The organism is Enterococcus sp. DIV1298c, assembly GCF_017316315.1.
Classification (GTDB): Bacteria; Bacillota; Bacilli; order Lactobacillales; family Enterococcaceae; genus Enterococcus_B; species Enterococcus_B mangumiae.
The window spans coordinates 1-57671 of the sequence record NZ_JAFLWG010000035.1 but is presented as its reverse complement, the minus strand read 5'-3'; the positions used below and the strand labels follow the sequence as shown (position 1 = coordinate 57671).

The 57671-nt window shown below is 40.5% G+C and carries 47 protein-coding genes and 1 riboswitch (1 of these 48 running past the window's edge); of the genes, 44 read left to right on the top strand and 3 right to left on the bottom strand.

The features are described from left to right. The 4 genes from JZO83_RS08735 to JZO83_RS08720 all read left to right on the top strand — a co-directional run. Positions 1 to 277 carry the end of a phospho-sugar mutase gene (locus JZO83_RS08735; RefSeq protein WP_207115518.1) on the top strand. 1442 nt of this gene lie to the left of the window's left edge, so 277 of the gene's 1719 nt are visible here — the last part of the coding sequence; the start codon falls outside the window, past its left edge; its stop codon occupies positions 275 to 277. An 866-nt stretch (positions 278 to 1143) separates the two neighbouring features. Further along, positions 1144 to 8793 carry an isopeptide-forming domain-containing fimbrial protein gene (locus JZO83_RS08730; RefSeq protein ID WP_207115517.1) on the top strand — a complete coding sequence of 2550 codons (7650 nt, stop codon included), beginning with the start codon at positions 1144 to 1146 and terminating at the stop codon, positions 8791 to 8793. A gap of 475 nt (positions 8794 to 9268) precedes the next feature. Beyond that, positions 9269 to 10771 carry a glucosaminidase domain-containing protein gene (locus tag JZO83_RS08725; RefSeq protein WP_206855923.1) on the top strand — a complete coding sequence of 501 codons (1503 nt, stop codon included), beginning with the start codon at positions 9269 to 9271 and terminating at the stop codon, positions 10769 to 10771. Between the two features lie 268 nt (positions 10772 to 11039). Next, entirely contained in the window at positions 11040 to 14132 is a 3093-nt protein-coding gene (locus JZO83_RS08720) for a hypothetical protein (protein WP_207115516.1), read from the top strand. Between the two features lie 155 nt (positions 14133 to 14287). On the opposite strand, the gene JZO83_RS08715 is transcribed toward JZO83_RS08720, so the two are convergent. Then, on the bottom strand, positions 14288 to 15004 hold the full coding sequence (locus tag JZO83_RS08715; RefSeq protein ID WP_206855918.1) for a UTRA domain-containing protein: 717 nt from the start codon (positions 15002 to 15004) through the stop codon (positions 14288 to 14290). A gap of 288 nt (positions 15005 to 15292) precedes the next feature. Here JZO83_RS08715 and JZO83_RS08710 point away from each other — a divergent pair, with 288 nt between their 5' ends. Both JZO83_RS08710 and JZO83_RS08705 read left to right on the top strand, forming a co-directional pair. Continuing rightward, on the top strand, positions 15293 to 16576 hold the full coding sequence (locus JZO83_RS08710; RefSeq protein WP_207115515.1) for a PTS transporter subunit EIIC: 1284 nt from the start codon (positions 15293 to 15295) through the stop codon (positions 16574 to 16576). A gap of 12 nt (positions 16577 to 16588) precedes the next feature. Continuing rightward, complete coding sequence (locus tag JZO83_RS08705) at positions 16589 to 17491, top strand: haloacid dehalogenase-like hydrolase (protein WP_207115514.1); 903 nt, start codon at positions 16589 to 16591, stop codon at positions 17489 to 17491. Positions 17492 to 17612: 121 nt separating this feature from the next. Here the strand turns inward: JZO83_RS08705 and JZO83_RS08700 are convergent, their stop codons facing one another. Continuing rightward, positions 17613 to 18806 (bottom strand): ATP-binding protein, encoded by a 1194-nt coding sequence (locus JZO83_RS08700; RefSeq protein ID WP_207115513.1) that lies wholly within the window; start codon positions 18804 to 18806, stop codon positions 17613 to 17615. Between the two features lie 296 nt (positions 18807 to 19102). Here JZO83_RS08700 and JZO83_RS08695 point away from each other — a divergent pair, with 296 nt between their 5' ends. The 25 genes from JZO83_RS08695 (at position 19103) to JZO83_RS08575 (ending at position 40959) form a co-directional block, all read left to right on the top strand. Beyond that, on the top strand, positions 19103 to 19540 hold the full coding sequence (locus tag JZO83_RS08695; protein ID WP_207115512.1) for a EutP/PduV family microcompartment system protein: 438 nt from the start codon (positions 19103 to 19105) through the stop codon (positions 19538 to 19540). Beyond that, entirely contained in the window at positions 19537 to 20118 is a 582-nt protein-coding gene (locus tag JZO83_RS08690; protein WP_207115511.1) for a cob(I)yrinic acid a,c-diamide adenosyltransferase, read from the top strand. The genes JZO83_RS08695 and JZO83_RS08690 overlap by 4 nt, the downstream gene beginning before the upstream one ends. 49 nt (positions 20119 to 20167) lie before the next feature. Next, positions 20168 to 20317: riboswitch (adenosylcobalamin (AdoCbl) riboswitch) on the top strand. A 285-nt stretch (positions 20318 to 20602) separates the two neighbouring features. After that, entirely contained in the window at positions 20603 to 21727 is a 1125-nt protein-coding gene (locus tag JZO83_RS08685) for a 1-propanol dehydrogenase PduQ (RefSeq protein WP_207115510.1), read from the top strand. A gap of 159 nt (positions 21728 to 21886) precedes the next feature. Then, the gene (locus JZO83_RS08680) at positions 21887 to 22234 is read left to right on the top strand and encodes a BMC domain-containing protein (RefSeq protein ID WP_023520162.1); all 348 of its coding nucleotides are present in this window, start codon (positions 21887 to 21889) and stop codon (positions 22232 to 22234) included. A 26-nt stretch (positions 22235 to 22260) separates the two neighbouring features. Further along, positions 22261 to 22833, top strand: coding sequence for a response regulator (locus tag JZO83_RS08675; protein WP_206855903.1), 573 nt, complete (start codon positions 22261 to 22263; stop codon positions 22831 to 22833). Then, the gene (locus tag JZO83_RS08670) at positions 22833 to 24260 is read left to right on the top strand and encodes a sensor histidine kinase (protein ID WP_206855900.1); all 1428 of its coding nucleotides are present in this window, start codon (positions 22833 to 22835) and stop codon (positions 24258 to 24260) included. Before JZO83_RS08675 ends, JZO83_RS08670 begins: the two co-directional genes overlap by 1 nt. Positions 24261 to 24343: 83 nt before the next feature. Further along, entirely contained in the window at positions 24344 to 25768 is a 1425-nt protein-coding gene (gene eutA / locus JZO83_RS08665) for an ethanolamine ammonia-lyase reactivating factor EutA (RefSeq protein ID WP_207115509.1), read from the top strand. A 16-nt stretch (positions 25769 to 25784) separates the two neighbouring features. Next, positions 25785 to 27149 (top strand): ethanolamine ammonia-lyase subunit EutB, encoded by a 1365-nt coding sequence (locus tag JZO83_RS08660; RefSeq protein WP_206855894.1) that lies wholly within the window; start codon positions 25785 to 25787, stop codon positions 27147 to 27149. 17 nt (positions 27150 to 27166) lie between these two features. Continuing rightward, positions 27167 to 28072, top strand: coding sequence for an ethanolamine ammonia-lyase subunit EutC (gene eutC, locus JZO83_RS08655; RefSeq protein ID WP_207115508.1), 906 nt, complete (start codon positions 27167 to 27169; stop codon positions 28070 to 28072). 14 nt (positions 28073 to 28086) lie between these two features. After that, positions 28087 to 28740, top strand: coding sequence for an ethanolamine utilization microcompartment protein EutL (gene eutL / locus JZO83_RS08650; protein WP_010734672.1), 654 nt, complete (start codon positions 28087 to 28089; stop codon positions 28738 to 28740). 13 nt (positions 28741 to 28753) lie between these two features. Beyond that, a complete protein-coding gene (locus JZO83_RS08645) occupies positions 28754 to 29287 on the top strand; it encodes a BMC domain-containing protein (protein ID WP_207115507.1) in 534 nt (177 codons plus the stop codon). Next, complete coding sequence (locus JZO83_RS08640) at positions 29284 to 30759, top strand: acetaldehyde dehydrogenase (acetylating) (protein WP_206855952.1); 1476 nt, start codon at positions 29284 to 29286, stop codon at positions 30757 to 30759. The genes JZO83_RS08645 and JZO83_RS08640 overlap by 4 nt, the downstream gene beginning before the upstream one ends. Before the next feature lie 48 nt (positions 30760 to 30807). Next, entirely contained in the window at positions 30808 to 31092 is a 285-nt protein-coding gene (locus tag JZO83_RS08635) for a BMC domain-containing protein (RefSeq protein WP_010734677.1), read from the top strand. 136 nt (positions 31093 to 31228) lie between these two features. Beyond that, the gene (locus JZO83_RS08630) at positions 31229 to 31807 is read left to right on the top strand and encodes a hypothetical protein (protein WP_207115506.1); all 579 of its coding nucleotides are present in this window, start codon (positions 31229 to 31231) and stop codon (positions 31805 to 31807) included. A 3-nt stretch (positions 31808 to 31810) separates the two neighbouring features. After that, complete coding sequence (gene eutD / locus JZO83_RS08625) at positions 31811 to 32443, top strand: ethanolamine utilization phosphate acetyltransferase EutD (RefSeq protein WP_207115505.1); 633 nt, start codon at positions 31811 to 31813, stop codon at positions 32441 to 32443. Positions 32444 to 32455: 12 nt separating this feature from the next. Then, positions 32456 to 33064, top strand: a complete 609-nt coding sequence (locus JZO83_RS08620; protein WP_207115504.1) for a hypothetical protein — start codon at positions 32456 to 32458, stop codon at positions 33062 to 33064. A 13-nt stretch (positions 33065 to 33077) separates the two neighbouring features. Continuing rightward, positions 33078 to 33338 (top strand): EutN/CcmL family microcompartment protein, encoded by a 261-nt coding sequence (locus JZO83_RS08615; protein WP_071867208.1) that lies wholly within the window; start codon positions 33078 to 33080, stop codon positions 33336 to 33338. Between the two features lie 12 nt (positions 33339 to 33350). Further along, the gene (eutH, locus tag JZO83_RS08610; RefSeq protein WP_206855879.1) at positions 33351 to 34490 is read left to right on the top strand and encodes an ethanolamine utilization protein EutH; all 1140 of its coding nucleotides are present in this window, start codon (positions 33351 to 33353) and stop codon (positions 34488 to 34490) included. Between the two features lie 13 nt (positions 34491 to 34503). Beyond that, the gene (locus JZO83_RS08605; RefSeq protein ID WP_071867206.1) at positions 34504 to 34947 is read left to right on the top strand and encodes a cupin domain-containing protein; all 444 of its coding nucleotides are present in this window, start codon (positions 34504 to 34506) and stop codon (positions 34945 to 34947) included. Positions 34948 to 35335: 388 nt separating this feature from the next. Then, positions 35336 to 36220, top strand: coding sequence for a diacylglycerol kinase family protein (locus JZO83_RS08600; RefSeq protein WP_206855877.1), 885 nt, complete (start codon positions 35336 to 35338; stop codon positions 36218 to 36220). A gap of 362 nt (positions 36221 to 36582) precedes the next feature. After that, positions 36583 to 37605, top strand: coding sequence for a phosphate/phosphite/phosphonate ABC transporter substrate-binding protein (locus tag JZO83_RS08595; protein ID WP_206855875.1), 1023 nt, complete (start codon positions 36583 to 36585; stop codon positions 37603 to 37605). Positions 37606 to 37624: 19 nt separating this feature from the next. Further along, complete coding sequence (gene phnC, locus JZO83_RS08590; protein WP_206855871.1) at positions 37625 to 38377, top strand: phosphonate ABC transporter ATP-binding protein; 753 nt, start codon at positions 37625 to 37627, stop codon at positions 38375 to 38377. A gap of 11 nt (positions 38378 to 38388) precedes the next feature. Further along, complete coding sequence (locus JZO83_RS08585; RefSeq protein ID WP_206855868.1) at positions 38389 to 39186, top strand: ABC transporter permease subunit; 798 nt, start codon at positions 38389 to 38391, stop codon at positions 39184 to 39186. Between the two features lies 1 nt (position 39187). Beyond that, on the top strand, positions 39188 to 40078 hold the full coding sequence (locus JZO83_RS08580; RefSeq protein WP_207115503.1) for an ABC transporter permease subunit: 891 nt from the start codon (positions 39188 to 39190) through the stop codon (positions 40076 to 40078). A 44-nt stretch (positions 40079 to 40122) separates the two neighbouring features. After that, positions 40123 to 40959, top strand: a complete 837-nt coding sequence (locus JZO83_RS08575; RefSeq protein WP_206855866.1) for a PHP domain-containing protein — start codon at positions 40123 to 40125, stop codon at positions 40957 to 40959. A 235-nt stretch (positions 40960 to 41194) separates the two neighbouring features. Here the strand turns inward: JZO83_RS08575 and JZO83_RS08570 are convergent, their stop codons facing one another. After that, the gene (locus JZO83_RS08570) at positions 41195 to 41884 is read right to left on the bottom strand and encodes an N-acetylmannosamine-6-phosphate 2-epimerase (protein WP_206855865.1); all 690 of its coding nucleotides are present in this window, start codon (positions 41882 to 41884) and stop codon (positions 41195 to 41197) included. A gap of 240 nt (positions 41885 to 42124) precedes the next feature. On the opposite strand from JZO83_RS08570, the gene JZO83_RS08565 reads away from it, so the two are divergent. The 13 genes from JZO83_RS08565 (at position 42125) to JZO83_RS08505 (ending at position 56927) form a co-directional block, all read left to right on the top strand. Then, positions 42125 to 43318, top strand: a complete 1194-nt coding sequence (locus JZO83_RS08565) for an MFS transporter (protein ID WP_206855863.1) — start codon at positions 42125 to 42127, stop codon at positions 43316 to 43318. Positions 43319 to 43544: 226 nt separating this feature from the next. Next, positions 43545 to 43877 carry a nucleotide pyrophosphohydrolase gene (locus JZO83_RS08560; protein ID WP_206855861.1) on the top strand — a complete coding sequence of 111 codons (333 nt, stop codon included), beginning with the start codon at positions 43545 to 43547 and terminating at the stop codon, positions 43875 to 43877. 25 nt (positions 43878 to 43902) lie between these two features. Next, the gene (locus JZO83_RS08555; protein WP_206855859.1) at positions 43903 to 44616 is read left to right on the top strand and encodes a class A sortase; all 714 of its coding nucleotides are present in this window, start codon (positions 43903 to 43905) and stop codon (positions 44614 to 44616) included. Positions 44617 to 44927: 311 nt separating this feature from the next. Next, positions 44928 to 45776 (top strand): PRD domain-containing protein, encoded by an 849-nt coding sequence (locus JZO83_RS08550; protein ID WP_206855857.1) that lies wholly within the window; start codon positions 44928 to 44930, stop codon positions 45774 to 45776. 119 nt (positions 45777 to 45895) lie between these two features. After that, entirely contained in the window at positions 45896 to 47767 is a 1872-nt protein-coding gene (locus JZO83_RS08545; RefSeq protein ID WP_206859530.1) for a beta-glucoside-specific PTS transporter subunit IIABC, read from the top strand. 16 nt (positions 47768 to 47783) lie between these two features. Then, positions 47784 to 49226 (top strand): 6-phospho-beta-glucosidase, encoded by a 1443-nt coding sequence (locus tag JZO83_RS08540; protein ID WP_207115502.1) that lies wholly within the window; start codon positions 47784 to 47786, stop codon positions 49224 to 49226. A 292-nt stretch (positions 49227 to 49518) separates the two neighbouring features. Beyond that, entirely contained in the window at positions 49519 to 50220 is a 702-nt protein-coding gene (locus tag JZO83_RS08535; RefSeq protein ID WP_206859526.1) for a GntR family transcriptional regulator, read from the top strand. A gap of 288 nt (positions 50221 to 50508) precedes the next feature. After that, a complete protein-coding gene (locus JZO83_RS08530) occupies positions 50509 to 51843 on the top strand; it encodes a PTS sugar transporter subunit IIC (protein ID WP_206859525.1) in 1335 nt (444 codons plus the stop codon). Positions 51844 to 51867: 24 nt separating this feature from the next. After that, positions 51868 to 52956 (top strand): MupG family TIM beta-alpha barrel fold protein, encoded by a 1089-nt coding sequence (locus JZO83_RS08525; protein ID WP_206859524.1) that lies wholly within the window; start codon positions 51868 to 51870, stop codon positions 52954 to 52956. 9 nt (positions 52957 to 52965) lie between these two features. Continuing rightward, on the top strand, positions 52966 to 54078 hold the full coding sequence (locus tag JZO83_RS08520; RefSeq protein WP_206859523.1) for an amidohydrolase/deacetylase family metallohydrolase: 1113 nt from the start codon (positions 52966 to 52968) through the stop codon (positions 54076 to 54078). Then, complete coding sequence (locus tag JZO83_RS08515; protein WP_206859522.1) at positions 54062 to 55162, top strand: DgaE family pyridoxal phosphate-dependent ammonia lyase; 1101 nt, start codon at positions 54062 to 54064, stop codon at positions 55160 to 55162. The genes JZO83_RS08520 and JZO83_RS08515 overlap by 17 nt, the downstream gene beginning before the upstream one ends. Before the next feature lie 5 nt (positions 55163 to 55167). Further along, positions 55168 to 55917: a KDGP aldolase family protein gene (locus JZO83_RS08510; RefSeq protein WP_206859521.1), complete on the top strand. Its 750-nt coding sequence runs from the start codon at positions 55168 to 55170 to the stop codon at positions 55915 to 55917. Between the two features lie 2 nt (positions 55918 to 55919). Beyond that, positions 55920 to 56927 (top strand): sugar kinase, encoded by a 1008-nt coding sequence (locus JZO83_RS08505; protein WP_206859520.1) that lies wholly within the window; start codon positions 55920 to 55922, stop codon positions 56925 to 56927. Positions 56928 to 57671 lie beyond the last annotated feature (744 nt).

The following is a 57671-nucleotide window of genomic DNA, read 5'->3' as shown; positions in this document are numbered from 1 at the left end:
CTTCTCACATTTGGGGGAGTTTAAGCTAGCGTGTACAGAAGATTATGCACGTTCACTAAGAACCACGCCAGATCAACAATCGACCCTCATTGAGCTACCTACTTCTAACGTGTTGAAATATATATTTACCGATGGTTCATGGCTATGCCTACGACCATCAGGCACAGAACCGAAGTTTAAGATCTACTACTCAGTGAAAGATACAAACCAAGCTTCTGCACAAGCAAAATTGCTTCGATTACAGAAGGGATTTCAGCAACTAGTGGATATTTTATAAATAATACGAAAAGCCAGGTTACACTTCTGAACGGAAGAGTCGCTTGGTTTTTTTGTAGAAAGAATGAACATACTAAAACATAACGTTATCAGCATGGAAACCTTACGTTCATAAAATTAATGGACAATTAGAAAAGAGAGAGCTTTTCTAATTTATTATAAATTGTTATCTAATGACTAGGTATTTTAGTCCTGTTTATTTTTTATTTTGTTATTGTAAATCAGAATTAAATGTGTATATATTTGTTTTTTTATCTTTTATATCCAATAATATAATCCTTTTTTTGAATAGTAATACAAAATGGATTGATTGATGGAGAATAATACTATTAATAACTTATCTAATAATTTTAGCTAGACAGATGCTTCGGTTTGTCTAAAATCAAGACGAATCTAATTCTTTGTTTTGACTGACATAACAATCTATCGTTTTATTCATAACGTTATGAGGTGATAAAATTGGAGATTCGATTGATTAAATCGGAAAAATTACCATTTTTTCCTATAAAATAGGCGTTTTTGAACGTTTTATATTTAGAAATTTCTGACTTTTTTCTTTCTTCAAGCAAATGATTGCACTCTTTCTTTTACTAAAAAAAAGTGGTGTTAGCAAAAAGTCGTTCGCTTATTAGGCAGTTTGTACAGTAGCTTTTTTTACATATATATAGGAAGAAAGTTCTATTTTTAAAACATAAAATAGCATATTAGTTGTTAACTACTCTCTTTTTTTTACTAAATTATTTGTTTTATTGCCATATAAATAAGGTTCGTAATTTTATATATGAGAAAATACTCATCTTCCAAACCGTTTCTTTTGTGTTATTGAAACAACGATTATATAGTGGGTGGAAGGAGGTTATTTTAAAAATGAAAAAAGTGTATAGAGTTCCATTGAATTATTTAGCTGTTGTTATGTTGTTGGTAGCTAATCTGTTGCCTGTTACGAGTGTGTTTGCAGAAGGCGTAGCACCGCCTAAAGAAAATGTGTTTGACTCTGAAAGGCTTTATGTCAAAGCAGATACTGAAACAAATGCAGAAAATCAGCAATTAGTAGATGTTCATTATGAGGTGACGAACAAAAGTACGACACCCATCAACCAGTTGATCATTCATCAAAAAAATGAAAACGATACACCTGTTAAATTTGATGAGCAAACACTAAAAAATGAACAGAAGGTAGTTGAATCGACTGATCCAATCGTATCGTTTGAAAAGATGGAAAAAGAAAAGGGGACGCAATTACGAATTGCTACGCTTCAACCAAATGAAACAAGAAAACTTTCCATTACCGGGGAACAAACGAATCGATCTGAGACTCAACTATTGGTGGAAATCAAAGAAGCAGAAAACAAATTAGGTGAGGTCAAGCTCAACTTTCCCAGAAAAGAATTTGCCCCAACGAGTAGTACCTCAATACCCATACAAGAATCTACCGCACAATCAGAACCATCAGAATCATCAATATCCAATCAACCGATCCAAGAATCAACCAAAGAAACCACGTCAGAACCAGAATCGACTGTGCAAACAGAAGAAACAAAAACAGAAGAGTCACAGTCAACAAGTGAAGAAGCAGAGGACCCCGACCCTGGAGTACCTCAGGCAGCTATGCCTCAAGGCCCTCGACTTGCACCAACACCAGGACGAGGCTTTGATAAACCAATCTATAATAGTGTGCACAAAGGAGAACTTTTTTCTACAGGAAATACTAATTTAAAAATTCTCGATGAAAAAGAGTATCGAGCAAATATTTTTTTAAATACTAGAGCTGCTAGTAGCGTCTATGCAATCAATAACTTTATATTAGAATTTGCGGATGTGGATGGCGACCCGACAACTTATAATTCTAGTCGCGCATATATTGATCTAGATGGTGCGAAAGAGATTGCCTGGGCGGGATTGTTTTGGAGTTCTTCCCGTTATAAAGGCCCTGCTGGAGTAAACCTTACAGATGAAGAAATCAGCGCACCAGTCAAATTTACTACGCCAAATGGTACATCACAAAGAGTAGCACCACAAAGATATCATCGGATTGACCAAGATGCGACGAACCCAGGACAAGGTTTCGGCTATAACAATACAGGTTTTTCAAATTACGCGGATGTTACTTCGATCATTCAAGGAGATAAAAGCGCAACTGGTGGGTACACTTTAGCCGATATTCCGATGACTAATAGTTTAAATGGAAAATATCAATCTTATAATTTCAGTGGTTGGAGTTTATTCATTGTAACAAAAGATCAAGCAAAGCATTCTCGAGCATTTAATGTTTACTATGGTGCTAGAGGGAATAAAGCTGGAACTAATAATGAGTTTGTTATGAAAGATTTTGTTACAGCCAAACAAGGGAAACTAGAACCAATTGTCACTTGGTTTACTGTACAAGGGGATAAATATTTTACTGGTGATAATGCGCAAATCAAAAATAGTGCAGGGAATTTTGTTAATATCATCAATACGATCAATCCAGCTGGAAATGTCATGAACGCCACAGTTTCGGATAATGATCAGCATATGGTTGACAAGTATCCAGGCCAATTCAATCCAGGACATCCGAACTTTTTAGATATCGATATCGATCGTCTCTCGCTACCCGAAGGACTGATCCGAAATGGCCAAAATCAAATCAGTTTCCGAACTACTAGTACAGGAGATGACTATTCTACCAATGCGATTGGTTTCTCTGTCAATGCTGAAATTCCTGAGCTAGAAATCAAAAAAGAAATCATGAATCCTAAAGAGACCTACAAAATCGGCGATACAGTTACGTATCGTGTGCATGTGAAAAACACAAAGGAAAATTCAGAAGCTGTCAATACATTGTCTAAAGACGTGTTAGATAGCCGTTTGGATTATGTTCCTGGCTCTTTGTCAGTCGTTAGTGGGCCAAATGCTGGTAAAAAAACAGATGCCTCTGGCGATGATCAAGCGGAATATACGTCAGCTAACCGAACAATGACTGTTCGTGTTGGTGAAGGCGCTAATGCAACCAACGGCGGTAGCTACAAAGGAACGACTGCTGAAACAGTGTATGAATTCCAAGCGAAAATCAATAATACAGCCGTTGCCGAGCAATTGATCCCTAATCGCGCAACTGTGCAAGGAACAGATGCAGCAACGAATACAGCACTTGAGAATCAATCAAATGTTGTTGAAGTAAAAGTAGAAAAAGAAGAGTTGCCAGGAAAGCTTGAAAGTACAAAAACAGTCAATAATCAATCACCGAAAATTGGCGAAGAAATCGACTATACGATCAACTTTAAGAATACGGTAGAAAATGGTGCTCTAAATCAAGTCACGATCACGGATAGTTTACCTAAAGGCTTGACGTATGTGGAAAACAGCATCGCAAGTAGCGGCAATGAACCTAAACCAACGTCACTGACTGTTGAAAATGGAAAAATAACTGCTGTATATCCAAGAATCGCTGATACAGCTACACGATCCATTACGTTTAAAGTACGTGTAAATGAAGAAGCTGTTGCAGGACAAGCAATCATCAATAAAGCAATCGTTGACGATGGCGAAAATCCACCAATTGAACCAGAAGTTCCTGTCACACCTGTAGAAACACCAGGAGAATTAGAAAGTACGAAAATAGTGAATAACCAATCGCCAAAACTTGGCGAGGAAATCGAATACCGCATCACGTTCCGCAATAAAATAACTAACGGCGTTTTAAACAAAGTGACGGTAACGGATACTTTACCAAAAGGCTTGACGTATGTAGAAGGCAGCTTAACGAGTCAAGGGGACGATCCCCAGCCAACAAATCTAACTGCTAAAGACGGTACAATCACCGCTGAATATGGCAAGATCAGCGATATGAAAACCCGCACGATCATCTTTAGAGTAAAGGTCAATGAGCAAGCGAAAGTTGGCGAAACGATCGTCAATAAAGCGACGATCGATGATGGCACGAATCCGCCAGATGAACCAGAAACGCCGGTGACACCGGAAGAAACACCAGGTGTATTGGAAAGCAACAAGTCAGTGAATGATCAATCACCAAAACTAGGAGATGAGATCGAATATCGTATTACGTTCCGTAATAAAGTCACAAATGGTGTCTTGAAACAAGTCACGATCAAAGATACTTTACCAAAAGGTTTAACGTATATCGAAGGTAGTTTGACCAGTGAGGGCGATGATCCGAAACCGACAAATCTAAGTTATGAAGACGGTACGATCACTGCTGAATATGGCAAAATCAGTGATACGAAAACCCGTACGATCGTCTTTAGAGTAAAAGTCAATGAGCAAGCGAAGATTGGCGAAACGATCGTCAATAAAGCAACGATCGATGACGGTACGAATCCGCCAGATGAACCAGAAACGCCGGTGACACCGGAAGAAACACCAGGTGTATTGGAAAGCACGAAAATAGTGAATCATCAATCACCAAGAATCGGTGAGGAAATCGAATACCATATCACGTTCCGCAATAAAATCCAAAATGGCGTCTTGAAGCAAGTCACGGTAACCGATAACTTACCTAAAGGATTGACGTATGTCGAAGGTAGTTTGACCAGCGAAGGGGACGATCCGCAACCGACGAAGTTAGTGATGGAAAACGGAAAACTGATAGCAGAGTATGGCAAGATTTCTGATACGAAGTCTCGTACGATCATGTTTAGAGTAAAAGTAAACGAAGAAGCGAAGGTCGGTGAAACGATCGTCAATAAAGCAACGATCGATGATGGCACGAACCCACCGGATGAGCCGGAAATCCCTGTCACACCGGAAGAAACACCAGGAGAATTAGAAAGTACGAAAACAGTCAATAACCAATCGCCAAAAATCGGTGATGAAATCGAGTACCGTATCACCTTCCGTAATAAGATCCAAAATGGCGTCTTGAAGCAAGTCGCAGTGACAGATAACTTGCCTAAGGGATTGACGTATGTTGAAGGTAGCTTAAAAAATGAAGGCGACGATCCGCAACCGACGAGTCTAGAGTATAAAGACGGGACGATCACGGCAAAATATGGCAAGATCAGTGATACAAAAATCCGCACGATCATCTTTAGAGTGACAGTCAATGAGCAAGCAAAAGTTGGTGAAACAATCATCAATAAAGCAACACTCGATGATGGTACGAATCCGCCAGACGAACCAGAAACGCCAGTCACACCAGTAGTAACACCTGGACAATTAGAAGTAACGAAAACAGTCAATCATCAATCGCCAAAAATTGGTGACGAAATCGAATACCGTATCAGTTTCCGTAACAAAGTCACTAACGGAGTGATCGACCGAGTGACGATTACTGATACGTTGCCAAAAGGCTTGACGTATGTCGAAGGTAGTTTGACAAGTGAAGGTGCGGATCCGCAACCAACGAGTTTAGGTATAGAAAATGGAGTAATAACCGCGGAATATAGTAAGATCTCAGACACTACTGTGCGTTCGCTTGTCTTTAGAGTCAAAGTCAATGAAGAAGCGAAAGTTGGCGAGCCAATCGTCAATAAAGCAACAATCGATGATCATATCAATCCGCCAGACGAACCAGAAACACCAGTGACTCCAGTGGAAACGCCAGGTGAGTTAGAAAGTACGAAATCGGTCAATCACCAATCACCAAAAATCGGTGACGAAATCGAGTATCGGATCAACTTCCGTAATAAAGTAACGAACGGTGTGCTGAAACAAGTGACGGTAACGGATAACTTGCCGAAAGGGTTAACGTATGTCGAAGGTAGTTTGACTAGCGAAGGGGACGATCCACAACCGACAAATCTAAGTTACAAAGACGGTACGATCATCGCAGAATATGGCAAGATCAGTGATACAAAAATTCGTTCGATCGCCTTTCGAGTGACAGTCAATGAAGAAGCTAAAACAGGTGAAACGATTGTCAATAAAGCAACGCTCGATGATGGCACGAATCCGCCAGATGAACCAGAAACACCAGTGACCCCAGTGGAAACGCCAGGTGTCTTAGAAAGTACAAAAGTAGTGAATGACCAATCACCGAAGCTGGGGGATGAAATCGAATACCGTATCAGTTTCCGTAACAAAGTAACGAACGGTGTCCTAAAACAAGTGACGGTGACGGACGAATTGCCAAAAGGCTTGACCTATGTTGAAGGCAGTCTGAAAAGTGAAGGGGATGACCCACAACCAACAAGCTTATCTATGGAAAATGGCCAAATGGTTGCTGAATACAAAGGAATTACCGATACAAAAGTTCGCTCGATCGTCTTTCGAGTGAAAGTCAATGAAGAAGCAAAAGTCGGTGAAACAATCGTCAATAAAGCGAAAATCGACGATCATATCAATCCGCCCGACGAACCAGAGATTCCAGTGACCCCAGAAGAAACACCTGGAGAACTGGAAACAACCAAAATAGTGAATAACCAAGCACCAAAACTAGGTGAGGAAATCGAATACCGCATCACGTTCCGTAATAAAGTGACGAACGGTGTCTTGAATCAAGTAACGGTAACGGATAACTTGCCAAAAGGCTTGACGTATGTTGACGGTAGCCTGAAAAGCGAGGGAGACCAGCCGGAACCGACAAGTCTAACATACAAAGACGGTACGATCACTGCCGAATATGGCAAGATCAATGATACAAAAGTTCGCACAATCGTCTTTCGAGTAACAGTCAACGAAGAAGCTAAAATTGGTGAACCGATCATCAATAAAGCAAAAATCGATGACCATATCAATCCGCCAGATGAACCAGAAATCCCAGTGATCCCAGAAGAAACACCGGGGGAACTGGAAACAACGAAAATAGTGAATAACCAATCACCAAAACTTGGTGAGGAACTCGAATACCGTATCACGTTCCGTAATAAAGTGACGAACGGTGTCTTGAATCAAGTAACAGTAACCGATAACTTGCCAAAAGGCTTGACGTATGTCGAAGGTAGCTTGACGAGTGAAGGTGATGATCCAAAACCAACCAGTCTAGACTACAAAGACGGTACGATCACTGCCGAATACGGCAAGATCAATGATACAAAAGTTCGCACGATCGTCTTTCGAGTGAAAGTCAACGAAGAAGCGAAAGTTGGCGAAACAATCGTCAATAAAGCGAAAATCGATGACCATATCAATCCACCGGATGAACCAGAAATCCCAGTGATTCCAGAAGAAACACCGGGGGAACTGGAAACAACGAAAATAGTGAATAACCAAGCACCAAAAATTGGGGAGGAAATCGAATACCGTATCACGTTCCGTAATAAAGTGACGAACGGTGTCTTGAACCAAGTGACAGTAACCGATAAGTTGCCTAAAGGGTTAACCTATGTGGAAGGTAGCCTGAAAAGTGAGGGAGACCAGCCGGAACCGACAAGTCTAACTTACAAAGATGGCACGATCACCGCCGAGTATGGCAAGATCAACGACACAAAAGTTCGCACGATCATCTTTAAAGTCAAAGTGAATAACGAAGCTGTGTCAGGAAAAGAAATCTTGAATATTGCGACAGTCGATGATCATGTGACACCGCCAGATGAACCGGAAGTACCAGTTATTCCGGAAAGTCCAGAAGGAAAGTTGGCAAGTGAAAAAACAGTCAACAAGAAAACAGTCAAAATCGGTGAAGAGCTAGAATACCGCATCAGTTTCCACAACACGATAGAAAACGGCGTCTTGAACCGAGTGACAGTGACCGATAAGCTACCAAAAGGTTTGACGTATGTCGAAGGAAGTTTGACTAGCGAAGGGGACGATCCAAAACCAACAAGTTTAGACTACAAAGATGGCACGATCACCGCCGAATATGGCAAGATCAACGACACAAAAGTTCGCACGATCATCTTTAAAGTCAAAGTGAATAACGAAGCTGTATCAGGAAAAGAGATCTTGAACATCGCGACAGTGGATGATCATGTGACACCGCCAGATGAACCAGAAGTACCAGTCATTCCGGAAGATCCAGATAAACCACAAACTTTAGATGGTAAACTTGTAAGTGAAAAAACAGTCAACAAGAAAAGAGCCAAAATCGGTGAAGAGCTAGAATACCGCATCAGTTTCCACAACACGATAGAAAACGGCGTCTTGAACCGAGTGACAGTGACTGATAAGTTACCAAAAGGCTTGACGTATGTCGAAGGAAGTTTGACTAGCGAAGGGGACGATCCAAAACCAACAAGTTTGACTGCAAAAGACGGCACGATCACTGCCGAATATGGCAAGATCAACGACACAAAAGTTCGCACGATCGTCTTTAAAGTCAAAGTGAATAATGAAGCTGTGTCAGGAAAAGAAATCTTGAACATCGCGACAGTGGATGATCATGTGACACCGCCAGATGAACCAGAAGTACCAGTCATTCCGGAAGATCCAGATAAACCGAATAAGCCAGACGTGCCAGTTGTACCAGGAAAAGACGTGCCTGATCGACCAGAGCCGAGAAAACCTACTCCAAAGGAAAAGGAGACAAGAAAGTCATTCCTACCTAAAACGGGAGAAGTTGTTTCTTATACACTGATTGCTCTAGGGGGGATCTTGGTAGTAGTTGTACTGGTCATAGCAGTAAAGAAAAGAAAACAATAATATCGCTGAATGATAAAAACTGAATAACTAAACTGTATTTAATTTGTAGTAGACGAACTTAGATTATTTGTTTCACTATCTTTTATCGATCACAAATTTAGTAGAGATAGTCCTCCAAATCGTTGTAAAGCATTATTTGGAGGGCTATTTTTGCTAGATATCTCGAGGCTATCAGAGTTTAAAAGAAAGAAGGGGTAACGATGTCAAGTTCAAAAATTGCGCTAAATTATGAAAAAATATGGACTGCGTAATCCTTCTTATTCCTGCTAAAATGAACTATAATAAAGTTAATGTCTATTCGTATTATCTCAATGATTGATAAAATATTTTCACTTAACGCTAGTTATTAAAAGCTGTCAAATGTCAAATATGAGATAAATAATCGTTATTACTTTATAAAAATTATTATTTTTTTAACAAAAAATTCATAACTTCCATGTATCTTAAAACTAACTAAAGAAAAGGATGAAAAAAATTGAAAAAAAAGTCTACGTATAAGTTAGTTTCATTTGTATTTCTTTCACAAATGCTACTGACTACGCCTTTACAAGTATTAGCAGATGAACAAGTTTTCTCTGCAGAGCAACCAGCAACAACTGAAAACCATGAATCATTTACTTCAAATGATCAAACGGAAACAACAACTGACTCGTCTGACACGACAGGTGAAGATAACACAACAGATACAACAACGGATGGTTCAGAAGAAACAACTCCGCCATCTACTGGCGACTCTAGTGAACCAACAACACCTGATACTTCAGAACCGACTGAACCGAGTACGCCACCGGAAGAAACAAAACCAACGGAACCGACGAAGCCAACAGAACCAACGCAGCCGAGTCAACCGGAAAAACCAACAACACCACCAACTGGCGGCTCTACAGGTGAAACACAACCAACGCCACAACCAAGTCAGCCAACTCCACCAGTGACAGCTCCGGCTACACCTGTGGAAACAACGCCTGCTCCTGCGGCCCCGGTTGTTCAAGAGGTACGTCAACCTTCTGCAACAACACCGATCCAAGATCTTGTGCCATCAAGTCAAGAAACGGATGAAGGATCGATCCATTTTGAAAAAGATGAATCAGTTGAGAGCTTCATTCGCAAAATCGGTGAATCTTCTCGAGAAATCGGGCAAGAAAATGATTTGTACGCATCAGTGATGATCGCCCAAGCAATTTTAGAATCTGCTAGTGGTCAAAGCCAATTGGCACAATCACCGAACTACAATCTTTTTGGAATCAAAGGTACACATAATGGCAATGGTGTGACTTTTGCGACACAAGAAGATGCTGGGGATGGTACATTGTATACGATCCAAGCAACATTCAGAAGATACGAAAATTATGAGGAAAGCCTAGAAGATTACGCGAAATTAATGCGAGAAGGCTTGACTGGCGACAGCGAATTCTATTCTGGCGTTTGGAAATCTAATGCAGAAACTTACAAAGAAGCAACAGAATTCTTAACAGGTCGTTATGCGACAGATACAAGATATAACGAAAAACTAAATGGTTTGATTGAAACCTATGACTTAGAACAATATGACAAAGAAGTTGCTGGACCAGAGATCAATGAAGAAGGATATATCGTACCATTAAGAAACTTTACGATCTCTAGCCCATTCGGTCCTCGTGGCGGTGAATTCCACCGTGGGTTAGACTTTGCAGCACCTCAAGGGGAGCCGATCTATGCCAGCAAAGCGGGTACTGTCATCAGAGCAGAATTCCATCCTTCATGGGGGAACTATGTAGCGATCGAACATGAAGATGGCACGACTGCACTTTATGCGCACCAACAAGAATACATCGTGAAAGTTGGCGATGAGATCGAACAAGGACAAATCATTGGGTTTGTCGGTTCTACCGGAAACAGTACAGGTAGCCATCTGCACTTTGAGATCAGTCGTGACAACAGCTTAGCACAAGCGCAATTGATTGATCCTGCTCTAGTATTGTTCGGAAATAATAACTAAAGAAACAAGCGTTTTAGATTAAAATTTTACAAAGAAAAGATATTGATGGATTCAACAAGGTAAGTATTTGATTGTCTTACGTTGCTTGAGTTTTAGATATCTTTTCTTTTTTTTTATTGGTAAATCCATTTTAAAATCAATCTGGAAGAATCAAGATATTCTTTGAGTTCTAATTTTCAAACCTTTATACTTTAATTGAAAAGTAAAGGGGAGGAGGTTCAACTTCTGTTTGAATTGTATGCGTTTTCTTAGGGTGTGGGGATGTTGATTGAAGAATGTCTTTGTCGGTGTCTATTCGACTGTCAATTGCATGTTACTGTGGCGAATCAAAGAAATGGGGAAACGAATGTTAGAGCAGACTTTTTTAGTAAATAATCAAAAAACTAGCGTAACACAAGCACCAGGACCTAAAGAACCAGTAGATGAAATTGTTTTAGAGGATTTTACCCAAGATCGAGGGTGGGCGCTGACGAATGCAGAAATTGCGTACAGCTCTGTTGGGGCTAAAATCACATTAACTGATACAACTGCACGTTTAACGAAAGTGTTTACTTATTCTACTTGGCAATATTCTGACTTGATGGTTCAGATTCGTTCGGTGACGGAAGGATTGACGTGGGCATTATCTGTTCAAGATGTGGAAAACGAAAGTCAAGAGATCCTATTACAAGAGGAATCCTCCGCAGCAAATAGTCGTTTTCTAGAAAAGTTCAATTATTCAATCAAAGGGATAGCTGGGGCAGAAGCACTGTCTGATTGGAATGATCCAATCGTCATTGAAAAAACGTTCATGCTTATTTTTACTTTCCGAGGAAATGTTGGAGAATCAATTGATTTAGGCACGATTATCAGAAGTCAGCCAAGTTACGACATCCCATTAGCGCTACCGTCGCAAGTGACAGGAACGATTGCGGGAGTTGATTTTGGCGGAGATCCAACAATCAACGTGGATGAGTTGAGAAATGATGATCCAGTAAATTCAGCAACGATGAAGGAACATCGGAATTTGACCTTGCCATTTAGTCGCCTAGTGACGAATCCAGAATACAACTTTGATAATCAAGCGATCACACCAGTGGAAACCTCTTTTGACTTGCGATTTGGCGCTTATTACGGCATTCGCGGGAATGCAAACAAGACAATGATAAATGGTGAGTATATAAGAGAAAAGAAATCCGGGTTTCAGGACTCTTCGTTGAATGCCCTTTTGAGTATTGATGGGGTCCAAGTAAGTGAGGAGAGTCTACGATCTGCGTGGTATCCTCACAAAGTGATGCTATCGGGTGAAGTACCAGGTGGCGGGCAAATCGCCACAACTGATTTCTTTATTGACGAATCAACACTTGGTCGCATCATCACACTCAGTCAGGTTTCTGGTGATTTTTTTGAGATCGAAATGAGTGATTCGACGACTTCAGCGACCGATTATCAAACGAATAATTTGAAATGTACTTGGGAATCCTCGAATCAAGTTGTCGTAAAAAATGATACACAATTTGCTGATTGGCATCAGAATTTATTCCAAACGGCGATCAAAGTCGTTGCCTTAACAGAAAGTGGTCAAATCGATGCGGATGCGACAGCACAAATCATCCCACCAACATTTATAGAAGGTCGTGGGAAATATCAAATACCTACGACGATTTCTTCGATTGCTTTAGTTATCGGCTATGCCACAAAAGAAGAAGGTGTAACGATGGCAATCACACGAGCATTGCGTGGGGTCGGAATCGGAACGGGTGCGTTGTCGATCCAAGAACACTATGCTGCTCGAAAAACGTATTGGGATCAGTTATTAGCAAGTGTACCGGCTCCACAAACATGGGGTGTTTCAGATCCATCTGTTTATCATCATGAAGTAGTGACAATTGAAAAACATCGGGTACTGTACTATGCCGGCTGGACACATTTGATTGGGAATATTTTGGCACCTACTGAAGAAACAGGGTATGCTTTCACGCAACAATCGCTTGGAAAACCGAGTAGACAATGCGCGGGCGCTTCGATGACACCTGCGAACAATTGTTGGGAAGGACTTCTTCAAATCCAAGACTTGATGTATATCAATCCGTCGATTGCTTGGAGTGGGATGGAAGGGTTCATGTCCATGGTCGATGCCAATGGCTTTCTTTCTGGAGAAGTATTGCCTGTTCGTATGGCGCAAACGATTTGGATGATCCATTCGCTTTCACCCGATGCAGCCAGGCTTGCCGCAATGTATCCCGCTCTAAAACGTCATCTGGAGTGGAAGCTTGATAATCCAAGATGGGTCTACGAAACAATCAATGTAGCAAATGAAGTTGATTCAGAGTTTATGATTTCTGCTATCTATGATACGAAGTTTATCATTGAAATCTGTCAGGAATTAGGCGGTTTGTATGCAGATGAAGTTGCGTATTGGGAAGCGCGTCACGAAGAAAGTCTGGCGAATTATTCCTATTGGATGTTTTGTGATCCATTGTCACATGAGGCGTTGTATTCTTATCCTCAAAATAGTACAAACAGTGACACGAATCGCAAAGTTTTGCGCAACGGAGCAAATCTTCCAGATGCCAACTATCAGCGTGGTATTTGGCAATATTTCTTTATTGGTTGTGTCGATATTGATCCAGACAACTTGGATGAGCGGAAATTCATCCATGGAAATAATGGACATCTTTCTGAGCCGCCAGTTTCAGGATCAACGACTGAGTTACCACATATGATCGGTAGTGGGCTAGTATTGCCAGACTTACCTTCAGCACAAGCTACCCAATTGACTCAGTTTGTGGTGGATATTATTGATCCGTCCTTAGCCTTGTGTGGTTTCCCTGTATTGAAATGGGCACCAAGCTCCTTGTTGACGTATGGGGTGATCAATCGAGGCTTCTATGACGAAGCGAAAGCTCTGATTGACAGTTCACTTGTAAGGGCTATTGAGATTTGGCAGTTTTGTGAAAATTATTTTTGGAATGCAGCGGGGCCTAAAGGAACATATCCGACTTCCTTTGGTGCGAGTCAAATCGTGGATAACACATGGATGATGAATGGCGTGATCAATGATGGCAGTGGCGTTCGTGAAATCCCAAATTGGCAAACAGGACAGAATAAGCCAACGAATCTTCCGCTAGAAATCACAACGGACCAGCCGATCGATCTTAATGACCCTGAAGGAACGCTTGAGCGCTTAGACTTGCCGCAAGAAATCCGTCAAACGTATGAACTCGTTAATGGAGCAGGAGAACCTTATCAAATCGGTAAAATTGCCGCCGTCACTTGGGATGTGGGTTCATTACAACAAGAAAGTACGAATAGCTATACGATTACTGGTGAAACAGAAGCGCATAATCCAGTTGAAGCACATATCACGAGTACGTCATAGTGAGACATTTACTGTGGTTGACCGTCTCAAACTGAGCCAAGTAGTACTTGAGATCGTAAGGACTTCGATAAAATAAACACATGCGACCAAATCAAGAAATCTTTCTTGAACTGGTCGCATGTTTGCGGTTTTAGAGCTGATCATCCAAGCAAGAGTCAATTAGTGGGGCGATCAGCCAATAATACGAATTTGAATGAATCAACTTGATGCCAGCTTTCTGTATATTGAAAGTGAGTATAATCGGTCAAATAGGCCCAATTCCTGACAACAAAGATATTTTTGTCATGTTTTCCTAAATCTAAATGCTGTGCAACAGGTGCGGTGATATTCTCAACGGAAATTTCCTTTTTTGAACAATTCAATTTCAAATGTAGTTGATTTTCAAGATAGCGATACAACGATTGGTTGATGATTTCTTTTGTTAGATCAGCAACGACAGCGGTACGCAGATAATCCACTTCTAAAATCAGTGCCCGACCATTCAACAGCCGGCGACGAAGCAAATACCAGACGGATTCCCCTAAGGTAAAACCTGAATTATCTCTAAGCTGCTCATCCACGATGATTTTTTTTAGGGACAAGATCTCTGTATCGAATGAATGATTTTCGGAATGATATTTTTCTGAAGTTCCTGACAGATCACTAACAAAAAAATCAATTTTATCATGTGCGACCACTTTACTGCCTCGTGCAGGGATTTTTTCGATATACCCTGTGGCTTCTAAACTCTTTAGTGCTGTACGAATCGTATCACGCGTCACCTTAAACTCAGTCATCAATTTTCTTTCACTTGGCAAGAAAGATTCGGGAGGATATTCTCCGTGATGGATCCGTTCGAGAATCAAGTTCGCTAGTTGTTCATATTTACTCAAATATAGTTCCTTGCCTTTCTATCGGGATTCATGAGGAAAAATTTATTCTGTGCTATTTGGTATGTATTATACCATACCAGTTTCTCAGAAGTAGCTGGATAAGTGGCTTATTTTAAGGTAAAAACTAACTTATTATCCCTTTTTATTAGAAAATGATGATAAAAACTAATTTTTCTTTCATTTTGCGATTTGTAAGGGCTTTATTTTTCCGCTATAGTACGGGGTGTGAAGAGCTATTTTGGTTACTCAATCGTAGCGTCACAATCGTTAAGATAGGAGAAGATAAAGATGAACGAATTTATAAATAATAAGATGTTGCCAATTGCTGCTAAAGTTTCGAATAATAAGATTTTGATTGCGATTCGAAATGGGATCACCCTTGCTTTACCATTGATTATTACCGGGTCATTATTTTTGATTATTTCTTCATTTCCAGTCGATGCTTGGACGGATTTTTTAAGTGCAAATGGAATTGATGCTTATTTGAATAAAGGGGTCACTGCTAGTTTTGGGATCATGGGTCTAGTTGCGGCTTTTGGGATTGCGAATGCGTTGGCTGTTCAGTATGAAAAAGACGGAGTATCCGCAGGTATCATTTCGATTTCTTCTTTCTTACTAGTGACGCCTAACCTTGTATCAGATGACGGTGTTGGTATTCCAACTGCATTTATGGGGGCACAAGGTCTTTTTGTGGCAATGGTGATTGCAATTATTTCAACATTGATCTTCAAATGGTTCATTGATCACAATATCCAAGTCCGCTTACCGGATTCTGTTCCACCAGCGGTTGCGAAAAGTTTTTCTGCTTTGATCCCAGGTGCATCGATCCTGACTTTTTGGTTGGTTATCTATGCGATCTTCCAAATGACTGATTGGGGTTCAGGAAATATCCACCAATTATTGATGGAAATCTTCGGTGGACCTCTAGGGTTACTTGGCGGAACATTAGGTGGTACGTTAGTGTCGATCTTCTTAGTTTCATTGTTTTGGTTCATGGGTATCCATGGTGCCAATGTCGTGAATTCTGTGATCATGCCGATCTGGTTGATGAATACAGATGCGAACCGTGTCGCTGTAGAAGCTGGGGAAAAATTACCCCATATCATTACACAACCATTTATGGAAAACTTTGTGTATATGGGTGGCGGCGGAGCTACGCTAGGTTTAGTGATTGCCGCAGCAATCGTTGGTTTGAGAAAAAATTCATCAAAAATGACAAAAACAATGGTTCCTTTGACATTGACTCCAGGTATTTTCAATATCAATGAACCAGCAATGTTTGGGATGCCGATCGTATTGAATGTAACATTGTTGATTCCGTTTATTTTGGCACCGATGGTCAATGCAGTCGTGACATATTTTGCAATGTCACTTGGTTTCGTTCACGGTACGGTAGGAATTGCTGTTCCTTGGACTATGCCACCTGTGATTTCGGGCTTCTTAGCTACTGGTGGTCATATCTCAGGTTCGATCATCCAAATCATTTGCTTGATTTTAAATATTTTGATTTATCTGCCGTTCTTCGGTGTAATGGAAAAACAAAATCGCATGAATGAAATGCAAGACATTTAAGGAGTGGAAAAAATGGTAAAACGATTTATTAGTGCGCAAGCATCAGAGATCATGGCAATGACTGGCGCAGAGTTGAAACAATCGATCAAAGCAAGTGAGGGACGTGTCATTTGTTCTGAAAACGTAGTGATCCGTGACAGTAACATTGAAGATGTCACGAACTCTGAAATTGCCCGTGCGTATGGTGCGGATTTGATTTTATTGAATGCTTTTGATGCGTTAGAACCAGTTGTTTCAGGTTTGAAGGGTAAAGATGGTGAGCCGATCATCCAAACGTTACGAGAAGTAGTTGGTCGACCAATTGGGGCGAATCTTGAGCCTGTTGATTTAGAGGCGAAGATGGCAGAAGACCGCCTGGATATTCCAGCTGGTCGTCAAGCCACTCGTGAAACAATGGAAGCTGCTAAGAAACAAGGACTGGATTTCATCTGTTTGACAGGAAATCCAGGAAGTGGTGTGACGAATGATGCCATTACAAAAGCCATCTCAATGGCAAAAGAATACTTCGGTGGTATGATCATTGCTGGGAAAATGCACGGTGCGGGTGTCGATGAACCGGTAGCGGACCTAGAGGCAATCAAGTCCTTTATCGAAGCAGGTGCAGATGTGATCTTAGTTCCTGCAGTAGGAACAGTTCCCGGGTTTGATGATAGTGAATTAAAAGCGGCTGTCAAAGTGATCCATGCCGCTGGCGCGTTAGTGATGTCAGCAATTGGTACGAGCCAAGAGTCAAGTGATTCTGACACGATCAAACAAATTGCGATCCAAAATAAAATTTGCGGTGTTGATATCCAACACATCGGCGATGCCGGCTATTCAGGAATCGCTCCTGTAGAAAATATCATGGCGATGAGCCGTGCGATCCGTGGGAATCGTCACACGATCGCGATGATGTCACGTTCGATCGTGCGTTAGGAAAAAGTTAGAAGCTCGAACATTAAGTTCATAAGTAAAAAATACGCCTAGAAAAGTAATTATTAGTGGTTACGTTTCTAGGCGTTCGTCTATTTAGTTGAATCGAGCCTGTGTACGACAATTATTTATCAAGTAGCCAATCAACGATGTATCGAATCGGTATCCCGTCTACTTGGTGGGTTTCATAATATTTACCGGTAATCACTATCTTTTTGTGATTATCTTTGATATGAAGTAAGTTGTCAGTTTCACGATTACTGTTGGGAAGTTCATAGGTTACTTGGATATAGAGTGTTTCATCCAATTTTTTTGCAACAAAATCGATTTCTTGATTATCAATACGCCCAACGTCTACTAGATAACCTCGTCTTAGTAATTCGATATATACAATATTTTCTAAGCGATTACTATAATTACCGTCTTTTCTTCCTACCGCATTTCTGCGTAGTCCAGCATCGATAATGAAATATTTTCCATTTGTTCTTAAATATTCTCGCCCTCTAATATCATACTGTTGCGCACGATAAAAGAGATAACCATGTTCTAATAGGTCCAAGTAGCGATTGACAGTGTGCGTGCTCGTTGAGATGCCTTCACTTTTTAATGTATTCGCAATTTTTGACGCATTGACGAGTTGTCCAACATTGTCTGATAAAAAACGAATCAATAATTTCAATACAGTTGCATCTTTTACGCTGGCACGCAAGGCAACATCGTTCAGAACGATCGTATCAAAGATTCCTGACAAAATCGTATCTTTGATTCTTTCATCTGCTAACACCACACTGGGGAAACCACCATATTTTTCATATTCTTGATATGCTTGATCGACGAACCGAGAATCTTTTGCAATGTCTTTTACAGACAAAAATTCTTCAAAGGATAACGGATAAATGGGAATCTCAATGTATCGGCCACTAAGTAAAGTTGCAAGTTCCCCAGACAACATATTTGCATTGGAACCAGTGATGACTAGCTCACAATCAAAGCTAGTTTTTATGCCATTGACGACACGTTGCCATCCGTCGACAAGTTGGATCTCGTCAAATAAAAAATAAATTTTTTTATCATCTTGAGGAATCAATGGTGTTAGCACGTTCCTAAATTTCTCTGCATCTGTGACTACTTGATAATTGAATGATTCAAAATTGATATAAATAATGTGGTTTGGTTCAACACCTTGCTCCAATAGATAGCGTTGATAAAGCATAAGTAATACCGATTTACCTGAACGCCTAACGCCAGTAATAATTTTGATGAAATCAGTGTTTTGTAAGTGAATCAGTTGATTTAAATAGTGAGGTCGCTGAAACAAAGTGATTCCTCCTTCGATAAGATATTCTTAATATAAGTATAGCATATTTGAAGTTAACTTCAAAAAAATCATCATTTCTGATAAATTTGAAGTTAACTTCAAATTTTGGTAAGAGACGATGGATCTCCAAACGTTTTTTCATCGCTGTAGCGCAAGATTTATTTTGACAAACCTGAGAGAAGCGATTACACTGGTGAAAAGAAACACACAACGATGTGTGCGGATAAATATGGCAATGGCGCCTAAAAAAGTAGAGTTTATTCTGCTTTTTTAGGCTTTTTTTATGGAGGGAATCAATGAAGAGAATCATTTTGATGGGCGCGATCGGCTGTGGGAAGACCACTCTTTGTCAAGCCTTACGTGGAGAAGCAATTGTTTACGATAAAACTCAAGCAGTAGAATTTCATCCTGAGATGATCGATACGCCGGGTGAATTTATTCTACATCGCCAATACTACTCTGCGTTGACTGTGACGGCGGCAGAAGCGGAAGTGATCGGTTTGGTCCAAAGTGCATTAGACCAAGAACAGATTTTTTCACCTGGTTTTGGGCATATCTTTCCAAAAGAAGTGATCGGGATCATGACTAAAGTGGATCTAGTCACAGACGAGAAAGAGTTGGCACGTGTACGTGAACAGTTGGTTGCAGCAGGAGCAACGAAACTATTTGAAGTATCGTCAGTAGAAAAAACAGGACTCGAAGAATTGGTTCAATATTTAGGAGGACAAACATGAAAATCTACACAAAAACAGGCGACAAAGGAATGACGAAATTAGTTGGTGGACATAGTGTATCCAAAGATTCAGATCGTGTGGAAAGTTATGGAACGATCGATGAGTTGAACTCATGGTTAGGCTATACGATCAGTCAATTGTCAAAAGAACAAGACGTTTTTAAGCAAGAGTTAGAAGAATTGCAACAACTATTATTCGATGTAGGAACGGATCTATCTACGGTGTTAGAAGATGGACGACCACTTAAAGTCCAACAAGAAAGTGTGACTTGGCTGGAAGAACGGATCGATTTCTATACCCAACAATCACCAGATATTGAGCGATTTATCTTACCTGGTGGTTGTCAAGGCGCGAGTATGATCCATGTAGCGCGGACGATTGCTCGCCGTGGGGAACGTCATATCGTTCGTTTAAGTGCGACTGCGGCAATCAATCCCGAAGTAATCGTGTTCGTGAATCGTTTGTCTGATTATTTCTATGCGTTGGCGCGTTATATGAACGTGCAAATGGGGCAAGAAGATGTTTTTTACACTAGAGGAGAGAAAGTTTTCCATAAAATAAAAGAAGAAGGTTTATAAAAAAAGTGTTTGATTTTTCACAAACAGTGTGATAAAGTGCATGTAGATTAATCAAATGTTTATGAAAGATACGAATGGAAGCCAGTGAGATGCTGGCACGGTCCCGCCACTGTGATAAAGCCTTAGAGCTTTTAAGTCAGGTCTTTTCTTATTTTTCATTATTGGGCAAACTGTTTCGAGGCAAAACAGGGTGTTGCTAAAAAATGACGTTTTTTGAAAGTCAGCCCAAGAATATTTGATTCAATCCCACACATAGCACGATGATGTGTATGGGAATATTGGGCTGGTCTTTCAATGGGGAAAGAGATTTCAAGTACAATGGCGTACTGCTGATTCCCGGCGCATGTGTTAATCGATTGTTACAGAATAGACACCATACACTGTTGTATGGATTGTAAAAGAAGCAAAGGGGCTTCAAACAAATGGATGTTTTATTTCCATTGGTTTGAAGTCTCTTTTATTTTGGTTTCAAGGAGGAATGTTCGTGGAAAATATACAATTCTCGACACAGATCATTGTGGGCGAAGATGCGTTACAAAGTCTTGAAAATGTGAAAGAAAAGCGTGTGTTCATCGTTACTGATCCATTTATGGCAGAAAACGGCATGGTGGAGCAAGTAACGACTTATTTAAACCAGTACCATGTATTTAGTGATATTGTTCCTGATCCACCACTTGATAAGATCGTTTCAGGAATCAAAGAAATGGAAAGCTTCCAAAGTGAAGTGATCGTAGCAATCGGTGGCGGCTCCGCAATCGATGCAGCGAAAGCAATGAAATATTTTGGACAAAAGACAATGGATCTTTTGACGGAACAATTTATTGCGATCCCAACGACAAGTGGGACAGGGTCTGAGGTAACAAATTTCTCTGTGATCACAATCAGTGAATTAGGCTTGAAAATCCCGTTAGTAACGGATGAAATTCAACCAGATGTTGCGATTTTAGATACAGGATTAGTCATGAGTGTTCCACCGAAAATCACTGCGGATACAGGAATGGATGTACTGACACATGTCATTGAATCCTACGTTTCAACAGAAGCAAATGGCGTAGCAGATGCCTTATGTGAAAAAGTGGTTGCTTTAGTTTTTGAATACTTAGAGCGAGCATACAAAAATGGTCAAGACAAAGAAGCCAGAGAACAAATGCACTTAGCTTCTTGTATGGCAGGCATGGCGTTCAATTCGACTTCACTAGGTTTGAACCATGGGATCGCTCATGCGGCTGGCGCTCGTTTACATGTGCCACATGGTCGCATCAATGGCATCTTACTTCCAGAAGTGATTGCCTATAATAGTGGTTTAGGCAACGGTCAAGTGACAGAAGTAGAAGTAGCTGAAAGATATGCGGCATTAGCGAACTGTATCAGTAACACACAAACGAAGAATCCTCGCTTAGGGGTACAAAACTTGATTCGTCTGATCAAACAGTTGCGAGAAAAATTAGACATGCCAGCGACATTGAGTGAGTATGGTTTGTCTTCAAAAGAAGTGTTGTCACATGAAGAAGCAATTGCGACTTCTGCCTTAGCAGATGGCTGTACGAGAACCAATCCGCGTCAAGCAGATGAAAAAGGCGTTAGAGCAATATTAAAAGCAATCTTATAAAATTTGACATCGTGAAATGGCTAACATATAATGAATGAGCACAACGGAGTGCTTCAAAATTTAAGAGCAATGATGCCCTTAATAACGAGCGTAAAGTAAATACTTTATCGCTTATTATTGAGGATTTTTTATTGCTTAAAATGAAGGAGCGAGTCTTGCTTGGAAGAAAAACAACGAATGATCCAAGAATACGTCCCAGGAAAACAAGTTACTTTAGCCCACATCATTGCAAGTCCCGACAAGGAAGTCTATACGAAATTAGGATTACCAGCAGGCACAAGCAATGCTTTAGGGATCTTAACGATCACGCCAAGTGAAGCTGCAATCATCGCTGTTGATATTGCAACGAAAAGTGGCGATATCACGATCGGCTTTATCGATCGTTTCTCTGGTTCAGTAGTTATCTCTGGCGACGTGAGTTCTGTTGAAGCAGCATTACATGCTGTACTGGATGGACTCAAACAGATTTTGCAATTCTCTGTGACGTGTGAAATTACAAGAACTTAGTTCGGGGGAGACAAAGCGTATTGAATATGAAGGGCAGAATTGTGATAGTAGATGATGAGCCAATCACACGATTGGATACTCGAGATATTCTACTGGAAGCTGGTTATGAAGTTGTTGGGGAAGCCGCAGATGGATTTGAAGCAATCGAAGTTTGTAAAGAGACTAAGCCGGATCTCGTATTGATGGATATCCAAATGCCGATTTTAGATGGTCTGAAATCTGGTAAAAAAATCATCCAAGATCAGTTAGCAGGTAGTATCGTGTTTCTTTCTGCTTACAGTGATCAAGAGAATACGGAGAAAGCAAAGAAATTAGGCGCAATCGGTTATCTTGTAAAACCATTAGATTCAAAATCTTTGATCCCAACTATCGAGATGGGGATCGCTAGAGGAAAAGAAACTCAAAACCTGCTACAACAAATCGATAAACTACAATTGAAATTGGAAGAGCGAAAAGTTGTGGAAAAGGCAAAAGGGATATTAGCAAAAGAAAATAATATTTCTGAAGAAGAAGCTTATCAAATGTTGCGTACATTAAGTATGAACAAACGCGCACGTATGAGTGAAATCGCAGAATTGATTATTATGGATGATGAATAATGGAACGAATCAATACATTATGTCAGCGTTATACAAATCTAACCCAATCAGATATTCAAGAGCTTTGTCGGACGAGTGCTTATTTAACAGAGTCTAAGCATTATGAGACGGCAGATGTGTTCATCGATGTCTTTAATGAAATGACGAAAGAAGCATTAGTTGTCTATCATAAGAAACCAAAATGTATTCCCTCATTATATAAACATGAAGTTGTCGGAAAAGAAGCGTTATTAAAAAATGAACCTGGTGTTTTACGTACCATGGAAACAAGCTTGAACAGTATTGGCTTGTTAGCAGTCACACAAGAAAATCGCTTGATCAAGCAAAATATTTTTCCGATTCGAAATGAACAACGAACAATCGGTGTGATCATCGTAGAAGAGGGAGTCGAGCAACCGATTGGGGCAGTTGAACGACAGGAATCACAGTCAAAAGAACAAGGAACACTTGCGATCGAATCTACATTCGATCCGTTGATCATGGACCAGTTAGCTGAAGCGGTCTTGATTTTTGATACGGCCACTGGAAACTTAGTCTTAGCGAATCATCGCGCAAAAGAACTATACCGAAAACTAGGCTATCGTGAAATGATCAATGATTTGCACTATGACAATCTCTCTCTTGATTACACAACGTTCGAATATGTTCTTTATCAGATGAATGATCAAACCGAAAATCGGTTGATCGAATTAGATACAGCTTATTTAAATTATTACTTTAATATTCGAAAAGTTTGGATTGATGCAGGATCGAGAGTAGCAATGATTATTCAAGATAATACAGAAGTGAAAAAGAAAGAAGATGAAATCGTATCAAAATCGGTGGCGATCCGAGAGATCCATCACCGAGTCAAAAATAATTTACAGTCCGTCGTTTCGTTATTGCGGATCCAAGCACGCCGTACCACTAGCAAAGAGGCTAGTAAAGTACTGAAAGAAAGTGTGAACCGGATCATGGCGATTGCGACGACACATGAATTATTGTCGAAGCAAGTAGAGGATAATGTTTCCTTGCGACAAATGCTTGAGGCAGTGATGTACAATTTCCGCCATATTTTTAATCCGGAAAAAGTGCAATTGAATTTGACAGTTGATCCGACGATCACTGTTTCCAGTGACCAAATGGTTTCCATTTCGCTCGTCGTCAATGAGTTACTCCAAAATATCTTTGATCATGCCTTTGAGCCAGATCAAAGTGGAATGGTTGAGGTCAGCGGAGAAATCGAAAATAAAGTCATTACGATCACTGTTACAGATGATGGCAATGGCTATGATGTCAACCGAAACAAAGAAACAAGTTTAGGGTTGATGATCGTGAATAGCTATATCAAAGATAAGCTAAAAGGGAAAGTGAAAATTGAATCATCCAACAAAGGAACAAAAACTTGTTTCTATTTTGAACAGAACACCAAAGATGTTGTTCGGTGAAAAAGCAACGATGCTTAAAGATGCGTAGAAGAGATTCTAGGCTGTCTTTAAGCATTTTTTGTTTGCAGAAAGGAGAAAAAACGATGGCAAAAGAAAAAATTCTAACTGTAGGGATCGATTTAGGTACCTCGACGACGCAACTTGTTTTATCAGAGCTGACGATCGAAAATTTTGCCTCTGCATTTTCTGTTCCAAGGATCACGATCTCAGAAAAAGAAGTGATCTATCGCAGTGAAATCATCTTCACTCCTTTGATCAATCAGACAATGATTGATGATGAAGCAATCAAAGCGTTTGTTTCCCGACAATATCAACAAGCGGGGATCGAGAAACAACAAATCCAAATGGGTGCAGTGATCATCACCGGTGAAACAGCTCGTAAAGCCAATGCCAGTAAAGTATTACAAGCGTTGAGTGGTTTTGCTGGAGATTTCGTGGTCGCTACGGCTGGTCCAGATCTTGAAAGTATCATTGCTGGTAAAGGAGCAGGCGCCCAAGAGTATTCGAAAAAACGTCATACTTCGGTCGTCAATATCGATATCGGAGGCGGAACGAGTAATTTAGTTGTCTTCACTGATGATGAAATCAATGATACTGCTTGTTTTGATATCGGTGGTCGACTGATCAAGGTCGATCAAGCAGGAAATATTTCTTACATCTCACCAAAGATCACAGACATGATCGGGCAGTTGGGACTACCATTAAAAATTGGTATGAAAGCTTCTGTCACAGCGATCCAACCGGTGATCGATGAGCTAGTAAAAGTCTTAGAAAACAGTGTGGGGATCGGTGAACGAAGTCGTTTTTATGACCTATTTATCACCAATCGAGGGTTACGCTTAGATGAAGAAATCCCGATCGTCACCTTTTCTGGTGGCGTAGCGGATTGCTTGGTCGAAGAAGTGACCGATACGTTCAAGTACGGCGATATTGGACTGTTATTAGGGGCAGCGTTACGAAAATCCCAGATCTTCAAAGAAAAAGAAGTGTTACAAAGTAATGAAACCATTCGGGCAACGGTTGTTGGCGCAGGATCGCACACTGCAGATATTAGCGGAAGCACGATCGCTTATCATGAGCAGATCTTGCCAATCAAAAATATTCCGATATTAAAAGTTTCCCAAGAAGATGAGTCTTTAGAGGCTGAGAAAATGGGCGAACGAATCGATGAAAAGCTTGCTTGGCATCGACTGGAAGAAACGCCGCAGATCGCTTTAGCGATGAAGGGAATCGTGAACCCGACATTTGCCGACGTCCAACGATATGCGGATGGGATCGTTCAAGGATTATCTGCCTTGATCACAGAAAATATCCCACTGGTCATCATGGTGGACGAAGACATGGCGAAAGCTTTAGGGCATGCATTACATGCATATTTACCAGGAAATTATCCTTTCATCTGCATTGATTCCGTCAAAGTAGAAAATGGGGATTATATCGATATCGGACAACCTGTAGCTGAAGGCGCAGTGTTACCGGTAGTTGTCAAAACACTAGTATTTAATTAAGGGAGCGACAAGAAAAATGATTTTAAAAACAAAATTATTTGGCAAAACCTATCAGTTTTCTTCAGTCAAAGAAGTGTTGGCTAAAGCAAATGAAGAAAAATCAGGAGATAAATTAGCTGGTGTTGCAGCAACTTCTGCGGAAGAACGAGTAGCAGCAAAAGTTGTATTATCTCATCTGACATTAAATGACTTATTCAACAATCCAGTAGTTGATTATGATGAAGATGAAGTGACACGCATCATTATCGACCAAGTCAACATGCGCATTTTCGGCATGATCAAACATTGGACAGTTTCAGAATTAAGAGAATATATCCTTTCTGATAAAACAGGAGATTTTGAAATCAAACATATCTCTCGCGGATTGACTTCTGAAATGATCGCGGCAGTCTGCAAATTGATGTCAAATATGGACTTGATCGTGGGAGCTAAAAAAATCCACATCGAAAAAACAGCGAATACAACAATCGGTCGCGCCGGTACTTTTTCAAATCGTCTACAACCGAATCATCCAACAGATGATGTGGATGGTATCATGGCTTCTGTCATGGAAGGCTTATCTTACGGCGCCGGTGATGCACTGATCGGTTTGAATCCAGTTGATGACTCAACAGAAAGTGTGAAACGTTGTTTAGATAAATTTGAAGAATTCCGCAGTGAATGGGATATTCCAACACAAACCTGTGTCTTGGCTCACGTGACGACACAAATGGAAGCAATGCGTCAAGGCGCACCGACGGGTTTAGTGTTCCAATCGATTGCTGGTTCAGAAAAAGGGAATACAGCGTTTGGTTTAAACGCGGAAATGTTGGCTGAAGCACAAGCATTAGCATTGAGCAGTGGACAAGCAGCTGGTCCTAACGTGATGTATTTTGAAACAGGTCAAGGATCTGAACTGTCATCTGAAGCCCATTTTGGGGCAGACCAAGTGACGATGGAAGCACGTTGTTATGGTTTAGCGAAGAAATTCGATCCATTCCTTGTGAACACAGTTGTCGGTTTTATTGGACCAGAATACTTGTATGATTCAAAACAAGTGATTCGCGCAGGCTTAGAAGATCACTTCATGGGTAAACTAACTGGTTTATCAATGGGTTGTGACGTATGTTATACGAACCATATGAAAGCAGATCAAAATGATATGGAAAACTTATCTGTGTTATTAACATCAGCTGGATGTACGTATATCATGGGCATCCCTCACGGTGACGATGTGATGTTGAACTACCAAACAACAGGTTTCCATGAAACAGCTACAGTCCGTGAATTGTTCGGTTTACGTCCAATCAAAGAATTTGAAGGTTGGATGGAGAAAATGGGCTTGATGGAAAATGGTAAATTAACAAGCCTAGCCGGCGATGCTTCAGTATTTATCAAATAAGTGGGGTGCAAGAAAAAATGAACGAACAACAATTGAAAGAAATGATCACTTCAATGCTAAGTGAAATGGTAGCCGGTGAAAAACCAACGGAACAACCAAAAGCGCCAGTTGCTACAACAACTACGATGACGACAACAGCACCAGTAGTAGAAGAAGGCATGATCGATGACATCACAGAAGTAGATCTACGCAAACAGCTTTTAGTCAAAGACGCAAAAGATGAAGCAGGCTACTTACGCATGAAAGCATTCACGCCTGCTCGTATCGGTGTAGGACGTACAGGAACTCGTTATCTGACTTCTTCAACCTTACGTTTCCGTGCGGACCATGCTGCAGCACAAGATGCGGTATTCTCTGATGTTGATCCACAGTTAGTGGAAGAAATGGGCTTCATTTCGACACAAACGATCTGTAAAACAAAAGACGAATACTTGACTCGCCCAGATTTTGGCCGTCAATTTGATGAAGAAAACAGCGCAAAAATCAAACAACAAACAACACCAAAAGCAAAAGTGCAGATCGTTGTTGGGGATGGGTTAAGTTCTGCGGCTATCGGGGCAAATATCAAAGAAGTATTACCTGCAATCAAACAAGGGTTAAAAATGTATGGTTTAGATTTTGATCAAGTCGTCTTCGTCAAATATTGCCGTGTGCCGTCAATGGATCAAATCGGTGAAATCACTGATGCCGAAGTAGTATGTCTATTAGTTGGCGAACGTCCGGGACTTGTAACAGCAGAATCGATGAGTGCGTATGTTGCCTACCGTCCAACAGTAGGAATGCCAGAAGCTCGTCGTACCGTGATCTCAAACATCCATAAAGGTGGAACACCAGCGGTTGAGGCCGGTGCATATATCGCGGAATTGATCAAAAAAATGCTAGATAAGAAAAAATCTGGTATCGAGTTGAAAGAAGCCGAATAGGAGGAGAATAATCGATGAAAAATGATCGTTTAGGCGCAAACGTCTTAAGTGTTCAAGTTATTCCAAATGTAGATGCTGCATTAGCAGAGCAATTTGGCCTGACACCAGGGATGCGCTCATTAGGTATCGTGACATCAGATTGTGATGATGTGACTTATGTGGCTTTAGATGAAGCAACAAAGGCTGCGGAAGTAGAAGTTGTCTATGCAAAAAGTATGTATGCAGGAGCGGCGAATGCCTCTACGAAACTAGCAGGTGAAGTGATCGGGATCATCGCTGGACCAAGTCCGGCAGAGATCACAAGCGGACTGTCCGTAGTGACACAAGTCATCGAACAAGAAGCAAGCTTTATCAGCGCAAATGACGATGATAGTATCGTGTACTTTGCCCATGTGGTTTCTCGTTCTGGAAGATATTTATCAAAAGAAGCAAACATTCGTGAAGGCGAAGCAATTGCTTACTTGATCGCGCCGCCTTTAGAAGCAATGGTTGCACTAGATGCAGCATTGAAAGCAGCGGATGTTGAAATCTGTAGTTTCTTCGGACCACCATCTGAAACAAACTTTGGTGGGGCACTTTTAACTGGTAGTCAATCAGCATGTAAAGCAGCTTGTACTGCTTTTGAACAAGTTGTTCAACGGATCGCAGAAAATCCGTTGAGTTACTAAGGGAGTGTCACGAATGAATGCGATTGGAATGATTGAAGTTCGCGGATTTTTAGGCGCAGTCAGTGTCAGCGATGCGGCTTTGAAGTCAGCAGATGTGAATTTGTTGAATGCGGAGATCATCAAAGGCGGCCTAACAACCGTCCAACTAAGTGGGGATGTTGCAGCTGTCAATGCAGCGGTCGATGCCGGTGTGGTTATAGCGAAACAATTAAACTGTTTGATCTCGCATCATGTGATCTCACGTGTTGATGAACAGACACAAATCCTTTTTCAAAAACCACAAGCAGAAGAAAGTGTCACAGAAGTAACGCCTGAACACTTGGTAGAACCCGCAGAGCCAGTACAAGTTGAAGCTCCGGTCGAACCAGAGAAGGTCAGTGAAACAAAAGATCGTCGGGCAGAATTACAAGCAAAGCGTGTCGCTGAGTTACGAAAAGAAGCCTACAAATTGAATGTCAAACAATTAAAACCATCAGAAATCAAATCTGCAAGCAAACAAGCATTAGTAGAGGCGATCATGGCAGAAATTAAAGGAGTGACCCTATAGTGGATAAAGATTTACGCTCGATTCAAGAAACGAGAGATTTGATCGCAGCTGCTAAGAATGCACAAAAAGTATTAGAAACTTTTTCGCAAACGCAAATCGACCAAATCGTCAAAGCAGTTTCAGACGCAACATTCGCACAGCGTGAACGTCTAGCAAAAATGGCGAATGAAGAAACTGGCTTCGGGATCTATGAAGACAAAATCATCAAAAATGCTTTTGCTTCAAAAATCGTTTATGAAGAATTCAAAAATACGAAGACAGTAGGTGTCATCAATGATGACCCACAGAAAAAGGTAACGGAGATTGCCGTACCTGTTGGTGTGGTTGCTGGATTGATCCCATCGACAAATCCGACTTCAACAGTGATCTATAAAGCCTTGATCGCATTGAAAGCGGCGAATAGTATCGTCTTCTCGCCACATCCAAACGCCTTACAATCGATCCAAGCGACAGTTGAGATCATCCGTTCAGCGGTTGAATCTGCGGGTGGACCAAAAGAGAGCGTGTCAGTGATCACGACACCAACGATGCAAGCAACAAAAGAATTGATGACGCATAAAGATACGAACTTGATCTTAGCTACTGGTGGTAACGCCATGGTCAAAGCGGCGTATTCTTCAGGAACGCCAGCCATCGGCGTAGGTCCAGGAAATGGCCCTGCGTATATCGAACGCAGCGCATTGATCCCAATGGCGGTGAAACGCATCATGGATTCTAAAACATTTGATAATGGCACGATCTGTGCATCAGAACAGTCGATCATTGTGGAAAAAGTCAATCGTGAAGCAGTTAAAGCTGAATTGATCAAACAAGGTGCTTACTTCTTGAGTCCAGACGAAGCGGATAAATTATCTCGTTTCATCTTACGACCAAATGGCACGATGAATCCGCAAATCGTTGGCCGTTCTGTTCGCCATATTGCTTCATTAGTTGGCTTGAATATTCCATTCGATCGTCGTCTGATCGTGGCAGAAGAAAGCAATGTTGGGATCAAGTATCCATTCTCAAGAGAAAAATTAGCACCGATCATCGCCTTTTACACGGTTGAAAACTGGCAAGAAGCTTGCGATCTATCCGTTGAGATCTTAAAAGGTGAAGGTGCAGGACACACAATGTGTATCCATACTGAAAACAAAGAAGTCGTCCGTGAATTCGGCTTAAGAAAACCAGTTTCTCGTCTGTTGATCAATACAGCAGGTTCATTAGGAGGGATTGGGGCTTCAACTGGCCTAGTGCCAGCATTAACGCTAGGCTGTGGCGCAGTTGGTGGCAGTTCTACCTCTGACAACATCGGCGTAGAAAATCTATTCAATGTTCGACGTGTCGCTTACGGTGTCACTGATTTAGCAGATATCCGTCAAGAATTTGGCGCTGGCGCTCAAATGCCAACACAAGAAACAAACAATCAAGCGGGCAACAAAGATGAGTTGATCGATACACTCGTTGCCCAAGTATTAGCTCGATTACAATAATATGTAATATATATATTAATGATAAACATACCATAGGAGGAATTTATAATGTCAAGTACAAACGCTTTAGGAATGATCGAAACTCGTGGATTAGTAGGTGCTGTTGAAGCAGCAGATGCAATGGTGAAAGCAGCAAACGTAACATTGATCGGTAAAGAACAAGTTGGTGGCGGATTAGTAACAATCATGGTTCGTGGCGATGTTGGCGCTGTAAAAGCAGCAACTGATGCTGGTGCTGCCGCTGCTGAACGTGTAGGTGAATTATTATCTGTTCATGTGATCCCACGTCCTCACACTGAAGTAGATGCGATTTTACCAAAAGTTGCTGAATAATCATCGTAAGAGACGTCTAAAATGAAACAAGAGCCAAATGAACCGAAAATACTCCTTATATTTTTGGCTCATTTGGCTTGTTTCCAAGACGAGATCAATGCTTTGAAATAATCCATTGGAGAAAGGAGAGCGTCATATGGGTGTGATCACAGAAGACCAGTTAAGGCACATGTTTCGGAAGAAAAAAATCCAATCAGGAAGCACTTTCGTCGTTTCAAAAGATTGTCTTTTGACTCCCGCAGCTTCTAGCTATTTACGTGAACATCATATTCCGCTCATGCGAGAAAATCTCGTTTCTTCTCCAATTGAGCAATCGAAGCAACCTCTTTTTGAACAAGAAACGTTGCTGCCAAGTGTGCAACGAAAAATCTGTTTAGAAATAAAGAAGCTGAAAAATCTGCTGTTCTTTCATTTATTGGAAGAAAACGATATGTATGCTGAAGGTTGGTTGTATTTAGAATATCAGCAAGAGTGGTTAGCAAACTTTAGTCGATTCGATGGGAAAACGCTCTCAGCTCATCCACCTCGACTTTCAGGAATGATCTATCGTTCCCCCTTGCAACGAAGAATCTTGCGCTATTCAATCAATGAGATCGAGTATCAAGTAGAAAAAGTCAGTCAATTGTTGGAAGCAGAACTTCCAGCATACTTAGCTATTTTTATGTTATGGGCAGAAGAATTGCAAAGTATTATTCAACTGCCGAAAAACGAGTAGGAGATGAACCGATTGGATCATTTAAATGAAATTATCAATGAAGTAGTCCAACGTATCCAGTCACAGCAAAATTCTTTTGAAGTAGAAGCTTCAGGAAGACACGTGCATTTGAGCCGTAAAGATATCGATGCATTATTTGGTCCTGGATACCAATTAACGAAAGTAAAAGAATTATCTCAACCCGGTCAGTATGTCTGCAAAGAGCGGATCACTGTCGCAGGGCCAAAAGGCTTATTCCAAAATGTCGTTATTTTAGGACCTGAACGCGCCGAATCACAAGTCGAAGTATCGATGACGGATACACGTATTTTAGGTAGTCGCGTGCCTGTCAGAGAAAGTGGCAAAATCGAAGGAACACCAGGTGTTGTCTTAATGAACGGTGAGTCAGCTGTTCAACTAGATAAAGGATTGATCGTAGCAAAACGACATATCCACATGACACCAGAAGATGCAGATAAAAATCAAGTAGTCAATGGTCAAACAGTGAAAGTACGTGTGGAAGCAAGTCGTCCACTGATCTTTGATGATGTCGTGGTTCGCGTCAGTCCAGATTTTGCAACGTATATGCACATTGATTACGATGAAGCAAATGCTTGTGGATTGAACAAAGGAGATCGTGGCTATATTTGTAAATAGGGAGGGGATTTCGTGAAGGTAACGGAGATTGAAAAAGTGATTCAGCAAGTCACAGAAATGCTGATGAAACGATTGCCTCCAGCTGACTATCAGTTAGCGTTGACAGAGGCAAAAGCAGGTTATCCTCAAACGTTTTTCGCTGATCTATCAATGGTCGATTGGTTAGAAGGGAAAGATCCAACAAAATGTGATGGCTTAGTTGTCCCGCACGTCAGTCTTTCTCAGTTGGCTGCTATCGCTCAATTACTTCCGACAGATCATCAAACGACGAGTATCCTTTCTTTTTTGTTCGCAGGAAAGCCTGTACTAGTTTTGCAAGCTGAGTCAGCGAATGATTCGAGCAAAATGAAGTATCACTTAAAAAAGAAAGTCAATGAACTAGCAGAGCAATGCGAACGCTACGGGATGTACTTTTTCGAACAGGAAAACACAGGCTACGACGCATTTTTAGCGAGTTGCCGGAAAAAGCCGTTAGCGAAGGAGTTGCCTAGCCGGAAGTATGTGACGGAGAAGCAATTGATCCAGCGGTTGCAACAAACAAATGGAATAGATTTAACGAATCAAGAACGGTTGACACCCTTAGCAGAGGAATATGCGCTAAGAAATCGTTTATTCAAATGAGGAGGGATCACGTATGCTATTAGGGAAAGTGACTGGAAGTCTATGGTCGACCAGAAAAGATGAAAAACTAAATGGTTGGAAATTACTGATGGTCGATGTATTAGATGAGAAAGAAACGAAAATAGGATTTATTGTCGCAGCAGACAATGCCGGTGCCGGTGTCGGTGACAAGGTATTGATCAGCAAAGGGCAAGCTGCCAGAATTTCAGCTGGTGATCCAGATACACCTATTGATGCAATGATTGTCGGTGTAATTGATTCAATTGAAGAATAAAGGAGATTTACGATGAGTATCAATGAAATCATTATGTATATCATGGTTCTTTTTATGGTTATCGGCGGGATCGATAAATGTATCGGGAACAAATTAGGATTAGGGGAACAATTTGAAGAAGGTTTGATGGCGATGGGTTCATTAGCCTTATCAATGGTCGGGATCATCACATTAGCACCTGTTCTTGCAACGGTTCTTAGCCCAATCGTTGTACCGGTATATGAATTTTTAGGGGCTGACCCTTCCATGTTTGCGACGACTTTGTTAGCAAACGATATGGGCGGATTCGCTTTGGCACAACAAATGGCACATGATCCACAAGCTGGCTTGTTTGCCGGTGCGATCTTAGGCGCAATGATGGGACCAACTTTAGTGTTCACGATCCCTGTTGCTTTAGGAATCATTGAAAAAGAAGATCAACAATACTTAGCAACAGGTGTATTGAGCGGAATCATCACAATTCCACTAGGTTTGTTAGCGGGTGGTTTAGTTGCGGGTATGCCATTGAGCATGATTTTACCAAACTTATTACCGATCGTGATTGTTGCAGCTTTGATCATTGTAGGTCTATGGTTAGCACCACAAGGAATGATCAAAGGGTTCAATGTCTTTGGTAAAGGTGTAGTGATCGTTGCAATCGCTGGCTTGATCGTTGGTGCGATCCAACAATTGATCGATATCACATTGATTCCAGGAATTGCTCCAGTTACAGAAGGGATTGAAGTAGTTGGTGATATTGCATTGACATTAGCCGGTGCATTCTGTTTAGTCGCTGTGATCACGCGAGTATTCAATAAACCATTGATGAAATTAGGAAAAGTGTTAGGCATGAATGAAATTGCAGCTGCCGGCATGGTGGCTACATTAGCAAACAACATTCCAATGTTCCAAATGTTGAAAGATATGGATCGCCGTGGAAAAATCATCAACGTGGCATTTGCAGTGTCTGCTTCATTCATCTTAGGCGATCACTTAGGCTTCACTGCCGGTGTGGCAAAAGAAATGATTTTCCCGATGATGGTCGGAAAAATCGTTGGCGGGATCACTGCGATCTTTGTGGCAGTGTTCATGGCGAATCGTTTATTAGGAAAAGAAAAAGAAGTAACTGTAAAAGAAAAAACGACTGCAAAAGAGCAAACGATCGTAGAATAGGAGCGTAACGAAAATGGCAGAATTGGATCGTCAAATGATCGAAAACTTAGTACGACAATTAGTGATGGAAAAATTGATGCCGGCAAAACAGGTCGATCCTAGTGGAGTGGCTTCAATTAGACTAGCAGAAATGACTGTCTCTGAAGAAGATCGTCTTGATACAGGAAACCCTGCGGATCGAGTATACACGAAAGATCTCTTTTCATTACAAGAAAGCCCACGCCTTGGTTGCGGCATCATGGAAATGACGGATACGACTTTTGACTGGACATTGGAATATGACGAAATCGATTACGTGATTTCTGGTCAGCTAGATATATTGATCGACGGGCGTAAAGTCTCTGCAAAAGCTGGCGAACTGATCTTGATTCCGAAAAGTACGAGTATCCAGTTCTCAGTAACTGGGGAAGCACGTTTTATCTACGTGACTTATCCAGCAGACTGGCAATCACAATAAGCTAAGTGTTTCGGAAGCACCGCTTATTTGGTTTTATGAGTGATCGAACGTCATGACCTCAACAAAAAATGGATAGGTGCAATAATCAATTTAAGTGAGTGTTTATTTTTTATTTCAAGTATCGATACAAGAGATCATGAAAGTAGATCAACGAGATGTTAAAGCCGAATAAGCCGTGCTTCCGAATGGCTTTTCTTAGTGAGTCATGTGGTGCGTTTCGCGCGACAGTACTTGTTACATCAAATCAATCATAACTATTGAAAAGCTGTGGATGCTGTATTCAGGATCTACGGCTTTTTTAGCGTGTTCTCTTGTAGCATCATCACTTAGAATTTTCTTGTTTTATGTTATTGTAATAGAAAGAACAAACAAGAAAGGAAGAAATCGTATGAAAAAAGCATTGCTGATCGTTAACCCTAGTTCTGGAGGAGAAAAAGCAAAAGAATATGAAGAAATGGCAGAAAACAAATTGCGTACTCTTTTTGATGAAGTGACAGTTTTGCATACGGAAAAAAGTGGGGATGCGACGAAGTTTGCGCAAGAAGCTGCCGCCGATCAAATCCATAGTGTCTTTGCGATGGGCGGGGATGGTACGGTGAATGAAGCTATCAGCGGCTTGGCAGAACAAGCGCATCGCCCCAATTTTGGCTTCTTTCCATTGGGCACAGTGAATGACTTAGCCCGAGCGTTGGACATTCCTTTAGAACCTGAAGAAGCGCTGGAACATCTTTCAATCGAATCAACCAAGTCGTTAGATATTGGTAAGATCAATGATCAATATTTTATGAACGTTGTTGCGATCGGAACGATTCCAGAAGCCATCAATGATGTTGATCCTGAAAAGAAAACCAAACTAGGCAAAATGGCTTATTTTGTTTCAGGTTTCAAGCAACTGACGAATACGCAATCCTATACGTTCCGTGTAGAAGTTGACGGTGTAGATGAAGAAATCGAAAGTAGTACACTGTTGATCGGTTTGACGAACTCAGTCGGTGGCTTTGAAACACTTTTACCAAAAGCCGAAATCAATGATGGTAAGCTGCACTTCGTATATTTGAAAGATCGTTCATTTATGGATACCTTAAAAGCCGTTCCTGATCTGATCAAAGGCGTCGATGCGACGACTGAAAATCTTGCTTATCAGACAGCAGAGAAGTTAGTGATCTCTTTAGTAGATGAAGAAGAGTTAGCAACAAATATCGATGGCGATGAAGGAACAAAGCTTCCGGTAACGATCCAAGTATTACCGTCTCATTTATCCGTTTATTGCTAAAAGTAAAAGCGAGTAAACTGTGTCTCAATCGCAACTAGACCAACGGTGTAAAATCAAGAAGAGGACGATCGAAAATCGAAAAAGAACGATTTAGTGAGTGAACAAATTCACTGGATCGTTCTTTATTTTTGCGTTTTTTTGTAAATGTTCGATGAATTTGTTAAGAGGATCGCTTGAAGTTTTTCACTGATTTTTTTAAAAGAACAGACGTACCAATGTGTCAGCTTATCAAAGAAAAGAACCCTTGTTTTACAAATGATTTACAATCTTCATTTACTCCTATCGTGAAGTCCATTAGAAATTTACATTGAATCCATAAAATAAGAGATGTACCAAATAAAAAACAAGGGAGTTTACCACACATGTTTTGGAATAAAAGACGATTGAAAGTTATTAGTGCGATGTTTTTCATGACCGGTTTATTTTTATTAGCTGGGTGCAATTCCAATGCTCAAGCAGATGGCGAAAGTCAGAATTCTTCCGAACCAATCAAGATTGCTTTTTATCCAAATGAATCAGCAAGTGAATTTGAACAATCAAGAAATGAGATCCAAACGATCGTATCAGAAGCAACAGGTAGAGATGTCGAGATCGTCATTAGTACAGATTATAATATCGTGATCGAATCGATTGCGAACGGACAAGTAGATTTAGCGTATATGGGACCAGATGGTTATATTGAAGCCAATCGTAAAAATGAAAATGTTCAAGCGTTTCTAACAAATTCAGGTGCGAGTGGCACGCTGGAAGATGCCGTGTATTACAGTTTTATCGTAGTTAACGAAGAAGATACGGAAGAGTACCAAGAAGATGGTGAATATACACTTGAACCAATCGAGGGCAAAACTTTTTCATTTGTATCTAATTCTTCCACTTCTGGTTTTAGAGTACCAAGTCAAGCAATCGTTGATCAGTTTGGACTTGGCAGCTCAGATGAGTTGATCATTGATGGCGACTTCTTCAATAAAGTACTTTTCGGTGGTTCACACCAAGGTTCTGCGGTGAACTTGCTTAAAGGTGATGCCGACGTAGCAGCATTTATGAACATGGCTCAATATTTTGATGTCGTGGAAGGCGAAGCAAATCAAGCGGGTGTCGTTTACCAAGTCAAAGCAGATGCAGAGGCACCATTTGATACAGTGAGAGGGAAAAAAGCACGTGTGATCCATTCGATCCCTGTGTTGAACGGTCCACTCGTTGCCAACAGAGATAATTTGGATGAAGAAACTGTCGATAAAATCACTCAAGCAATGATGAGTGAGGAAGTGACAAACAATGAAGCAATCTTTTCACCGAAAGACTCTGAATCAGTTGGGCTATTCCAGAAAGAAGCCGATGAACAGTTCGTTGAAGTCACTGACAGTTTCTATGACCCACTTCGCTAAGAAGTAGAAAGGACGAGCCATGCTATTACAAGTAGACTCGATTTCAAAAACGTATAGTAACGGAAAACAAGCGCTAAAAGATATTTCCTTTCAACTAGAAAAAGGAGAATTTGTTTCGATCATCGGACCTTCTGGTGCAGGAAAATCCACGATTTTGCGTTGTATCAATCAGTTGATTTCTGCGAATGAAGGAGCCGTTTACTTTGAAGAAGAAGATATGCAGCATCTAAAGAAGAAGCCGTTACGCTTGAAACGTAGAAGGATCGGTATGATTTTCCAACATTACAATTTAGTCAGTCGCCTCACAGCCGTTGAAAATGTCCTTCATGGCAGACTTGGATATAAGTCTGTCGTGAAAGGATCGATTGGGGTGTATAACGAAGCAGAAAAACAGGAAGCTTTCGATTTATTAGAAAAAGTCGGCTTGTCAGAGTTTGCGTATACGCGTTGTGATGAATTGAGTGGTGGACAAAAACAACGTGTCGGAATTGCTCGCGCATTGATGCAACGTCCTGCATTGATCTTATGTGACGAACCGATTGCCTCTTTAGACCCTAAATCCTCAAAAGTCGTGATGGATTATTTGCAACAAGTGACAAAAGAATTGGCGATTGCTTGTTTAGTCAATCTCCACCAAGTAGAAGTCGCAATTGATTATTCTGATCGAATCATTGGTGTGAACAGTGGCAATGTCGTGTTCTCAGGAAAACCAGAAGAACTGACAACAACAGAGATCAATCAGATTTATCAGTCAGACGAATTGTTAGTATAGGAGGGGTGTCGATGGATAAGGCGCTGAATCAAGATCTTTTTCGAAAAAAGAAGCAGTTGTTATTTGTGACACTCTTCAGCTTTGTTGTCGTGTACGTTGTCTTTTCGCAATTTGTTGGTTTTCAATTTGGGACGGCGGCTGTAGCTATTCCTCAGAGTTTTGTCTGGCTGTTCACCAATTTTATCCCGACAGAAAATTCGATCCAATCATTGCCATTGATTTTATCTAAATTAGTAGAAACGGTCTTGCTGTCGATCACAGCGACGATGACTGCTACAGTGCTCTCATTGATCACCGCAATCATCGGCTCGGAAACGACTGGTCTGAATAAAGCGACAAAAACAATTGCAAGGGTATTTGCTAGCTTTTTCAGGAATATCCCGATCGTCGTATGGGCAATGGTCTTACTATTGAGCTTCAAGCAAAATGAATTTACCGGCTATTTAGCGATCACCTTTACGACATACGGTTACTTGACACGCTCGTTTATGGAAACGATCGATGAGGTCGCTGGCAGTATCACGGAAGCAATGACAGCGACTGGTGCTTCTTACTTTGCGATCATTTTCCAAGGTGTCTTACCCATGGTCTTTGGTCAGCTGATCAGTTGGATATTATTCATGATCGAAAACAATATCCGTGATGCGACATTAGTCGGCATACTAACAGGAACAGGGATTGGTTTTCTATTTGATCTCTATTATAAGAAATTTCGCTACGATATGGCAGGAATGGTCATCTTGACGATCGTCATCATCGTGATCGCATTGGAACTTTCGTCCAATAAAATTAGGAGGATGATTCACTGATATGGTCCAACGACAAAGTGAGCTTGAATTGGCGGTGACAGAAACCGTCTTGACACAACCAACGAAAATTAGACGAAACTCAAAAAAGAAAATCCGGATTCGTGTATGGAAAACGTATCGGGTCGTACCTTGGGTCTTGTTTACTCTACTGACCAGTGTATCGATCTATACGTTATTAACGATGGATTATGGAGAGGTTGTATTACTAGATGCGACGAGACAATTTTTTACAGACTTGCAACGGATTTTTCTCCAGCCAAGACTTTCTGGTCGTTTCTCATTGGAAACCTTGTTGCAAGCTTTAGGGGTGACAGTCGGTCTAGCAGTGATCACCACATTGCTCGGGGGAGTAACAGCTTTCTTGATGGCATTGTTCACAGCAAGGAATATCAGCCATTCGGGCATTTCAAACGCAATCCGAACAGTGATGTCCTTCATTCGGGCGGTGCCGACGATCTTATGGGTCATGATTTTCTCGATTTTGATCGGTTTAGGCGCCAATGCGGCAATCATTGGGATGTCTTTCCATACGATTGCTTATCTAACGAAAGTCTTTTCTGAGAGTATCGAAGAAATCGATGCTGGCGTGATCGAAGCGTTACGTGCGTGTGGCGCAAGTTGGTGGCACATTGTTTTCCAAGCGATCGTTCCTTCTTGTATGACAGCCTTGCTTTCTTGGTTGTTTATCCGCTTCGAGATCAACTTTACGAATGCAATCGCTGTTGGTGCCGCCGCTGGAGCGGGTGGATTAGGCTTCCAACTCGCGATGACAAGTAGTTTTTATTTTGATTTTCATGAGATTGGTGTATTGGTGTATATGATTTTAGCAGTGGTAGCGATCTTGGAAGTCGTGGCGATCAGACTACGGAAAAAATATATCATCCATGCTTGATTGAGAACAAAAAATTGATTGGGAAAAGGAGAGGAGAAAGTCGAGTGAAAGCAGATTTACACATTCATAGCTATTTTTCAGATGGCAGTAGTTCGCCAGAAGAATTACTCAAATTAGCGTTAAAGCATCAAATAAATATCCTGTCCGTCGTGGATCAAGACACTTCGGCAGGATTAGCTCAAATCAGACAGGTCTTCGCTCCTTCTCCAATCAATTTTATTGAAGGTATCGAAGTGACTGCTTACGATTTCAAACGCCATCAACAGGTACATATCTTAGGATATAACTTGACGAATTATCAGTACATCGAGCAGCTGTGTGAACCTTTGCGTGCGGCACGCACGAGAAACACACTGCGCCAATTGAAACGAATCCAAACTGAAGGATTTCGTATCAAAGAAGAACAGGTGCGACAGTTTGCAAAACAGGCGCCTGCTCTTTACAAACAACACATTGTCTCTGCACTGATCAAAGCAGGATATGATACATCAATCAACGGGCATCTTTACCGCAAGTTATTCAAACAAAATGATTTTGGTCAAGAAGAGACCGAAATGATCGATGTCTATGAAGTCATCCAAGCCATCAAGCTAGGTGGAGGCATGTCAGTTGTCGCTCATCCAGGAAAATTGGATAGTTTTGATCTGATTCCTGAACTCGCTTCATTTGGCATCCATGGCATCGAAAAATACCATCCAGAACATAGCCTGAAAGATCAAAGAAGGGTACAGGAGCTGATTGAACGCTTCCAGATTCGTTGCTTCGGCGGTTCTGATTTTAAAGGGAAAAACGGTCCAGATTATTTTGGCGAATGTATGATGTCCAATGTGCGTGAATTTCCTGATGAGCTATTATTAGATGCTCAGATGCAAGCAAACTAGATTTTTATCTTCTATTTTTATCCGATACTTAGCCCCCCAGCTAAAAAGACGGTTCTTTCATTGGCGCGATTACCTTAGCGCTTTTGGAAGAGCGTTTTTTTATGTACATAAAAATTTCTGAGGTATGGATCATTTTTTCGACTGCTTAAAAAAAGATGTTGGCAGATTTTACCAACATCAAAATTGCAACGGTTAGCTGTGACTGAAAGACAGCAGTATATTTTTATAGTGTTGATCAATCTAGCGCATCAACAAATCGCTGCGTGATTTCTTGGGGGCGGGTAATGGCACCACCAACCACGATTCCAGCTACGCCTAAAGTTTGGATCTCCTTGGCTTGTTGTGGAGTATGGATTTTTCCTTCTGCAATCACAGACACATCTGCTTCTAGGAGGCGTTTGATCAAGACCATATCAGGACCGTCTGTTTCTTCACTTTCTTCGGTATAACCGCTTAATGTCGTTCCGACAAAATCGATCCCGGCTTTATGTGCATTGATTCCTTCTTCAAATGTAGCAATGTCTGCCATGAACAATTGATCAGGATATTTTGTTTTGATTTGTTCAATGAATTCGTTGATCGATAAGCCGTCATGTCGCTTGCGCAACGTGCAATCAAGTGCGATCACTTCGACACCAGTTGCTACTAACTCATCCACTTCTTTCATCGTTGCGGTGATAAACGGTTTTTCAGGAGGATAGTCTCGTTTGATGATGCCAATCATCGGCAAATCAACTGTCGCTTTGATCTCTAAAATATCTCTGACTGAATTTGCCCGAATGCCAACTGCTCCAGCTTTTTTTGCGGCTAATGCAAAATAAGGCATCAAACCACCTTCTTCTGAATAAAAAACTTCGCCAGGTAATGCTTGGCAAGAAACGATCAATCCCTGATTGATTGTTTCTAAAAATTCTTGTTTATCCATTTGTCAAAAACTCCAATCTGAAAACAATAATAACCCATTTCTACCAAAAATATAGCATCCGCTTTCATAAGTGTAAAGGGAAAGGGCTTTAGTAAAATCGCCACTTATTGAAAAAAACAATAGTTTACAAAAGAAGAAATAACCTTTTTTCGTATATACTGAAAAAGTTCTTGATTTTTTCTTAAATTTTAGATATGATTTTAACAATTTAGGGTTATTTAAAAGAAAAGGGGAAGAAAAATGACGAAGTATCAACGAAAGGTATTATTATCAACATCGGCGGGTATTGCTTTAGAAAATATGGATATTATGTTTTTAGCTTTTTCATTATCTTCAATGATTGCAACTTTTAATATTAGTGGAACGCAAGCAGGTTTGATTGCAACGATCACTAATTTAGGGATGCTCGTTGGAGGTATTTTTTTTGGATTGATGGCAGACAAATACGGTAGAGTCAAAGTGTTTTCACAAACCGTCATTTTGTTCTCAATTGCTTCATTATTAATGTATTTTGCATCGAATATTTATCTTGTCTATCTCTTTCGCTTCATCGCAGGGATCGGCGCTGGTGGGGAATACGGCGCATGTATGTCTCTGATTTCTGAAAGCTTTTCAAAGAAACAAATCGGCCGTGCGTCTTCTGTTGCCGCTATTGGTGCACAAGTTGGGGCAGCTCTGGCAGCAATCTTAGCAGCGGTGATCATTCCTTTATTTGGATGGAAAATGCTTTACGTCATCGGTGTATTACCGGTCTTGATGGTTTTGTTTATTCGAAAAGGGTTAAAAGAACCAGAAGCATTTGAGGAAACAAAAGAAACTGGTAAAAAGACAAAGCTTAGTCATTTGTTCCAAACGAAGCAATTGGCGTGGCAAACAACAGGTTTAAGCTTAATGGTTACTGTACAGATCGCCGGCTACTTTGGGTTGATGAATTGGCTGCCTTCGATCATGCAAGCACAACTTGGTCTATCGGTATCTGGCTCCTCTTTATGGATGATCAGCACGATTTTAGGTATGTCATTAGGAATGATGACATTCGGGATCATCATGGATAAAGTTGGTCCAACATTAGCGTTTGGCTTATTCTTGATTTGTTCCTCTCTGTCTGTCTTTTTACTTGTCCTTGCGCATAGTCAATGGAGTTTAGTTGCAGCAGCAGTAGTCGTGGGCTACTTCATCAATGGTATGTATGGTGGTTATGGTGCAATCATCAGTAGTTTGTATCCAACCGAGATCCGTGCAACAGCGAATAACTTTATCATGAACTTAGGCCGTGCAGTTGGTGGTTTCTCATCGATCGTGATCGGATTTCTAATGGATCATTATAGTTTGACGGCGGTGATTCTATTTTTAAGTGGTATTTATTTAATCAGTTTGGTTGTCTTGATGACTTTATCAGGAGTGAGAGATCTAAAAACGAGCTTACAACAATAGGAGATCGATCTAAACATAAGAACAGATTGAGGTTGTATCAGAAGCATTAAAAAGGGGCGAAATCAGCCCCCAACTTACATAACAAACATATTTACTATTTTAAAGCTACTATATGATGTTTCTTTTTTTATAAAAAATAGAATAGATTATTAAAATAAGTCTAAACTATTTTTTCTCTAAACATGGTATGATTGAAGTAACTCGATTTAAAAGTAGGAGAAGATCAATGGAAAAAAGTATGGCAAACATCAACCGCTTTAGAGATGATCGGAATTGGCGTCAATTTCATAATGAAAAAGATTTGGCGATTTCGATTTCTTTAGAAGCATCAGAACTATTGGAATTATTCCAATGGAAGCAACCAGAAGAAGTCACAACGGCTCAACTTGAGCGAATCAAAGAAGAACTAGCAGATGTGCTGATCTACTCTTATATGATGGCGGACAATCTAAATTTAGATATCGACACGATCATTGAAGAGAAGTTACAAAAGAATGCACGTAAATATCCAGTAGAAAAAAGTAAAGATAAAAAAGAAAAATATACGGAGCTATCATAGGTAGAGCATGATTGGAGGAAAAGAGATGAATAAAAAGGGAAGAGTCAAAAAGTGGCTCGTCAATTTCCTGTTGTTTCTACTATTATTAGTAGGATTAGCTTTGATTTTTAATGAACAGATCAAAGACTTTTTTGTTAAAAACACCGGAGATGCGTACGCCATCGCTAACGTATCTCGTGAAGATATCGTAAAAAACAATCAAAAAGACGCAAACTTTGACTTTGATTCGGTCGAGTCAATGAGTTCAGAAGCGGTATTGAGAGCCCAATTGAATCGACCAGATCTACCGGTCATCGGAAGTATCGCTGTACCATCCGTTTCGATCAACTTACCGATTTTTAGAGGATTGGATAATGCGAACTTATTATACGGAGCAGGAACTTTAGATCCGGATCAAGAAATGGGGAAAGGGAACTACGCCTTAGCCAGTCACCGTGCTAACAATCCAGAACTACTTTTTACCCCATTAGAAAATCTAAATTTAGGGGATAAAATCTATATCGTCGATTTAGAAAATGTCTATACGTACAAAGCGACATTTAAAGAAAAAGTCGATCCTTCGGCAACAGAATTATTGAATATCGAAGAAGGAAAAGAATTGATCACCTTAATCACTTGTGGTGACATGGATGCCATCACACGCTTAGTCGTCCAAGGAGAACTCGAAAGCATCACACCAATGAAAGAAGCAACCCAAGAAATGAAAAACGCCTTTGATATGCCAACGAGAACGTTTTAAGAGAGGTTGTGAGAAAGCCGTTCACCTCCAACTAATAAGGCAACTTTTGAGAAAATAGTTTTTTTATTTTTTCAAAAGTTGCCTTATTTTATTCGTATGTTGCCAAGATTGTTTTTACAGGATGCTGAAAAGTTATTCCTTTCTAAAAAAATAAAAATTATGAAAAGGGTTGCATAACTAATGTAATAGTGATATAGTAAATGTAGTTAATCGATGGATTGTTACTGTTCGGCAGGCAAAACCAGAATTCAGCTAGTACTTACGGGCGGATTCTAGGTTTTTTTTATTTTTTAGTTGGGAGGGCGATGTAGATGGTCATAGAAAAAGTCTTGAATAATAATGTCGTCATTTCAAAAAATGAATTAGGCGAAGAAATCATCTGCATGGGGAAAGGCATTGCTTTTCAAAAAAAATCAGGCGATACGATCCCTAATGAATCGATCCAAAAAGAATTTGTGTTAAAAGATTCTTTTACCACGCATCAGTTCCAACAATTGATGGCGGATGTCCCGCTAGAAGAAATCGAGCTTGTGAAACAGATCGTGGATCTCGCGGAAGAACAACTAAAAATACAATTGTCGCCAAACATCTATTTAACACTGACAGATCACATCCATTATGCGATCAGTCGGGCAAAAGAAAACATCGAATTACCTAACCCTTTACTATTTGAAACCAAAAAGTTTTATCCAAAAGAATATCAAGCAGCTAAACAAGCCCTTCAACTAGTTGAAGCAAAGCTTGGTGTGAGTTTGCCAGCGGATGAAGCAGGTTTCATTGCCTTTCATTTCGTCAATAGTGAACAAGGGAATGGGGATATGCAAGTAACGATGGCGGCAACGAAAATGGTGCGAGATATCTTAAGCATCATCAGTAAATTTTTCGGTATCGTCTTCGATGAAGATTCCTTGAATTATCAACGAATCATCACACATTTACAATTTTTCACGCAACGGTATTTAAAAGATGAAACATCGGACGAGAAAGACGAATTTCTTTATGCACTCGTCCAAGGAAAGTACCCAAAAGCGTTTCGCTGTGTGGAACGTATCAATGAATATCTTGTACAAACGCAACAAAAAGAGATGGGACCAGGAGAACAAATCTATCTGACGATCCACATCCAACGCGTAGTAACAGAAAAACAAACCCAATCATAAGGATTGTTACTGGATCAGGCAGGCAAAACCTAGATTGAAAATATGGACACGTCTAGACACGTGACCGTTTTTTCAATCTAGGTTTTTTATTTTTTATCAAAAAGAAAGAAGGAACGAATATGGATAATCAAGCAGTAGGACGGAGAGTCTGGGAAGCCGTAGGCGGAGAAAAAAATGTAAATAGTTTAGTGCATTGTGCGACAAGATTACGTTTCAAATTAAAAGATGAATCAATGGCAGACACACAGAAATTAAAAAATGATCCAGATGTGATCCAAGTCGTGCAAAGTGGCGGCCAGTATCAAGTCGTGATCGGCAGTAATGTGTCGGATGTCTACCAAGCAATCGTTGATGAACAAGGTTTAGGTGAAGGCGTAAATTCAGATAGTGAAGATACAAGTAAAAATCCGTTGAATCGATTGATCGATATTATTTCAAGTATCTTTACACCGTTTTTAGGTGCAATGGCAGCAGCGGGGATATTGAAAGGTTTCTTATCACTTGCGACAGTATTAGGTTGGTTGGCAGCTGATAGCGGCGCTTATCAAATCTTGTTTGCAGCAGCAGACGGAGTCTTTACTTTCCTACCAGTGATGTTAGCTTTTACGGCTGCAAAGAAATTCAAGACCAATCAGTTTTTATCGGTAGCGATTGCTATGGCGTTAGTCTATCCAGCAATCACACAGTTAGCAGGTTCAGGGACGGCAGTTGACTTTTTCGGTCTACCAGTGATCTTGTCTCAATCTGGTTATACTTCTTCTGTTATTCCGATTATTTTAGCTGTATGGGTACAAAGTAAGTTTGAACCACTTGTGAAGAAAGTCATTCCACAATTTTTACAAATGATTTTTGTACCAATGATCGTCTTGTTAGTGATGGTTCCTTTAACATTTTTAGTATTAGGACCAATTGGAACCGTTATCGGTAATGCGTTAGGTGGCTTATTCAACTCGATCTACAGCTTCAGTCCATTAGTTGCTGGGGTCATCATGGGTAGTATGTGGCAAGTGTTAGTTATGTTCGGGATGCACTGGGGCTTTGTGCCAATCATCTTCTTGAATATTGAACAATATGGGTTTGATGTCTTGATGCCAATGCTTTTACCAGCAATCTTGGCTCAAGGTGGTGCAGCACTAGGTGTCGCTTTACGCACGAAAGATTCAAAACTGCGTTCATTAGGGATCTCTTCTATGATCACTTCATTTTTCGGTATCACTGAACCAACTGTTTATGGTGTTACTTTACCATTGAAAAAACCGTTTATCGTTGCTTGTATTTCAGGCGGTATCGGCGGAGGAATCATTGGTTTTGCCGGAGTTAAAGCATTCTCTAGTGGCTTGATCAGTTTACTAACGATCCCAACATTTATCAGTACTGATCCAGCACTTGAATCAAGTGTCACAATGGCAGTTATCGGTACGGCTGTTGCCTTTGTTCTTGGCTTTATCGGTACTTACTTGATTGGCTTTGATGAGGAAGTACAGGACCAAAAATTAGAAAAAACAGAAACAACGACTGGTGATACGATCAGTACCGCACGTCATAACTTGAAAAGCCCATTGACTGGAAAAGTTTTACCATTAACAGAAGTACCGGATAAAGTTTTTTCTTCTGGCGCAATGGGAAAAGGGATCGCTATTGATCCTGAAAAAGGCGAATTAGTTGCTCCAGCAGAAGGGGAGATCACGACGATTTTTCCAACAGGTCATGCAGTTGGTTTGACAACGACAGATGGAGTTGAGATTTTGATGCACATCGGGATGGATACTGTGGAATTGAACGGTGAAGGATTCGAAACGTTCGTCAAACAAGGAGATAAAGTAAAAGCAGGGGACTTGCTTGTCCGCTTTGATATTGAGAAAATAAAAGCAGCAGGCTATAGCGTCATCACCCCTGTTGTCGTAACAAATACTGATCACTTTGCAGATGTGTTAGAACTTGATCAACAAGAAATTATTGCTAATGAAGATTTTCTGGCAATTGTAAAATAAAAGGAGGAAAACAACAATGGTAGCACGATTCAAAAAAGACTTTTTATGGGGTGGCGCAACAGCCGCAAATCAATTAGAAGGTGCTTTTGACCGCGATGGCAAAGGCTTATCAGTAGCAGATGCAATGCCTGGAGGGAAACAACGTTTTGCGGTTATCGGCAGTGAAGAATTTGATTGGACGATCAATGAGGAGAAATACCTTTATCCAAACCATCGTGGGATCGAACACTATGATCGCTTCAAAGAAGATATCGCGTTATTTGCGGAAATGGGTTTTAAAAGTTATCGCTTTTCGATTGCTTGGACACGTATTTTTCCACAAGGGGATGAACAAACACCGAATGAAGCTGGCTTAGCTTTTTACGATGAGTTGATCGATACTTGCTTGAGCTATGATATCGAGCCAGTCATTACGATCTCTCATTATGAAATGCCGTTACACTTGGCAAAAGAATATGGTGGGTGGAAAAATCGACAATTGATCGAGTTTTATGAACGTTTTGCTCGTACCGTATTAGAACGTTACAGCAGTAAAGTGAAATATTGGATGACGTTCAACGAAATCAACTCTGCTTTTCATTTCCCAGCATTGAGTCAAGGGTTAGTTAAAAGTAATGGGGCAAGTGACTACCAAAATATTTTCCAAGCATGGCACAATCAGTTTGTCGCTAGCAGTAAAGCGGTGAAAATCGCACATGAGTTGCGTCCTGACATCCAAGTAGGCTGCATGGTCATCTATGCAACGACTTATAGTATCGATGCAAACCCGATCAATCAAGTCGCAACATTGATCCAAAACCAAGAGTTCAACTTCTTCTGTACAGATGTGCAAGTACGTGGAGAATATCCAGCTTATACAGCACGTACGTATAAAAAATATGGAGTAGACGTTGACAAATTAGAGCAAACGGAAGAAGATTTCCAATTACTAAAAGAGTATCCAGTCGACTATATCGGCTTTAGTTACTATATGTCATCAGCCATCGATGAAACGAATCCAGATGCGGACACATCGAATGGGAACTTACTAGGTGGGGTGAAAAATCCATTCCTTGAAGCAAGTGAGTGGGGATGGCAAATCGATCCTGAAGGCTTACGTGTGGCATTGAATGAATTATACAACCGCTATGAAAAACCATTGTTTATTGTCGAAAATGGTTTGGGAGCCATCGATAAAGTGGAAGAAGATGGAACAATCAATGATGACTATCGTATCGATTACTTACGTCGTCATATTGAAGCGATGGCCGACGCAGTTGCCGATGGCGTCGATTTGATGGGCTACACGCCATGGGGCTGTATTGATTTAGTTAGTGCATCGACAGGTGAAATGAGCAAACGTTACGGATTTATCTATGTTGATCTCGATGATGAAGGAAATGGCACTTTAGCGCGTTCAAAGAAAAAATCTTTTGATTGGTACAAAGCAGTCATAAAAACGAACGGTGAAGAATTATAAAAAATAACGACTGGGCCATTTATGATGGAAAGCGTTTTAAGAAATGAATCCTTGTGTATTTAGTAATCAGATGAAAATGCGAATAAAATTCTATTCGTTTTTATAAATGATGTTTATGTTATTAAATCAAGGATATAACAAAGGTACTAAAAAAGTATAAGAATAAGCTTGGATGTTTTGTTATGTCTAAGCTTATTTTTTGTGCTTAGGTAGACCAATTATCAATATTTCTATTTTTTTTTTCGTTTATTTATGTTATTCTTTTACTAACATAAAGGTGAAAGGTGAAGCCATGAAAAGAACGCGTGTACTATATCTAGAAGTAGCAGACAAGATAAAAGAGGATATTTTTTCAGGAAAATATCCGGTGGGGAGTATGTTACCGACTGAAAATGAATTAGAAGAATTGTTCCAAGTGAGTAAAATCACTGTTCGCAAAGCGATCGAGTTATTAGCAACGGATGAATATGTCGAAAAGAAAAGTGGTCGAGGCACAACGGTATTAAGCAATCGTCCATATAATCGATTATCCAAAGCGGAAAGTTTTACACAGATCTTAAAGGATTCTCAATATGAAGTCTGTAAGGAAACGATTGGTTTAGAAAAGATCAGCATCAAAAAAGATGATCCGTTGTATTCGATGTTCGGTTCAGCTGCCGTCTGCTTCAAGCGTTTGTACTACTTGAATGATCAACCGTATATCTATTTTGTTCACTATTTGCCAAAAGATATGAATAAAATGAAACAAAAAGAATTTGATAAAGAATCATTATATCGGTTGTTAACGCAAAATAACCATATCATCGACTCTTTTTCAGATGATTTTTCTGCTACGTTTTTAACAGATGAAGAAAAAGAATTGTTGAAGACAGATTCAGAGATCGCAATCAAGCGAACACGTCGCTCAACGACGGAAGATAAAGAAGTGGTCGAGTATTCAGAAGCGATCTATCATACAGATCTCCATCCTTATCATATCAATTATGAAACATAGACAATAGTAATGAGGTTGTGACAGAAGTGTCCAGCTCCGAGAAATAAGCCGAGACACCCGAAAATTGTTCTTCAAATTTTTGGGAGTCTCGGCTTATTTCTGAAGGAGTTGCTTCTGGCAGACTGTTTATTCATTTTTAAGGTTAAAATCAAAATGAATTTTATTTTTATCCCCGACGCTTTTTTGTCAGAATAATCATATATTTCAATGAAAATGTTTACATTACATCGTTAATATGTTATCTTTTATTTAAACATTATAATGTTTTGATAAAAGGGGGAGTAAAACATGGATAAATTTGTAGGGTTGATTGAACAAAAAATTATGCCGGTGGCGAATCGGATCGGTACACAACGTCATATGACAGCGATTCGAAAAGGGATCATCGCGACGATGCCATTAACGATTGTCGGGTCATTCTTTACGATCTTATTGAATATTCCGATCGAGTCAGTCGCTTCGGTCATTGAACCATATCGTGCAATTTTAGATATTCCGTTTCGTTATACAGTGGGGATCTTAGCTTTATATGCTACCTTCGGGATTGCCTCTTCATTAGCCAAGAGTTATCGTTTAGATTCATTAACTGCTGGGATCTTAGCTTTGATGTCGTTTTTGATCGTCGCTGCGCCGCCAACTCAAGTGTTGGAGGACCTTGAAGGAATCTCAGCCGGTCGCTACATCAATATTGCTAATCTTGGTTCAGGTTCTTTATTTGGGGCCATCGTAACAGCTATATTATCCGTAGAAATCTATCGCTTCTTTATTGAAAAGAAAATAACGATAAAAATGCCAGATGGCGTACCGCCAGAAGTAACCAATTCATTTGTCGCATTGATCCCAGGAGCCGTGATCTTGATTTTCTTTTGGGTCATCCGTCATTTACTTGGTTTTGATTTAAATGGTTTCTTGAGTCAATTATTGATGCCGCTTAAAGGGGTATTAGCAGGAAATAGTTTATTTGGTGGACTACTTACAGTCTTCTTGATTTGTTTCTTCTGGGTGTTAGGGATCCATGGACCAGCGATCATGGGACCAGTGATCCGTCCGTTTTGGGATATCTCGATCGCTGAAAATATCGATGCATTCAATGCAGGCACGAATGCCCATGACATGCCCAATATTTTTACAGAACAATTTTTACAATGGTTTGTTTGGATCGGTGGAGCGGGTACGACCCTTGCATTAGTCGTCTTGTTCATGTTTTCCAAATCCAAATATTTGAAGAGTTTAGGTCGGTTATCGATCTTACCTGGTTTATTCAATATCAATGAACCGATGATTTTCGGAGCGCCAATCGTTATGAATCCAGTCTTAGGGATTCCGTTTATCATAGCACCATTAGTAACAACGACCTTATCTTATATCCTGACGGTAAGTGGATTAGTACCAATGATGGTCGCCCGATTGCCTTTTGCGATGCCAGCGCCTATTGCGGCTTGGATGAGTACGAATTGGAGTGTGGCCGCGGGTCTATTAGTGGTACTCAACTTCTTCATCACGCTTGCGATCTACTATCCATTTTTCAAAGTCTTTGAGAAACAACAGTTGGCACGAGAACAAGAAGAAGAAAAAGCAGAACAAGACTCGATCCAGATCACAAATGGTATCACAAACGAGTAAATAGACAAGAAAGCAGGAATAAATATGAAACGTTCACTAGGAATCTCTCTTTACCCGGATCATAGCGATCCCCAAGAAGATCATGCGTATCTTAAAATGGCACACAAATACGGTTTTACTCGAATTTTTATGAGCATGTTAGAAATAACTGAAGATACAGAACAAGTCAAACAAAAATTTCAACAATTGATCGAATATGCTGCTTCGCTTGGTTTTGAAACGATTTTAGATGTGGCACCCTCGATTTTTGAACAGTTGAATATTTCTTATGACGATATGAGTTTTTTTCATGAGTTAGGGGCAGACGGCATTCGTCTGGATCTAGGGTTTGATGGCAGAAAAGAAGCATTGCTGACTTACAATCCATACCAGTTAGCGATTGAGTTGAACATGAGTAATGATGTGGCTTATTTAGAAAATATTTTGAGTCACCAAGCAAATACACCATTTTTATACGGCTGCCATAACTTTTATCCGCAAGCAGGAACAGGACTTCCATATGAATTTTTTGAATCGTGCAGTCTTCGTTTTAAACGCCAAGGCATCCGCACTGCTGCGTTTATCACTTCTCAAACCGGAACGATCGGTCCTTGGGATGTGAATGATGGATTACCGACATTGGAAATGCACCGCCAGTTAGGCGTTGTTCCAGCTGCCAAGCATTTATTTGCGACCAATCTCATCGATGATGTCATTATCGGCAATGCCTATGCTTCAGAAGAAGAGTTGCAAGCTCTAGGTGCAATCGATCGATATCAGACTGTTTTGGCGATTGATTTTCTTCCTCAGATCAATGAAGTTGAGCGAACGATCGTTTTGGACGAGCAACACGTGCGTAGAGGTGATATTACGGAACAAGTGATCCGTTCAACTGAAGTAAGAAAAACGTATCAAGCGGATGCCAATCCTCCGCATGACAATGAACAGCTGTTTCAACCAGGTGACGTAGTTATTGGAAATGATCACTTTGGGAAATACAAAAATGAGTTACAGATCGTATTAACGCCACATCACGATCCAAGAAAAAATAAAGTTGGTTCCATAGTTGCGGATGAACAAGTGTTATTATCTTTCGTCCATCCTTGGTCAAAATTCAAATTTAAAGAAAAGTAGGCGTTTGCGATGTTTGATTTAATCATAAGAAATGGCAGAGAGTTAGGAAAAGAACCAGTGGACATCGGTGTGAAGAATGGCAAGATCGCGCTGATCAGTCAGCAGATCGAAGAGTCGGCAAAACAAGAACTAGTACTGTCAGCTGAACAGTATTTATCCGCAGGTTGGATCGATGACCATGTCCATTGTTTTGAGGAAATGACTTTATACTATGATTATCCAGATGAAATCGGGATAGAAAAAGGCGTTGCGACGGTTATCGATGCTGGGACAACGGGTGCAGAAAACATCCATACCTTTTATGAACACGCGAAACAAGCAAAAACAAATGTTTTCGCTTTACTGAATATTTCCAAATGGGGTATTGTTGAACAAGATGAATTAGCAGATTTGTCAAAAATCCAAAATGAACTGGTTCATCAAAAACTAGAAGAATTGCCTGATTTTATTGTAGGGCTTAAAGCACGGATGAGTAAAACGGTCGTGGGTGAAAATGGCATCACACCTTTAAAATTAGCAAAGAAAATCCAAAGCCAAAATGATGGCTTGCCTTTAATGGTCCATATTGGTTCTGCTCCGCCGAACTTAGAAGAAATCTTAGCGAATCTGGAGAAAAATGATGTGATGACTCATTGCTTCAATGGGAAATCTAACGGCATCATCGATCAGTCGACCAACGAAATCAAACCGTTTGTCAAAAAAGCGATTACTGATGGGATCGTGTTTGATATCGGGCATGGCACGGATAGTTTCAATTTTGATGTCGCTGAAGCTGCACTTAAAGCAGGGATCAAAGCCGATTCGATCAGTACAGATATTTACATTAGAAATCGCAAAAATGGACCGGTGTATGATTTAGCGACGACTATGGAAAAACTGTTTGTCGTTGGTTATTCTTGGGAAGAAATCCTTGAAAAAGTAACAAGTGCGCCGGCGAAGCAGTTCAATTTGACAACGAAAGGTCACATCAAAGAAGGCTTTGATGCAGATTTTACGATCTATACTTTCCATGACCAAGAAAAGCAATTGACAGATTCGAATGGCAATACACGTACGACCATACAGCAAATCATCCCTGTAAATGTGATTGTAGGAGGCATCAACTATGACTGTAACTTATGAAAAATTTGGTTTGAATGAAGTGATCAATGCTTCTGGTCGGATGACGATCTTAGGTGTCTCCACTTTGACCGAATCGGTGTTAGAAGCCCAACGTTTTGGGGGCGAACACTTTTTTGAAATGGCCGACCTGATGAAGAAAACCGGTGCCTATTTGGCGCAGCAATTAGAAGTGGACGATGTACAAATCGTTTCTTCAGCTTCTGCTGGCATCGCTCAATCGGTAGCTGCTGTTATCGGTCAAGGTTCGTTGTATCATGTGCATCATCCTTACGATGAAACAATCAAACGTAGAGAAATCATCTTACCAAAGGGACATAATGTCGATTACGGTGTGCCAGTAGAGTTGATGATCCAACAAGGTGGCGGGCATGTCATCGAGGCGGGGTATGCGAACCAATGTACACCTGAACATATCGAACAAATGATCACTGAACAAACAGCGGCTATTTTGTACATCAAAAGTCATCATACGGTACAAAAAAGTATGCTGAGTGTGGCGGAAGCCGTTGCTGTCGCTAATAAGTACGAGTTACCATTAATCGTTGATGCAGCAGCTGAAGAAGACTTGCTGAAATATACTGCACTAGGCGCTGATCTAGTGATCTATTCAGGTGCCAAAGCCATTGAAGGTCCAAGTGCCGGCATGGTGATCGGCAAAGAGCCGCTTGTTTCTTGGGTACGTCTTCAGTCGCAAGGGATTGGTCGCTCAATGAAAATCGGTAAAGAAAATGTTCTAGGATTTGTCCAAGCAGTCGATGATTATTTAACAAATGGCAGTGAGTCAGGCGAATCGATGAAAAAAAGAGTTCAACCATTTGTTGAAGCACTCGAAAAACTTCCGGGTATCGAGGCTAAGATCGTTCAAGATCCAGCTGGTCGGGAAATCTATCGTGCGAGTATCCAAGTCATTAAGGGCTCAGCAATGGATATCATTAAGCAGCTAAAAGAAAAAGCACCAGTAATTTATACAAGAGACTACCAAGCGAACAATGGAATCATCGAGTTCGATATTCGCTCTGTGACACAAAAAGAGATGGATAAAATCATCTACCGACTAAAAGAAATCTTACAATCAAAGGAGTAATCATGATGTCATTGACCCCAAATTATCTTGAAGATAGAATTTGTTTAAATGTATTGGCTAATTCTGTCGAAAATGCGAAAGAATGTTACGAGGCAGCGGAAGGGCATATCCTATTAGGTGTCTTATCTAAAAATTATCCGAGTGATGACGAAGCAATCGCAGATATGAAAAAATACCAAGAAGCAACTAATAATGCTTTATCGATTGGTTTAGGTGCTGGTGATCCAAACCAAAGCCAAATGGTGACTCGCTTAGCACAAGTACTACAACCTCAACATGTCAATCAAGTATTTACAGGTGTGGGCGCTTCTCGGGCGGTCTTAGGGCAATCTGAGACGATCGTCAATGGTTTAGTTTCCCCGACTGGAAAAGAAGGCTACGTCAATCTTGCGACGGGTCCTTTGAGTAGCCAAGGTCCTGCCGCAATGGTTCCGATCGAAACAGCCATTCGTTTGTTACAGGACATGGGCGGCAGCTCGATCAAATACTTTCCAATGAAAGGCTTAGCGCATAAGAAAGAATATGAAGCAGTTGCAGCAGCTTGCGCAGCATTTGATTTTTATTTGGAACCAACAGGTGGAATCGATCTCACAAACTTTGAAGAAATCGTTCAGATCGCAGTCGATGCAGGAGTCAAAAAAATCATCCCTCATGTGTATAGTTCGATCATTGATCCAGAAACAGGTGATACCCGACCACAAGAAGTTCGTCAACTGTTGGATATGATGAAAAATTTAGTGAAAACAGGTGAGTGATCATGAAAATCGGCGCATTTGGTGAAGTGATGTTGAGGCTGACACCACCTGAAGCTCTCCTGTTAGAACAGACGCACACCTTGCGGATGGCGTATACAGGAACAGGTGTGAATCTAGTCGGAAATTTAGCACACTTCGGAGTAGAAAGTTACTTATTGACGGCATTGCCAGATAATCGTTTGGGAGATGCTGCATTGGCCAACTTGAAGAGTTTGGGTATCAATACAAGGTATGTGATCCAAAAAGAGCAACATATCGGTACTTATTTTGCTGAGATGGGATACGGAGTCAGACCAACAGAAATCACCTATCAAAATCGTAAAAATAGTTCTTTTGGTTTGGCAATGATCACCGATTATGCGATTGCGGACTTTGTCGAAACAATTGATCTGGTCCATATCTGTGGCATCAGTTTGAGCCTAAATGAACATTCAGCGGAAGTAGCGATCGCTGTGGCAAAAACTGCACATGAGCAAGGAAAAAAAGTCTGTTTTGATTTTAATTTTCGCCCTAGTCTAAACCAAGAGCCAGATAAAAAACGAGTGATGAAAGAACGCTATCAAGAAATACTTCCCTATTGCAATGTCATCTTTGGCTCCGTTCGTGATCTATCTGAATTGTTAGAGTGGTCGATGGATGTGTCCAGTCAATCGGCTAAAATTCGCTCATTCCAAGCATTCTTGAGCCATTATCAAATCGAGTGGTTTGCTGGAACGACGCGACACACAACCGACGAGAAAAAACAACTTAGTGGATATCTGTTGAGTCCAACAGAATGGATCGAAACAGAGAGGTATACACTCGATAGCTTAGATCGTATCGGGGCAGGTGACGCATTTGCTGCGGGGATTTTATTAGGCTATAGTGAAAATTGGTCATTGGATCGATCTGTTGAGTTTGCTTTAGGAAATTCCCGTTTAGCTCATACGATCCAAGGGGATGTGCCGTTGACGACTAGGAAGCAAGTCGACCAGTTATTGTCTCACCCAACGATCGATTTGAATCGATAATGAAAGTTATACAAAAAACTGGGAGAAAAACGGTACAGTTTTTCGTAGCTTTTCAGATTCGCTTGACTCTCTATCTGGGAATCAGTATCATAAGTGGCAGATAGAAACAGTTAAATAAAAAAAGGCCCCCCAATTTTTAGTGGCAGCTAAAAATTGAGGGCTTGAGTAGTCAACGCATTGACCAATCAAGTTTGCCATAGTCAATGGAAACCATCGACCGAGTTCATTGTATCGAATCTTAAAAGAGATTGCTAGCTTTTTTGTCGACAAAATGAATAAAATGTATGGGCTTTTATTTACTGTGCCAAAAAGAAGAGGGACAATCGTTCGCTCTTCTTTTTTTGTCCAACACGTATACCCAAGGACGATTGATCTTTGAGCGCAGTGGTGAAAAGTAAGAATTTGAATGACGCCATTCGCGTAATCTCTTATTGATTTTTCCAGACAGTTCTCAAGGATCAAGGCAAGTCGTGCGTCTGACTTCATCAATCATTTAGCTGTTTTCTATCCTTTGTAGAACCATCCTAGAAAAACTTGGTGAACGATAAAAATGAAAGATAACAAAAGAAAAAAAGAGCATTCGCTTTTTGTAAAGAAGTGAAATGTTATCCATAAGAAAGTCGAAAGAAAGAAAATAGTACGAAGTAAGTCATTACATATTTATTATTTTTAGTTATTTTAAAAAAGCCGTTCAACATAATCAGAATAAAAATCATTTGAAGTTAAAACACTATATATAGTGTT

Coding starts and splice junctions, on each gene's coding strand:
- JZO83_RS08550 (WP_206855857.1), top strand. CDS start 44,928: ATGGTCATAGAAAAAGTCTTGAATAATAATGTCGTCATTTCAAAAAAT.
- JZO83_RS08630 (WP_207115506.1), top strand. CDS start 31,229: ATGGGTGTGATCACAGAAGACCAGTTAAGGCACATGTTTCGGAAGAAA.
- JZO83_RS08530 (WP_206859525.1), top strand. CDS start 50,509: ATGGATAAATTTGTAGGGTTGATTGAACAAAAAATTATGCCGGTGGCG.
- JZO83_RS08525 (WP_206859524.1), top strand. CDS start 51,868: ATGAAACGTTCACTAGGAATCTCTCTTTACCCGGATCATAGCGATCCC.
- phnC (WP_206855871.1), top strand. CDS start 37,625: ATGCTATTACAAGTAGACTCGATTTCAAAAACGTATAGTAACGGAAAA.
- JZO83_RS08515 (WP_206859522.1), top strand. CDS start 54,062: ATGACTGTAACTTATGAAAAATTTGGTTTGAATGAAGTGATCAATGCT.
- JZO83_RS08705 (WP_207115514.1), top strand. CDS start 16,589: ATGGTAAAACGATTTATTAGTGCGCAAGCATCAGAGATCATGGCAATG.
- JZO83_RS08570 (WP_206855865.1), bottom strand. CDS start 41,884: ATGGATAAACAAGAATTTTTAGAAACAATCAATCAGGGATTGATCGTT.
- JZO83_RS08635 (WP_010734677.1), top strand. CDS start 30,808: ATGTCAAGTACAAACGCTTTAGGAATGATCGAAACTCGTGGATTAGTA.
- JZO83_RS08560 (WP_206855861.1), top strand. CDS start 43,545: ATGGAAAAAAGTATGGCAAACATCAACCGCTTTAGAGATGATCGGAAT.
- eutC (WP_207115508.1), top strand. CDS start 27,167: ATGAACGAACAACAATTGAAAGAAATGATCACTTCAATGCTAAGTGAA.
- JZO83_RS08505 (WP_206859520.1), top strand. CDS start 55,920: ATGAAAATCGGCGCATTTGGTGAAGTGATGTTGAGGCTGACACCACCT.
- JZO83_RS08615 (WP_071867208.1), top strand. CDS start 33,078: ATGCTATTAGGGAAAGTGACTGGAAGTCTATGGTCGACCAGAAAAGAT.
- JZO83_RS08545 (WP_206859530.1), top strand. CDS start 45,896: ATGGATAATCAAGCAGTAGGACGGAGAGTCTGGGAAGCCGTAGGCGGA.
- JZO83_RS08675 (WP_206855903.1), top strand. CDS start 22,261: ATGAAGGGCAGAATTGTGATAGTAGATGATGAGCCAATCACACGATTG.
- JZO83_RS08695 (WP_207115512.1), top strand. CDS start 19,103: ATGAAGAGAATCATTTTGATGGGCGCGATCGGCTGTGGGAAGACCACT.
- JZO83_RS08535 (WP_206859526.1), top strand. CDS start 49,519: ATGAAAAGAACGCGTGTACTATATCTAGAAGTAGCAGACAAGATAAAA.
- JZO83_RS08595 (WP_206855875.1), top strand. CDS start 36,583: ATGTTTTGGAATAAAAGACGATTGAAAGTTATTAGTGCGATGTTTTTC.
- JZO83_RS08605 (WP_071867206.1), top strand. CDS start 34,504: ATGGCAGAATTGGATCGTCAAATGATCGAAAACTTAGTACGACAATTA.
- eutL (WP_010734672.1), top strand. CDS start 28,087: ATGAAAAATGATCGTTTAGGCGCAAACGTCTTAAGTGTTCAAGTTATT.
- eutH (WP_206855879.1), top strand. CDS start 33,351: ATGAGTATCAATGAAATCATTATGTATATCATGGTTCTTTTTATGGTT.
- JZO83_RS08565 (WP_206855863.1), top strand. CDS start 42,125: ATGACGAAGTATCAACGAAAGGTATTATTATCAACATCGGCGGGTATT.
- JZO83_RS08660 (WP_206855894.1), top strand. CDS start 25,785: ATGATTTTAAAAACAAAATTATTTGGCAAAACCTATCAGTTTTCTTCA.
- JZO83_RS08645 (WP_207115507.1), top strand. CDS start 28,754: ATGAATGCGATTGGAATGATTGAAGTTCGCGGATTTTTAGGCGCAGTC.
- JZO83_RS08730 (WP_207115517.1), top strand. CDS start 1,144: ATGAAAAAAGTGTATAGAGTTCCATTGAATTATTTAGCTGTTGTTATG.
- JZO83_RS08690 (WP_207115511.1), top strand. CDS start 19,537: ATGAAAATCTACACAAAAACAGGCGACAAAGGAATGACGAAATTAGTT.
- JZO83_RS08585 (WP_206855868.1), top strand. CDS start 38,389: ATGGATAAGGCGCTGAATCAAGATCTTTTTCGAAAAAAGAAGCAGTTG.
- JZO83_RS08580 (WP_207115503.1), top strand. CDS start 39,188: ATGGTCCAACGACAAAGTGAGCTTGAATTGGCGGTGACAGAAACCGTC.
- JZO83_RS08710 (WP_207115515.1), top strand. CDS start 15,293: ATGAACGAATTTATAAATAATAAGATGTTGCCAATTGCTGCTAAAGTT.
- eutA (WP_207115509.1), top strand. CDS start 24,344: ATGGCAAAAGAAAAAATTCTAACTGTAGGGATCGATTTAGGTACCTCG.
- JZO83_RS08520 (WP_206859523.1), top strand. CDS start 52,966: ATGTTTGATTTAATCATAAGAAATGGCAGAGAGTTAGGAAAAGAACCA.
- eutD (WP_207115505.1), top strand. CDS start 31,811: ATGAACCGATTGGATCATTTAAATGAAATTATCAATGAAGTAGTCCAA.
- JZO83_RS08510 (WP_206859521.1), top strand. CDS start 55,168: ATGTCATTGACCCCAAATTATCTTGAAGATAGAATTTGTTTAAATGTA.
- JZO83_RS08555 (WP_206855859.1), top strand. CDS start 43,903: ATGAATAAAAAGGGAAGAGTCAAAAAGTGGCTCGTCAATTTCCTGTTG.
- JZO83_RS08540 (WP_207115502.1), top strand. CDS start 47,784: ATGGTAGCACGATTCAAAAAAGACTTTTTATGGGGTGGCGCAACAGCC.
- JZO83_RS08670 (WP_206855900.1), top strand. CDS start 22,833: ATGGAACGAATCAATACATTATGTCAGCGTTATACAAATCTAACCCAA.
- JZO83_RS08600 (WP_206855877.1), top strand. CDS start 35,336: ATGAAAAAAGCATTGCTGATCGTTAACCCTAGTTCTGGAGGAGAAAAA.